39 protein-coding genes, 1 tRNA gene and 1 pseudogene (1 of these 41 cut by a window edge) are annotated in these 43,897 nt (G+C 64.4%); 28 read left to right on the top strand and 13 right to left on the bottom strand.

Annotated features, from left to right (window positions below):
- Positions 1-125: 125 nt before the first annotated feature.
- Both PRZ03_RS12245 and PRZ03_RS12240 read left to right on the top strand, forming a co-directional pair.
- Positions 126-359 (top strand): antibiotic biosynthesis monooxygenase family protein, encoded by a 234-nt coding sequence (locus PRZ03_RS12245; protein WP_273600543.1) that lies wholly within the window; start codon positions 126-128, stop codon positions 357-359.
- Between the two features lie 11 nt (positions 360-370).
- Positions 371-799, top strand: coding sequence for a hypothetical protein (locus PRZ03_RS12240; protein ID WP_273600542.1), 429 nt, complete (start codon positions 371-373; stop codon positions 797-799).
- A 27-nt stretch (positions 800-826) separates the two neighbouring features.
- On the opposite strand, the pseudogene PRZ03_RS24110 reads toward PRZ03_RS12240, so the two are convergent.
- Positions 827-919 (bottom strand): annotated as a pseudogene (locus PRZ03_RS24110) (PEP-CTERM sorting domain-containing protein); the annotation flags it as partial.
- 701 nt (positions 920-1,620) lie between these two features.
- On the opposite strand from PRZ03_RS24110, the gene PRZ03_RS12230 reads away from it, so the two are divergent.
- From PRZ03_RS12230 to PRZ03_RS12210, 5 genes are read left to right on the top strand one after another with little or no spacing between them, the layout of a single operon-like run.
- The gene (locus tag PRZ03_RS12230; protein ID WP_273600540.1) at positions 1,621-2,556 is read left to right on the top strand and encodes a branched-chain amino acid transaminase; all 936 of its coding nucleotides are present in this window, start codon (positions 1,621-1,623) and stop codon (positions 2,554-2,556) included.
- An 18-nt stretch (positions 2,557-2,574) separates the two neighbouring features.
- A complete protein-coding gene (locus tag PRZ03_RS12225) occupies positions 2,575-2,787 on the top strand; it encodes a zinc-finger domain-containing protein (RefSeq protein WP_273600539.1) in 213 nt (70 codons plus the stop codon).
- A 7-nt stretch (positions 2,788-2,794) separates the two neighbouring features.
- A complete protein-coding gene (locus PRZ03_RS12220) occupies positions 2,795-3,250 on the top strand; it encodes a YybH family protein (RefSeq protein ID WP_273600538.1) in 456 nt (151 codons plus the stop codon).
- Positions 3,251-3,261: 11 nt separating this feature from the next.
- Complete coding sequence (locus tag PRZ03_RS12215) at positions 3,262-4,317, top strand: YheT family hydrolase (RefSeq protein ID WP_273600537.1); 1,056 nt, start codon at positions 3,262-3,264, stop codon at positions 4,315-4,317.
- Between the two features lie 2 nt (positions 4,318-4,319).
- Positions 4,320-4,847, top strand: coding sequence for a DUF2946 family protein (locus tag PRZ03_RS12210; RefSeq protein WP_273600536.1), 528 nt, complete (start codon positions 4,320-4,322; stop codon positions 4,845-4,847).
- A 66-nt stretch (positions 4,848-4,913) separates the two neighbouring features.
- Here PRZ03_RS12210 and PRZ03_RS12205 read toward each other — a convergent pair whose 3' ends face one another.
- The 3 genes from PRZ03_RS12205 to PRZ03_RS12195 all read right to left on the bottom strand — a co-directional run bounded on the left by PRZ03_RS12205 (position 4,914) and on the right by PRZ03_RS12195 (position 8,240).
- A complete protein-coding gene (locus tag PRZ03_RS12205; protein ID WP_273600535.1) occupies positions 4,914-5,480 on the bottom strand; it encodes a c-type cytochrome in 567 nt (188 codons plus the stop codon).
- 113 nt (positions 5,481-5,593) lie between these two features.
- Positions 5,594-6,964 (bottom strand): hypothetical protein, encoded by a 1,371-nt coding sequence (locus PRZ03_RS12200; protein WP_273600534.1) that lies wholly within the window; start codon positions 6,962-6,964, stop codon positions 5,594-5,596.
- Between the two features lie 4 nt (positions 6,965-6,968).
- The gene (locus PRZ03_RS12195; protein WP_273600533.1) at positions 6,969-8,240 is read right to left on the bottom strand and encodes a PEP-CTERM sorting domain-containing protein; all 1,272 of its coding nucleotides are present in this window, start codon (positions 8,238-8,240) and stop codon (positions 6,969-6,971) included.
- A 132-nt stretch (positions 8,241-8,372) separates the two neighbouring features.
- Between PRZ03_RS12195 and PRZ03_RS12190 the strand changes: the two genes are divergently transcribed.
- The 7 genes from PRZ03_RS12190 (at position 8,373) to PRZ03_RS12160 (ending at position 12,463) form a co-directional block, all read left to right on the top strand.
- Positions 8,373-9,278 (top strand): LysR family transcriptional regulator, encoded by a 906-nt coding sequence (locus PRZ03_RS12190; RefSeq protein WP_263532955.1) that lies wholly within the window; start codon positions 8,373-8,375, stop codon positions 9,276-9,278.
- Between the two features lie 54 nt (positions 9,279-9,332).
- A tRNA-Arg gene (locus PRZ03_RS12185) sits at positions 9,333-9,407 on the top strand.
- Positions 9,408-9,594: 187 nt separating this feature from the next.
- Positions 9,595-10,839 (top strand): tyrosine-type recombinase/integrase, encoded by a 1,245-nt coding sequence (locus PRZ03_RS12180; RefSeq protein WP_273600532.1) that lies wholly within the window; start codon positions 9,595-9,597, stop codon positions 10,837-10,839.
- 62 nt (positions 10,840-10,901) lie between these two features.
- Positions 10,902-11,132, top strand: a complete 231-nt coding sequence (locus tag PRZ03_RS12175; protein ID WP_273600531.1) for a hypothetical protein — start codon at positions 10,902-10,904, stop codon at positions 11,130-11,132.
- Between the two features lie 154 nt (positions 11,133-11,286).
- Positions 11,287-11,556, top strand: a complete 270-nt coding sequence (locus PRZ03_RS12170; protein ID WP_273600529.1) for a helix-turn-helix transcriptional regulator — start codon at positions 11,287-11,289, stop codon at positions 11,554-11,556.
- Positions 11,553-12,143, top strand: a complete 591-nt coding sequence (locus tag PRZ03_RS12165) for a helix-turn-helix domain-containing protein (protein ID WP_273600528.1) — start codon at positions 11,553-11,555, stop codon at positions 12,141-12,143. The genes PRZ03_RS12170 and PRZ03_RS12165 overlap by 4 nt, the downstream gene beginning before the upstream one ends.
- Positions 12,140-12,463, top strand: coding sequence for a hypothetical protein (locus PRZ03_RS12160; protein WP_273600526.1), 324 nt, complete (start codon positions 12,140-12,142; stop codon positions 12,461-12,463). The genes PRZ03_RS12165 and PRZ03_RS12160 overlap by 4 nt, the downstream gene beginning before the upstream one ends.
- Before the next feature lie 1,523 nt (positions 12,464-13,986).
- Here PRZ03_RS12160 and PRZ03_RS12155 read toward each other — a convergent pair.
- A complete protein-coding gene (locus tag PRZ03_RS12155) occupies positions 13,987-14,985 on the bottom strand; it encodes a cation diffusion facilitator family transporter (RefSeq protein WP_263532588.1) in 999 nt (332 codons plus the stop codon).
- A gap of 578 nt (positions 14,986-15,563) precedes the next feature.
- Between PRZ03_RS12155 and PRZ03_RS12150 the strand changes: the two genes are divergently transcribed.
- Positions 15,564-15,830: a hypothetical protein gene (locus PRZ03_RS12150; RefSeq protein WP_273600523.1), complete on the top strand. Its 267-nt coding sequence runs from the start codon at positions 15,564-15,566 to the stop codon at positions 15,828-15,830.
- Between the two features lie 70 nt (positions 15,831-15,900).
- Here PRZ03_RS12150 and PRZ03_RS12145 read toward each other — a convergent pair whose 3' ends face one another.
- Together PRZ03_RS12145 and PRZ03_RS12140 are read right to left on the bottom strand one after the other, a co-directional pair.
- The gene (locus PRZ03_RS12145; RefSeq protein WP_273600521.1) at positions 15,901-16,092 is read right to left on the bottom strand and encodes an anti-sigma factor family protein; all 192 of its coding nucleotides are present in this window, start codon (positions 16,090-16,092) and stop codon (positions 15,901-15,903) included.
- Positions 16,089-16,661: a sigma-70 family RNA polymerase sigma factor gene (locus tag PRZ03_RS12140; RefSeq protein WP_273600520.1), complete on the bottom strand. Its 573-nt coding sequence runs from the start codon at positions 16,659-16,661 to the stop codon at positions 16,089-16,091. Before PRZ03_RS12140 ends, PRZ03_RS12145 begins: the two co-directional genes overlap by 4 nt.
- A 140-nt stretch (positions 16,662-16,801) precedes the next feature.
- Between PRZ03_RS12140 and PRZ03_RS12135 the strand changes: the two genes are divergently transcribed.
- The gene (locus PRZ03_RS12135; protein WP_273600519.1) at positions 16,802-17,362 is read left to right on the top strand and encodes a cytochrome b; all 561 of its coding nucleotides are present in this window, start codon (positions 16,802-16,804) and stop codon (positions 17,360-17,362) included.
- Between the two features lie 6 nt (positions 17,363-17,368).
- On the opposite strand, the gene PRZ03_RS12130 is transcribed toward PRZ03_RS12135, so the two are convergent.
- Entirely contained in the window at positions 17,369-19,078 is a 1,710-nt protein-coding gene (locus PRZ03_RS12130) for a mechanosensitive ion channel family protein (protein ID WP_273600517.1), read from the bottom strand.
- A 96-nt stretch (positions 19,079-19,174) separates the two neighbouring features.
- Positions 19,175-19,879 carry a hypothetical protein gene (locus tag PRZ03_RS12125; protein WP_273600516.1) on the bottom strand — a complete coding sequence of 235 codons (705 nt, stop codon included), beginning with the start codon at positions 19,877-19,879 and terminating at the stop codon, positions 19,175-19,177.
- Positions 19,880-20,092: 213 nt separating this feature from the next.
- Between PRZ03_RS12125 and PRZ03_RS12120 the strand changes: the two genes are divergently transcribed.
- Positions 20,093-21,142: an AraC family transcriptional regulator gene (locus PRZ03_RS12120; protein WP_273600515.1), complete on the top strand. Its 1,050-nt coding sequence runs from the start codon at positions 20,093-20,095 to the stop codon at positions 21,140-21,142.
- A gap of 42 nt (positions 21,143-21,184) precedes the next feature.
- Here the strand turns inward: PRZ03_RS12120 and PRZ03_RS12115 are convergent, their stop codons facing one another.
- Positions 21,185-22,048, bottom strand: coding sequence for a transglutaminase-like domain-containing protein (locus PRZ03_RS12115; RefSeq protein WP_263532596.1), 864 nt, complete (start codon positions 22,046-22,048; stop codon positions 21,185-21,187).
- 298 nt (positions 22,049-22,346) lie between these two features.
- On the opposite strand from PRZ03_RS12115, the gene PRZ03_RS12110 reads away from it, so the two are divergent.
- From PRZ03_RS12110 to PRZ03_RS12090, 5 genes are all read left to right on the top strand, one after another.
- Positions 22,347-23,816 carry a circularly permuted type 2 ATP-grasp protein gene (locus PRZ03_RS12110; RefSeq protein WP_263532597.1) on the top strand — a complete coding sequence of 490 codons (1,470 nt, stop codon included), beginning with the start codon at positions 22,347-22,349 and terminating at the stop codon, positions 23,814-23,816.
- A gap of 23 nt (positions 23,817-23,839) precedes the next feature.
- Positions 23,840-24,787: an alpha-E domain-containing protein gene (locus tag PRZ03_RS12105; RefSeq protein ID WP_273600514.1), complete on the top strand. Its 948-nt coding sequence runs from the start codon at positions 23,840-23,842 to the stop codon at positions 24,785-24,787.
- Between the two features lie 14 nt (positions 24,788-24,801).
- Positions 24,802-28,230 carry a transglutaminase family protein gene (locus tag PRZ03_RS12100; RefSeq protein ID WP_273600513.1) on the top strand — a complete coding sequence of 1,143 codons (3,429 nt, stop codon included), beginning with the start codon at positions 24,802-24,804 and terminating at the stop codon, positions 28,228-28,230.
- A gap of 67 nt (positions 28,231-28,297) precedes the next feature.
- On the top strand, positions 28,298-30,874 hold the full coding sequence (locus tag PRZ03_RS12095; protein ID WP_273600512.1) for a circularly permuted type 2 ATP-grasp protein: 2,577 nt from the start codon (positions 28,298-28,300) through the stop codon (positions 30,872-30,874).
- Complete coding sequence (locus PRZ03_RS12090) at positions 30,871-31,764, top strand: transglutaminase family protein (protein WP_273600511.1); 894 nt, start codon at positions 30,871-30,873, stop codon at positions 31,762-31,764. The genes PRZ03_RS12095 and PRZ03_RS12090 overlap by 4 nt, the downstream gene beginning before the upstream one ends.
- A gap of 273 nt (positions 31,765-32,037) precedes the next feature.
- On the opposite strand, the gene PRZ03_RS12085 is transcribed toward PRZ03_RS12090, so the two are convergent.
- The 3 genes from PRZ03_RS12085 to PRZ03_RS24105 all read right to left on the bottom strand — a co-directional run bounded on the left by PRZ03_RS12085 (position 32,038) and on the right by PRZ03_RS24105 (position 33,899).
- Positions 32,038-32,442, bottom strand: a complete 405-nt coding sequence (locus PRZ03_RS12085) for a hypothetical protein (RefSeq protein WP_273600510.1) — start codon at positions 32,440-32,442, stop codon at positions 32,038-32,040.
- Between the two features lie 234 nt (positions 32,443-32,676).
- The gene (locus PRZ03_RS12080) at positions 32,677-33,711 is read right to left on the bottom strand and encodes a M35 family metallo-endopeptidase (protein ID WP_273600508.1); all 1,035 of its coding nucleotides are present in this window, start codon (positions 33,709-33,711) and stop codon (positions 32,677-32,679) included.
- Positions 33,712-33,740: 29 nt separating this feature from the next.
- Positions 33,741-33,899: a PEP-CTERM sorting domain-containing protein gene (locus PRZ03_RS24105; protein ID WP_409993955.1), complete on the bottom strand. Its 159-nt coding sequence runs from the start codon at positions 33,897-33,899 to the stop codon at positions 33,741-33,743.
- Positions 33,900-33,952: 53 nt separating this feature from the next.
- Between PRZ03_RS24105 and PRZ03_RS12075 the strand changes: the two genes are divergently transcribed.
- The 6 genes from PRZ03_RS12075 to PRZ03_RS12050 all read left to right on the top strand — a co-directional run.
- Positions 33,953-37,753: an AAA family ATPase gene (locus PRZ03_RS12075; protein WP_273600507.1), complete on the top strand. Its 3,801-nt coding sequence runs from the start codon at positions 33,953-33,955 to the stop codon at positions 37,751-37,753.
- Between the two features lie 68 nt (positions 37,754-37,821).
- Positions 37,822-39,183: a hypothetical protein gene (locus PRZ03_RS12070; RefSeq protein WP_273600506.1), complete on the top strand. Its 1,362-nt coding sequence runs from the start codon at positions 37,822-37,824 to the stop codon at positions 39,181-39,183.
- A 13-nt stretch (positions 39,184-39,196) separates the two neighbouring features.
- A complete protein-coding gene (locus tag PRZ03_RS12065) occupies positions 39,197-39,673 on the top strand; it encodes a hypothetical protein (RefSeq protein WP_273600505.1) in 477 nt (158 codons plus the stop codon).
- Between the two features lie 5 nt (positions 39,674-39,678).
- On the top strand, positions 39,679-42,219 hold the full coding sequence (locus tag PRZ03_RS12060; protein ID WP_273600503.1) for a SpoIIE family protein phosphatase: 2,541 nt from the start codon (positions 39,679-39,681) through the stop codon (positions 42,217-42,219).
- 60 nt (positions 42,220-42,279) lie between these two features.
- On the top strand, positions 42,280-42,624 hold the full coding sequence (locus tag PRZ03_RS12055) for an STAS domain-containing protein (RefSeq protein WP_263532608.1): 345 nt from the start codon (positions 42,280-42,282) through the stop codon (positions 42,622-42,624).
- Positions 42,625-42,644: 20 nt separating this feature from the next.
- Positions 42,645-43,897 carry the 5' portion of a Na/Pi symporter gene (locus PRZ03_RS12050; protein WP_273600502.1) on the top strand. The gene runs 376 nt beyond the window's last position, so 1,253 of the gene's 1,629 nt are visible here — the first part of the coding sequence; its start codon is at positions 42,645-42,647; its stop codon lies beyond the right edge, outside the window.

Genomic DNA, 43,897 nt, shown 5'->3' with positions numbered 1-43,897 from the left:
TTTACCCTCCAGAACTCCCAGAAATCAATAGCGATTGAATATCTTTTTGGGAGTTCTGGCCATTGGCATTCACCCCGAGATGTCAGTGGCCATGGGGGTTGGCGGGGTTTTGCAGGGCCGACTACTTGGGCGTCGAGAGCGTACGCGGCGCCGACGGCTTAGGCATCACCGTCTCCTACTGGCGCAGCCTGCAAGACATTGCTGCCTGGCGCCGCCAGGGTGAGCATGTACAGGCGCGTGACCAAGGCCGCGCCGATTGGTACCTGCATTACGCGCTGCGCATCGCCAAGGTCGAGCGCGCCTACGGTTGGGATGCTGCAGGTGGCAGCGCCGATCCGATGTTGGCGTCACGCGGTTAGCATTCGCCCCCATGAATACATGGATTGGAAGTGCGCTGGCCGTCCTCGCCTTTATCGCTGGCGGCTTGTTATGGGGCTGGAAGGGCGTGATCCTGGCGCTGAGCGTGGTGGTGTTCTGGCTGCTCTTGCAGTTCGGGCGGCTGATGCGCATCATGCGCGTCGCGTCCGAGGCGCCGGTCGGGCAAATCGACAGCGCCGTCATGCTGGCCGCCAAATTGGAGGTCGGCATGAAGCTAATAGCCCTGCTGCCACTGAGCCGCAGCCTGGGCCGCAAGCTCAGCGACAGCCCCGAGACCTATGGCTGGATAGACGCCGGCGGCGTGCAGCTGGAGATCGTGATGAACAAGGGCCAAATTGTCAGTTGGACCCTGAACCGGCCGGATGAGCCGGGCGACACCGTCGCCCAGTCAACCTTGCCGGCCAGTCAGCTGGGAAGCTGAACGTTTAGCGAAAGAACTAACTGAGGCTCAAGCGGCCTTGCGGCGCTTGGCAACAAAACCGACAGCGGCCAGACCGGCCAGCATCAGGGCGTAGGTTTCTGGTTCAGGGACAGCCGAAGGCATGGTCGAGTAGATCGCCGCATTAGAAGAAGCGTTCAATAGCAGATTGAATGAATGCAAATTCGTATTACCTGCGTCAATCTTGTAAAAGACCGTTCCGTTGTACGACTGACCTGCACCTGTATGCAGACCCACGAAAGTCACTCCATTTAGGGCGGATTTGAAATCAATGTCGTGAGTGCCATTCAGGTTTTCAATCTTTGCGATATAGGAACCAGTAGCACCAACCATTCCAAGGTCAGACAGAATAGCGGCGACCGTCGAATCTGCTCCTGGGCCTTTGATCAAGTTGCCCGAGAAATAGCCTTTGCAGCCCAACACGGTGACTCCGGTCAAGTCGCTGAAGCTGCATGCGGGTGCGGTGTCTGCGGGCTTGCCCGCCATCGCCGGCAAGGAGAACCCCGCCAAAGCAAGCAACGCAATCGATAATTTCGTGTTCATAGGGGACTCCTGGTAAGTCGGTGAGGTTGTGGCCCAAGCCTTGCGCCAAGCCATGACTTAATTCTGCGGGCTTGAGATAGATTTGGGCGCCGTTTACCCCCCAAAATGGGGGAGCTAGAAGCGTGCACATTTCACGAATTGATATCGTGCCGAGCGATGCCGTGACCGGTTTCACGGATGGCCAGCAGCACCGAGCGCCCCGTTAGAATCGAACTCCTGTCAGATTCAGCGCTCAGCAGCGCAACGCACAAGGAAGCCTCATGTCACTGGACGATCGCGACGGCAAAATTTGGATGGACGGCGAGTTGGTGGAGTGGCGCGACGCCAAGATCCATGTGCTGAGCCACACCCTGCACTATGGCTGCGGCGCCTTCGAGGGCGTACGCGCTTACAAGACCGACAAAGGCCCGGCCATCTTCCGCCTGCAAGAGCACAGCCGGCGCTTGTTCGACAGCGCCAAGATTTTGCGCATGAAGATCCCCTTCACGCAGAGCCAAGTCGAAGAGGCACAGCGCCAAGTCGTGCGCGAAAACAAGCTGGAGAGCTGCTATCTGCGCCCGCTGGTCTGGATTGGCTCCGAAAAACTCGGCATCAGCCCCAAGGGCAACAAGATCCATCTGATGGTGGCGGCATGGGCCTGGGGCGCTTACCTGGGCGAAGACGGCATGAAGCGCGGCATCCGCGTCAAGACCAGCAGCTACACCCGCCACCACGTCAACATCACGATGACGCAGGCGAAGGCCGTTAGCAATTACACCAACTCGATCCTGGCCAATATGGAAGCGACCGAGGACGGCTATGACGAAGCGATGTTGCTGGACGCCTCGGGCTTTGTCTCCGAAGGCGCCGGCGAGAACCTGTTCGTGATCAAGAACGGCGTGGTCTACACGCCCGACCTGTCGGCCGGCGCGCTGAACGGCATCACCCGCAATACGATCTTCCACATCTGCCAGGACTTAGGCCTCAAGCTGGTAGAAAAGCGCATCACCCGCGACGAGGTCTATATCTGCGACGAGGCCTTCTTCACCGGCACCGCCGCCGAAGTGACGCCGATCCGCGAGTTGGACCGCATCGAGCTGGGCTCGGGCAGTTATGTCGGCACACGTGGACCGATCACCGAGAAAATCCAAGCCGCGTTCTTTGACATCGTCAACGGCCGCAATCCGAAATATGCACATTGGCTCAGCCTGGTCTGAGCTGCGAAGGACATCATCTTGAGCAATAGCACCGACAAATCCATCGTTGAAGTCAGCGCCGCCGACGTGCAAGGCCCCGGCGTCGTCGCCTGCCCAAACCCCAAGATGGCGCTGTGGAGCAGCCACCCCAAGGTCTTCATCGACCTCAGCCATGACGGCCAAGGCAAGTGCCCTTATTGCGGCACGGTCTACAAGCTCAAGGCCGGCGAAGTGCTGCACAGCCACCACTGAAGGGCCTATGCAACACCCCAAAGTGCCGGCCGCCGCGCTCTTGTCCTCGCCCGAAGACACCGAGGCACAGTTTTACGAAGCGCTGCAACAGGCCGATCTCAGCCGCTTGATGGCCGTCTGGTCGGACGAGGAAGAAGTCTCCTGCGTTCACCCGGGCGGCCCGCGCGTGGTCGGCCTGGGTGCGATCAGAGCCGCCTTCGAAGTGGTCTTCGCCCAAGGGGCGATCTCGGTCCACCCTGAGAGGGTGAGGCGTGTGCAAACCAGTGAAACCGCAATCCATCAAGTGCTGGAGCGCGTCGTGGTCGAGGGCAGCGGCGGCAGTGGCCAGCAAAGCGCCTGGGTGATCGCCACCAATGTCTACTTGAAGACGGCGGTGGGTTGGCGCATGGTCGTGCACCACGCCAGCCCCGGCACCGCGCATGACATCCAGGAAGTCATCGAAGAGCCGGCCACGCTGCATTGAAGCCCTCGACCATGCAGTACCAAGCCCCACGCTGGTTGCCCGGCGGTCAGGCGCAGACCATCTGGCCGGCCATGTTTTCGCGCCATAACGGTGGACCTGCGCTGAGTTTTCGGCGCGAGCGCTGGGACACGCCCGACGGCGATTTCATCGACGTGGATTGGCTGGATGGAGTCCCCACGCCGCCGAGTGCGGCGCCTGATTCCCGAGGGGGTGCTGAGCCCATCTTGGGGCGGCCCGGCGATGGGATCGGCCTGAGCAACGAGATTGCGGGTCGCCCGCTGCTGGTCTTGTTCCACGGCCTTGAGGGCAGTTCTCAAAGCCACTCCTCGCAGGCCTTCGCCACCGTCGCGCGCTCGCGCGGTTGGGCGTTCGCGATGCCGCATTTTCGCGGCTGCTCGGGCGAGCTGAATCTGGCGCCGCGCGCCTATCACTCGGGCGACTTCGAGGAAGTGGGCTGGATGCTGGCACGCTTCAAGGAAATGCATGACGGCCCCGTGCTGGCTGCCGGTGTTTCCTTAGGCGGCAATGCTTTGCTGCGCTGGGCCGAGGAGCATGGCCAGAGTGCGGCCGCCACCACGCGGGCGGTCTGCTCGATCTGCTCGCCGGTCGATCTGGCTGCGGCCGGCCACGCCATCGGCCAAGGCTTCAACCGCCTCGTCTACACCCGTATGTTTTTGCGCACCATGGTGCCCAAGGCGCTGCGCAAACTGCAGCAGCATCCGGGCCTGTTCGATGGTGAGCGGCTGCGCGCGGCCAGCGATTTGTATGAATTCGACAATCTGTTCACCGCGCCGCTCCATGGTTTTCGCAGCACCGAAGACTATTGGGCACGGGCCTCGGCCAAGCCACATCTGAAGCGCATCCGCATCCCGGCGCTGGTGCTGAACGCCCGCAACGATCCCTTTGTTCCGGCCGCCAGCCTGCCCCGCCAGCAAGATGCCGGTTCCTATGTGCAGCTCTGGCAGCCGGCGCAGGGCGGTCATGTCGGCTTCGCACAGGGTCGCCCGCCGGGCCATGTCTTCGGCATGCCCGAGCAGGTCTGTGACTGGTTGGCGAAAGCGCTCTAACGATGGACGCCATCGTCGAAGCGGCGCTGAAGAAATGGCCCAATGTGCCGCATTGCTATGGCTGGCTGGCGCTGGACGCGCGCGGCGACTGGTATATGCGCGACGAGCGTATTCAAGCGGCCGGGCCGTTTCCGCAGGTCAAGGGCAGCCGCGTCACGCATGAAAAGCTGCGCCAGTTCATTGCGCGCAATTACGCGGCGGACGAGTCGGGCTGCTGGTTTTTCCAGAACGGGCCGCAGCGCGTCTATCTGCAGCTGGAGGCCGCACCCTGGGTATTCAGGCTGGGCGCCGAGCTGCTCCAGGACGGCTTGGTGCACACCCACACAGACTTGAGTTGCAGCGTCAGCTCGACCTGGCTTGATGAGCAGGATCGCCTCTTCCTCAGCACGCCCTTGGGCCTGGGGCTGGTGCACAGCATGGACATGGACTGGGCGGCTCGTGCCGTGGAGGTCGGCTTGTGGGAACCACTCGCCAGCACACATGCCGAGTTACTCGGGCGGCACGGGGTGCGATTGAATCCCGGCGCTTAGACGTACCAAATCAGGCGAAAAAAAGCCGACCTCAGCGGGTCGGCTTTTTCTTGGTGCAAAGACGCGTCAGTTGGCTGCCGAGGCCGCCGCTGCAGGCGCCTTAGGCTCGTCAAACTTGGCGCCGCCTTGGTTGGCCAGATAGACCACGGCACGGCCGATTTCGAAATCGCTGAAATCGCCACCACCTTGCGCGCCCATCGCGTTCTTGCCCTTCAGGGCCGAGTTCAGCAAGGCCTCATAACCAGCACCAATGCGCGGGCCCCAGGCTGCGGCATCGGCCAGCTTCGGTGCGCCGGCCGCGCCGGTGGCGTGGCAAGCAGCGCATTGCGCCTGGAACACTTGCTCGCCGGTCTTCAGCGTAGCGACGTTGTTGGCGTCCTTCAATTCGATGCCGCCGACGGGCTGGATACGGGCCGCGACGGCCATCGCCTCAAGCGCTTCGCTGCCGGCGGCCGGCTTGGTGGCGCTTGACACGTAGTTGGCCAGCATGATGATCACGATGATGGGCACAACGAAGGCAAAGAACACCGCCCAAGCCAGTTGTTTAGGCGTCTTGATCGGGCCTTCATGGGCCTCTTCCTCGTGAGCGTGCGCCTGAGCTTTTGCGTTCTCGTGATTGTTGTTTGCGCTCATGAAATCCTCGTTGGCCAGTTAGCCGTGTTGGGCAGAGAGAAGAAAGGCTGTGCCCCGCAAAGTCGCAGGGCGCAAAACCGGCAGATTATATCGATTGACGCGGGCCGAAAACTTCAGGGGCGTTGGCGCGGCGCCACCCTTGATTCCAATTCTGCCGCTTGATAGTTCGGCAGCAGCCGGCAGCCAGGGCCAAAGCGGGCCTCCATCGCCTGGCAGCGCCGCGCCACGCTGGCCGGACTGGGTTTTTCACCGCGCCCGGCCCAGCCCAACAACTCCGCCATCAGGGCCGGGTAGACCGGGTCACTCAGATAGCTGTGCTCGCCGTCGTCGCTGAAGGTCTGCACCAGTCTATCCCCCTGCCCGGCAGCCACCACCGTGCGGCGAAGCTGCGATTCCAACTCCACAAAGGCGGTCGCATCGTGAACGCCGTGCACGCTCAACATCGGCACCCCCACCCGCCCGCTGGGGTCACTGTCCAAGCCGAACTGGGTCACAGCTCGTGCATCGGCAGCGTAGCGCTGCACGCCAGCGTTCAGGGCGGCATCGTCGATCGAGCCGCTGTAATGCGCACCGATATTGCCCCAGGGGCTCAAGCCACCGGTGCGCTTTTGCACCACGTCTTGAAAATGCCAGGTCGCCCAATTCAAATGCCCCTGCACGGAACGATCCGGGATTTGAAGCACGTTCAAAACAGTATGCAAACGCGCCTGCTGCTCGGGTGTGCGCTTTGGCACGGGCGTCGCCAAACCTAAGCAACTGTCTGCACGGGCGGCCAAGTCGGCCCGCGTCAGCGTGGCGCCCGCCGGCAAGCCCATCCACAAGGGGTATTGCGCCTCGTCGGGCCGCGGATGATTGCCGCACAGGTATTGATAGATCACGCGCAAATCGAGCCTGAAATCGTAGGACCGGGTGCCGCCGCCGAGTACGCCGTTGCTGAGCAGCACGCCGTCATAGGCCGGCCTTGGCTGGCCGGGCGCGGCATAGCGCTCGGCCGCCTTGAGCGCGACGCCGGCGCCCCAGGACTGGCCGTGCAGAATGGTCGTCGTCGGCTGGGCGATATGCGTGACAAAAATCTGCCGCAGCCTTTCGGTATCGGCCGCTGCCGCGCTGACAGCCACGCCGCCCTGTGCAAAGGTCGAGCCCGCCCAGGCATAACCCGCCTTGACCATGATGGCCCAGCGCTTCAGGTCCTCGGCCGCGCGTTCGGCCTTGGGAGGTCCCAACTCCGGCCCGCCATGGGCATGCAAGACCAGTACGCCGCCCCAGTCCTTGGGGATCGCGATCAGATAGAAGGCGCCGGCCGAGTCCTGCCCGCCCAGGCAGCGCGTGCCTGCGGCCAAGCCGTCCGGGCACTCACGCACCTGCGGGGCCGCCTCGGCGAGGGGAGGTGGTAGCGGCGAAGGCAGGCGCGGGCCGCTGCAGCCGAGCAACAGTTGCAAGGCCAATAGTGCGCCGGCACCACACTTGATCCGGGCCATGCTCATGGTCTCAAGCCTTGGCTTGACGTGTGCGCAAGCCAAGCAAAAGCAGGCCGGCCAAGCTCAAGCCCCAAGTGGCCGGCTCGGGCACCGCCACGGCGAAGCCCAATTGCGCCGCCGCCACGCCTTGCAGCGCCCAGGCCGCATCGGCGCTGATGCCGAGGTCGGCGGCCGCCTGTTCCTGCCTGCCCAGGCTTTGCGGGTCCAGGCCGGTGATGCTGCCGAACAGGGTTAAGGCACTCAGGTAGGAGCCGTATTTGCTGGCGTGGGTGCGGTCCAACCACCACAAATTCGTACGGCCATCGCTCGGTTCGACATACAGGCCGTTGGCATCGTAGAAGCCCTGGCCCAAGGCCAAACCTTGATCGACAGCGCGCTGAAACGCGTCGCCCACTGGCACCACGCCGGCAAAGCCGCTGTTGCTGGCCGCCTTATCGAAGAAAGACTTGTGCAGATCAGCCGTCATGCCAGCCAGGCTGCCGTAATAGAGCGTCGCCGCGCCGCCGGCGCTGCTGGTGTCGACGATGGGCGCGCCGTTGGGCGTGGTCCTGTCGGGCGTGGTGATCATGTGCGCCTCGACCATATCGGGCCGGGCCCAGCTTTGCTCCAGATAGATCTGCGTATTGGCGTTGGCGTTGTTGTTCTTCGGAATCACACGGCTGAGATTGCAGCTGGCGCTGCTCAGGCCGGTGGCCATGCAGGCTGCGAGGCTGCCGAAGAGCTGTGCCTCGGTATAGGTCTGAGCCGCGCCGTTGTGGATGAAGCGCTCAAACTGATCGGCATAGGCGTTGAAAGTGGCGAGGTTGGCATTTTTGCCCTTGCCGGACGGCAGCGCCGCATCGCTTTGCTCCTGCAAGACCACCTTGCTCCAGTTTTGAGAGGCCACATTGCCGCGCAAGTCCCAGGTGGCATTGGCGGTGTTGAGAAACTGGCCGCGCAGCGAGGCAGCGTTGCGGGTGGACAGTGAAACTTCGTAATCAAGCCCGGCCTGGTCGGTCATCTTCTTGAACACCCCTGGCACCCCGCCCCAAGGATGCTGTTCGAAGGAACCAAAGCCGGCTGTACCCACCGGGTAGCTGTTGGTGCCGCTGGGGTTGAGCGCATTGAAAGCGGCGGTCAGGTCATGCACCTTGGCCGCGTTGTAACTCATCACCGGGTCAACCCGGCCGAAGGTGTAGCTGTTGCCGACGAACAAAATCGTCGTTGGCGTGGCCAAGGCGGCCGCACCCGCGCTCAAGCAGATCAAACCGAGGGCGGATTGGCGCAAAAAGGACAGTGTCATGTCTTGTCTCCATTTTTTATGGTCTGCGCTCAAGCCGGCGCTAGCCGACTGTGGACAGGAAGGCACACAAGGTCAAATATACTGAAACCGTCTTTTCAAGACTTTTTAAATATGACACCGACCGCACTGCCGCTGGACTTGCGCCTGCTGCGCTACTTTCAAGCCGTTGCCGAAGAAGGCCATATGACGCGGGCCGCAGCGCGCCTGGGCCTGCAGCAGCCGCCCTTGAGCCAGCAGATCAAGGCGCTGGAATTGCAGCTGGGCTTGCAGTTATTCGAGCGCCACCCCAAGGGCGTCAGGCTGACCGAAGCCGGCCGCTTGCTGCAGGCCGAGGTGGCCAAAATCCTGCAAGACATGGCCGATATGCAACAGCGCATGGCCCGACTGGCGCAGGGCGAGCAGGGGCGTGTGGCCTTGGGCTTCACCAGTTCGGCCGCAGCGCATCGCTTCACGCCGGCCGCGCTGCGCGAATGCCGGCGCCGCTACCCCGCCATCTCGCTGGAGTTGAGCGAGGCCAATGCCGCCGACATCACCGCCGCCGTGCTGGCCCACAGGCTCGACTGCGGCCTGATCCGCGTGCCGGTGAGCGAGCCGGAGGAACTGCTGTTCGAGACCTTGTTCCGCGAACCAGTGCTGTTGGCGCTGCCGGTCGACCACCCACTTTTACAAGGTCGGCCACCCCAGCCACGCCTGAGCTTGACCGACCTAGACGGCGAAGCCCTGATCCTTGCACGCCGCCCCGGTGCGCCCGGTCTGTATGCCAATTTGCTCGAGCAATGCCGGGCACTGGGCGTCACGCCGCGCATCGCGGCAGAGGTCGACCGCATGATGAGCAATCTCAACCTGGTCGCCGCCGGTGCCGGCATCAGCGTGGTGCCCGCATCCATGCAGGGCACTCATCCGGAAGCGATCGTTTACTGCCCGCTGAAGGAAGCCGATCTGCTCGACGCGCCCATGACCTTGGTGCGGCGGCGCACCCAGCCGGCCGGCGCCGTGGCAACTTTTTTGGCCTTGCTGGCCGAGTCGGTCGCAGGCTGAGTCGGCCAGCCAGACCGGCCCTCGCCGACGCGGGTTAGAATGCCGCTCCAGTCAGCGACCGTGGTGAAGTGGATATCATTGGGCCCTCCGAAGGCTTAGGCGCAAGTTCGATTCTTGCCGGTCGCACCAATTCAGTGATTCACAAAGCATCACAACCAGTCAAGCCCCTAGGTAAATCAGCGACTTAGGGGCTTTTTGTTTGTCAGGTTGTATCAAGTGAGGGCTGTACAGCGCAAGCAAAGCGGGGGAACATACGGGGGAACAACAAGCCTTTACCCCCGTTTGGCGGGTTTCTGTTCCCCCGGAGTGTTCCCCCATGCTGACTGATCCAGCCTGCAAACAGGCCATTTGCCCCCAGGACAAGACCCGTATTCGCTTGCCTGACGCCGGCGGGCTTTACCTGGAAGTCACCCCCAACGGCTCCAAGCGCTGGTTTGTCAAATACCGCTTCGCGGGCAAAGAAAAGCGGCTGGCGCTGGGCAACTATCCCGAGGTCACACTGAAGGCGGCGCGCGACGGACGGGAGGCGGCGCGCAAGACAAGAGCGGCGGGCACTGACCCGGTGCAGCAGCGCCAGCAAGACCAGGCCAACAAACAGACCAGCAGCGCCAGCACCTATGAGGCCGTGGCGCGAGAGTTCCACGCCATCCAAGCTGCGGCCAAGTGGAGCAGCGGCCACGCCAGCAAGTGGCTACGGACTCAAGAGCTGTACCTGTTCCCCCAGATCGGCACGCTTCCCCTGGCAAGCATCCGAGCATCGGCTGTTTTGAAGGCGCTGCGCAAGGTGGAAGCCAAAGGCATCGTCAATACGGCGCATGAGCTGCGCACGATGGCGGGCCAAGTGTTCCGGCATGGTGTTGTGACCGAGCGCTGCGAGAAAAACCCCATCGCTGACCTGAAGGACGCATTGACGGCGCACCATGTCAAACACTTTGCGGCGGTGCTTGACCCTATCGAAGCCGGCGGGCTGTTGCGGGCCATTGACGGCTACAGCGGGCACCCCGCCACGCGGACGGCGCTGCAACTGTCGGCGCTGCTATTTCAGCGACCCGGCAACATTCGGGCGATGGAGTGGGCCTGGCTTGACCTGGACGGCGCGATGTTGACCATCCCGGCGCAGAGCATGAAGCTCAAGACCAAGGCCAAGATCAACGGCAGGCCGCACCTTGTGCCACTGGCGCGGCAGGCGGTAGCTTTGCTGCGGGCCGTCCACCCGCTCACCGGCAGCTCGCGCTATGTGTTCCCCGGTGCGCGTGACCATTCAATCCCAATGAGCGACGGAACGGTAAATGCAGCGCTGCGCCGCTTGGACTTCGGCTCAGACGACCATGTGGCGCATGGTTTCCGGGCGATGGCGCGGACGATGCTGGCCGAGCGGCTATCGGGCATCTCGCCTGACATGGTGGAAGCCCAGCTAGGCCACGCCAAGACCGGCGCAAACCCTGGAGCCTATGACCGGGCCGAGTACGCAGAGCAGCGCCAATTGATGATGCAGACATGGGCCAACTATCTCGACCAGTTGCGGGCCGGTGCGCAGATCATCCCGATCAAGGCGGCATAGCCCGTCCTGGCTGGCAGCAAAAGCAGCCATGCCAAACCCTCAACCACTGACCACCCGAACCTATGAACTACTCCCTACAAACACCGTCGGCAAATGCCTATTCAAGTCTTTCAATTGCCGGCCGCTGGAGCACTCCCGCTTCAGCAGTCTTTGAGTTTCGGCGGCTCGATGGCAGCGTGGATCGCTTCACGCCAGAGCAGATGAAGAGCCCCCCATGGTGGCACGAATTGCCGAATGAGATTGCTTTGATGATTGAGGCTCACTTGAATACTGAACCCGCCAAGAAAGTGTGATGCCCCCCGTGCCATGACTTCCCTTTAAGCGCTCGTCAAGCTGCCATGCCGCCATAGGCAGACTGAAGGTATTTGATTGGTTTTCTTGCCTATAGCGTCAAGGTGAACCCGATAGGATTGACCATGTGAGCCACTCCAACAAAGGACGGTTCACATGAAACCCAAAACCCCCAAGTCGGCGCAGCAAGCGCCAAGCGACGACAAGCGCCTAGGCCTGGCGCAAACCCTGGACGCGCTCCAACTCCCTGACGCGCTGTTGAAGATTCAGACCGTCACCCAGGCAACCGGCCTATCTGCGTCTACGCTTTACCGCTTGATCGCGGCGGGCAAGCTGGCAGAGCCGATTCGCATGGGCAAGCGCTGCACCCGCTTTCGGGCGGCAGATGTGCGGGCCTTTATTCAGGCTCAGGGGGTGGCATCTTGAGCCGCCGACGGCCCGGCCTGATCGGGCAATTGCCACATGAGCAGGTAGACGGCTATCGACTGGCGGCGCTGCACGCCATCCGCGACCTGCATCCTGGCAGCCAAGACAAACACCAAGTCAACCGGCTGTTGGCGGCGCTGGAGCTGCTTGGCCATGTAACCACGTTTGAGGCTTCGCGGTGCTTGGACATTTACGACCCCAGGGCCCGCAAGCTGGAAATTGTGAAGTCCGGGCGCGAGGTCTTGACGCAATGGCGCAGAGTTGAAACCGAGTCCGGCAAGGCGCACAGGATCGGCGTCTACTCCCTGGCAAGGGGGCACGCCATAAAGCCCACAAAAGGCGATGCCCTGGCCGGTGGAGCGGCTCAGGGCATCAAAGTACTTAGGAAGGCTGACCGCTACGACTCTACCAGCGCCAGCACCGACCGCAAAGCCTTTGCCACCATTCAGGCAGAGCTGGCGCTGAAGGGCTACGGCCTGGAGCAGTTGGAAGGGGCCCTGTTCATCACCCGGTGGGACTTGTTCCGCAAGGTTCACACCCTGGAAGGCGCGGCGCGGTTCTTGGCGCAGATCGGCGGTGCAGCATGACAAGCCTGCAAGCCCTTGCCTGCGCGAGCGCTGGCAATTCCCCTTTCTCTATCCATACCCCCGGCCCTTGGTCAACCGAGCGCGGGCAAATCTACGCCGGGTCCGTGTGCCTGGCTGAAGCCTTCAGCGGCGCGGCTAACTCCCAGGCCGAGGCCTTGGCCAATGCTCGCTTGATGGCTGCGGCTCCTGAGCTGCTGGCCGCGTTGCTGGCGCTGGTGGACGTGATGATTGAAGGCGACACGGGCGACACGGATTCGAGCATCGCCCTGTTCGAAGCTGTGGCCGTCATCACCCCCTTGGCTGGCGAGGTGGCAGCCTGAACAGCAGCAAGCGAACACACCGAAGCGCTGGCGAGGCCGGAGCAAAAGCCGGCAATGTGGCGATGCCCCTAGTAGGCCCTGAAATCGCCATGCACGGCCTTTTCTCGCGGTTCTGTTGCGCTGGTGTGTCGGCATGGCTTGCGGGGCTCCTGCATCGATTGGAGTGGCTTCGCAATGGCTAACGGGCGCAATGGACGCAACAAGCCGGACTCAGGCCGCGACGGTGGCGGGTTCGCTGCTATCCCTTGGGCCGTGCTCGATTGCCCAGGCTATGCCCTTCTAAGCCATGCGGCGCGGTCTTTGCTGCTGGAGTTGGCCCGCCAGTACGTGCGAGACAACAACGGGCGATTGCTGGCGAGCCGGGCGCACTTGGCCGGTCGCGGCTGGAAGTCTGCCGATGTGATCCACCGGGCCAAACATGAGCTGATCGAGGCCGGCTTTATTGCCGAGATGGTCAAAGGCCACAGGCCCAACAAGGCGAGCTGGTACGCCATCACTTGGCAAACACTGGATCGGCTGCCTGGCTTTGATCCTGGCGCAGCGGAAGCATTCGAGCGCGGCGCGTACCGCAAATCTATCGGCATCAAAAACGCAGTCCTTAGTCCGTCTCCCGGAACAGGGAGGCCGCTGATAGTTCCGTCTCCCGGAACAGAGAACCCCTCTCCTGTTCCGTCTGCCGGAACTATAGAGGCCGTTTTTGCCCCTTCTCCTGTTCCGCCAGACGGACACCATCTAGAGAAACCATCTGCTGTTGCTGTGAACGTGAAGGGTCGCCTTGCTGGCGCTGGTGGGCGGCGCGAAGTTTGCCCCGATCCAAACCCCCATTCGAGGCCAGCAGCCAGCACGCGAACAACAAGCGGCAAGGCACGATGAAGGCCAGCTCGGAGCGGTTCACTCGGTTCGTAGGCTTGGGGTCTTTGCCTGCACCCGCCTGACGCTGCAAACCCTTCGAAGACTTCAGAGCGGGGCCGTGGCGCGTGGCTCAGGCCGAGCCCCCAAGGCAGGGGGGGCATAGATCTCTGCGGCCGTGTCGGTCAGGACCGCATGGTCTCTCATTCACAGGTTTTTTTACCCTGTATGAATTTTCGAGGCGAATTCAAAAATGTGAAAAAAATCAAACAGAGCTGGTGTCCATCGTGAAGGCGGCCAGCGCCAGCTATGCCCACGATGTGAGGGGTAGCAAGACCAAGGCGGGGGAACAAATGGGGGAACAAACCCAGCACAAGAAAAGCAGAGTGCAGTGTTCATCGCCGTTTCAAGGCTTTATTGGATTCTTGCCGGTGCACCAGATTAGTGAATCACGATGGTTCACAAAGCATCAAGCCTCTAAGTAAATCAACGACTTAGGGGCTTTTTCTTTGTCACCTTGCGTCACGTTTGGGCCAGGCAGAGCGTTGCTTGTGAGGGCAAATGCCGGGGTAGAAGACGGGCTCCGTAGATTGAGCAGCATCTAGGCGTTCGAAAGGTCGATTGCGCGGCTTGAGTCCCCCGGGAGCTACGTGCATGCCATCAGCCGGCAGCCCCTACGTCCAGCGCGGATCCTCGAAGAAGGAGACGGTCAGCCAAGCCTCATCCAATGAAATGCCGATGGCAGCGCGGATCTCCTCGCGCAGCTGGTCCTGCTGCGCAATGCGCTGCACCGTGAAGCGCGGGCCGACCACGAAGTCGATCTCCACGAACACCGTGCGACCGGTACGCACCACATGGTGTGTGGCGCTGACGATGTCGTGCCGTGCCCGCAGGTCGGCCAGCACCACATCAATCCGCTGCACCAGTTCGTCTTCCGGTACAGCCATGCGCAGCACCTCGCGCAGGCTCTCGCGCAGGATGTCGATCGGCACCAGCAGAAACAGCAACGACAGCACCGTCACCATCGCCGGGTCAGCATAGCGGGCCCACAGGCTGTGCTGCGGCTCGGGCAGCAGCGGCAGGACCGCGAAGCCGGCAAAGGTGACCAGGCTGAACGCCGCATCCATCAGCCATTCCTTGGCGTCATTCAGCATCAGCTGCGAACCAATGCGCCGCGCCAGCACCCACTCCCACGCACCGGCGGCCAAGCAGAACAGCGCAGTGGCCACCGCGAACAGGATCACGCCCTCGGCATCGGTCTCGTGACCGCCGTGGCGCATGCCCTCGATGCCGTTGAGTGCCGCGTAGAGGCACATCAGCAACATGAACACGCCGTTCACTGTGTGAACCAGCGGTTCCACATGCGCGTAGCCGAAGGGAAAGCGCCGGTCCTCGGGGCGCACGACCAGACGGGCTGCCAGCAGGCTCAGCCCGCCGCTAACCGCGCTCAACATCGAGAACACCCCGTTCAGGATGACGATGTCCGAATCGATAATCAGGCCCCAGATCACGCTTCCGCCAGCCAATACCAGCACGCCCACCACGGACAGCAGCAGGGCGCGCTGCTCGAGGCGGTTGCCGTCGCTGCCGCGTGGCGCGGCCTGGCGTGTGCGGCCGGACCCGCTCTTGCCGGCTTGGGCGGGGGCGGTCGCAGAGGAAGTCATGGTCATCATCGGTGCGGGTCGGACGTTTAGGTTGATGGCACTCGGCCTGGTCCTTTCCCCGGCTGTGCCGCAGAGCGCGCAGTCCGTCTCGAAGCACTGTGGGGCTGCTCAGGGCTGGCTCACTCCCGCACCTTGCCATGGCACTGTTGGCGAACGACGCCGGGGCGAACTTGGCGCAGGCATCTTACCGAAATGCAGTTGCCGGGAGCCAGGACTTGCAGGGCAAGCAGATACAGGTCCCAAATGCTGCCGGTGGGTTCGCCAGTTCGGCACTACCCCGAGGGACAGGTCGTTTCTAGACCCTGCAAGCGTTGCGTTGTTCTGCTCGTCATGGGCGCGTCGCATGTCACAGACCGCTGCGAGCCTGCCAGACAATGTCGCCTAGGACGAGGTCAGAGATGTCGGCTTTGCGGCTGAGAAATTGACCTTGTGCCTGGCAGCCACGGTGAAGTTTTGCTGTGGAGCGGTCGAATCTCTTATGCCTAACGGCGCTGCTTGAGTCTCGGGCACCAAGCCCCGGACTCAATCGGGCAAAAAACTCATCATGACCTCTTGAGTGGCCTTGTCGGCCCCATGTCGAGACCGAGATGAGCGAGACAGAGAAGCTCTCGTTGCTGATGCTGGGCCAGGGCCTGGGCGAGGTGCGCGAAACCATCCTTCGTCTGGGCACGCAGCTGTGCTGCGTCGGCTACGAGCGCGGACTCAACTCCACCACAGGCAATTGGCAGCTGATCTACCGCATAGCCCGCGCTTCGCGCTGCGCGCGCAATAAGGCAGATTTCCTATCCGTGGCGCCCTGTTCCTTGTGGCGAGCGACGATTCCACCGGAGCGCCGGCACCGCGCAGCACAGTGAAAAACCCCCAAGTCGACCCATGACTTGAGGGCTTTTTTCATTCATGTGTGGCATGCGCCACCGCCGGCTCTCACTCCCCGGAATAGCCACGCCAGCGCGCCGAGGCCTTACTCATCAGTTCGACTTGCTTGCCGAAGTTGGTGCAGGCCTTGCAGATCAGGAAATGCGCTCGGACGGCGAGCTTCTCGCTGGAGCGCAGCGCGCGCTCTTCGCCCTCCAGCACCAGGCGGGTGACTTCTCTGCAGTTGGGCAGGCCCATCATGTGGCGGCTCCCGCCTGCAATTCCTGCGCATCAAACCAGTTCAGCTGCAGGCATTCGCGCAGGCGCAGGCGCGCCCGGTGCAACATGACCCACAAATTGCTCGGGCTGATGCTCAGCTGCTGGCAGATTTCCTCGGTGTCCAACTCCAACCATTCCCGCATCATGAAGAGCCGACCTTGCTGGCCGGGCAGATGCTCGACGCAGGCTTCCATCACTTTCATGAAGTCCACCTGGCGCAGGCAATGATCGGGGTCGCCCCAATCCTTGGGCCGCTCACGCCAGTGACCATCGGCGCTGAAGAGCTCATCGTCCAAGTCCTCGCCGTCTTCTGGGGTGCTGGACATTTCGCGGCAGTTGCGGCGGATCTGGTCGACCAGTTTGTGCTTGAGGATGCCGATCAGCCAGGTCTTGAGCTGGGATTGGCCGCCAAAGCTTTGCGGCTTCTCGATCGCCGCCAGCAGCGTCTCGGAAACCGCGTCTTCGGCCCAGGCCGCATTGCGCAGCTGCAGCTGCGCAAACTTCAGCAGCTGCGGGCGGAGCAGGTTCAATTGGGCGGCGATGTCGTTCATGACCTAAGGCGAGTCCCGGCAAGTTTGTGCGCAGTGTAAACACAGCGTGCTCTGAGGCCGAAAGTGAAGCCATGTGACCTTCAGCCCCTTCAATAAAGAGTGCCAGAATCGCCCCGAACTCAAACTAACCCTATATGTCCATGGACCAGCCCAACAAACTCAGCCCCATCTCCGTCGCCCTGCATTGGCTGGTCGGCCTCGGCATGATCGCGCTGACCGCGATTGGCCTTTACATGAGCCGCGCCGAAGTTTGGGCCCTGTATCCGATTCACAAATCGGTCGGCGTGCTCTTGTTCGTGCTGATTCTGGCCCGCGTGGTCTGGCGGCTCAAGAATGGCTGGCCGGCGCATTTGGCAGGCGGCTCAAAGCTGGAACAAGCCCTGGCCAAGCTGGTGCACTGGCTGCTGATACTGGCCACCCTGGCCATGCCAATCAGCGGCATGATGAATTCAGGCGCCGGCGGCCATGGCATTGACGTCTTCGGCCTGCAGATTGTGCCCAGCCAACACAGCGCCGATAAACCCGACCAAGCGCTGCCCTATAACGCTGGCGTGGCCGAGCTCGGCGACGAGATGCATGAGTGGATCGCCTATTTGCTGATCCTGGCGCTGGTCCTGCATGTGGCGGGGGCGCTCAAGCATCATCTGGTCTACAAGGACGGGGTGCTGCGGCGCATGCTGGGCAGCCGGATCGAGCCCTGACAGCGCTTAGCCCTGTTTCGCCGGCGCGGCAAACCAGGCCGCCTTGGGCACAAACTTGGCCTCGGCCGGGTCGGCCAAATAATGCGGCGACATGATTTGCACGCCGTATTCATTGAACACATCCTGGATATTGGCGTGCAAGGCGCTCAAGACCTCGGCGCGCGGGCGCGGCTGGCTGGGCACGGCCTGGCAGACCAAGCGGTACTCCGGGTAGAAATCCGACAAGGCCGTCTGATACACCCGGGCCGACGGGTTGCTCAGCACACCCGGCGTGCGGTGCGCCGCCTCGATCAGCATCGCCTCGACTTGGCGCCACGGCGTGTCATAACCAATCGTAACGACGGTGTCGACGATATAGCCGGGGCCCTTGACGGCGCGCGAATAGTTCTTCGTCACCGAGCCCATCACCAGCGAATTCGGCATCGACAGCTCCTCGCCCAGGCCGGTACGAATGCGGGTATTGAACATGCCCAACTCGGTGATGGTGCCTTCATGACCGTCAATTCGCACATACTCGCCGACGCGGATGGTGCGCGTGAACATCAAAATCATGCCGCTCGCCCCCTGCCCCACCAGGCTGGAGGCGCCCAGCGAGATCATCAGCCCCAAGAGCACCGAAACCCCTTTGAAGGCCTCGCTGCTGGAGCCAGGCAAATAGGGGTAGGCCATTACCAGCGCGAACAACCAGATGCCGGTGCTGATGATGCGCCGCGAGGGCCGCACCGTGTCGCGGTCCAGCCAGCCGAGCGAGGCTTCACCGCGCTCGATGCGATTGAATACCGGCGTGAACAACTTGATGACGGTGCGCGCCAGCATAAAGATCAGCAGCGCCACAAACAAATCCGGCAGCGCCCCCAAGATGCCCGTGCCCAGCCGCACCACCACCTGCCATAAATAGCCGCTGAGTTGCTCGCCCCAGGGCCTTGTGTAGGGGAACTGGCTGAGGACCAGGCTCAGCCACTCATAGCTCAGCAAGGCCAGCAAGGCCCAGCCCGCGCCACGCACGGCGAAGCTGACCGCCGTCAAGACCTTGTCGCCCTGCAGCAGTTGGGTGCCGGCCACCTCCAGTTCGGCAGCGCGCCGACTCATCTGCGCCGACAACCAAGCACCCAAAGCCCGCTGGCCGCGCCGCACCAGGGCGAGCAGGCCTGCAAACACCAGCGTCGCGGCCACCGCGATCAAGAGGCCGCGCAGCAAGCGCGACTCGTCGCGGCTCTCGCGCGTTTCGGCGATCACCTGTTCGAGCTGAAACTTGGCCGCTGCGGCGGTCTCGTCCAAGGTCTTGTCGCCCTTGGCGTCCACATCCTCGGGCGTCAAGACTAAGGCCATCTCACCGTCAATCATCACGATGCGACCCTGCGCCTCTTGCTTGACAGTCACCTCGCCGGCCCCGGTGCGGGCCAGCACCTCGTTCATATACAGATGGGTGCGCCTTGCACGCTCGGCCGGGCTAACGCCGAGAAACGGCGCCCTGTAAACCGCAATGGTGCGGTTGAAAATTTGCACAGCGGCCTCCGGCGCCGTATTCACCGGCGCCGCCACCAAGGGGCTTGCCGATGCTGCCGCCGCGACTGCCTGTACTTGCGCGGCTACAGGCAAGGCAGCCAAGCCCATGGAAGCCACCAAGACCAGGCTCAACCGTGCCACGAGGCGATGCAGCCACGCAGCATTGGCCAACACGGCGAGGACCTTCAAATCGACATTGATGACGCGCATGTACAAGCACCCGAAGCAAGAAGTCAACGGGTGGTGCACGCGATGCCCCAACCCGACGCCCGGGCCGGCCCCGCGCGCCGCGCGAGCATATCGCCCTCAGTGCAGCGTCGGCAAGCAGTCGGTATGGCGTCGCCTCGGTGTGACCGAAGGCGCGGCGATGTCCTGTGCTTGGGACTGCGTCGCAACACTGGGCATCGCAATACTGGGCGCCGCAGAGACAGCGGCAGGCGTGCTGAGCGGATTGGTAAGCGCCTGGCTGGACGGCTTGGGCTCAGACACCGGGCCGTCACGCAGCTGCATATAGGCTGACAACAAGCGGTCGCTATAGAGCAGCCAAGCGCTTTGCAGACTCAACAAATCTTCGTCCATCTGCCGGCGGGCTGCCTCGGTCAAGGGCATTTTGTCGGCCTGAATTCGGCTGAGCAGTTCTTGCGCCTGCAGCATCGCCAGCTCGATCGGCCGGTTCACCGCACGCCGCATCAGGCGCAGGGTCTGCTCACGCTTGCGCTCGGTGCCGAGCAAGCTGAGCACCACTTTTTCGTAGCGTGTGCTCTCGGCCACGGCTTGCGCTTGCCAGCGCGCGTTCGCCAACTCGGCCAGCATCGCCGCCGTCCAGGGGTCGCCCGACAGTTTCAACAGCGCCGCAATCTCATCCCTGGCAAACACGCATTCGGCGCCCGCGCGCGCAAACTCGGGGCGCTGATTGAGCAGCGCCAGAACCGTGTCGATACGGGCGTCGGCGGGCATATGAAAGCCCTGCACTGCGGGGTTTTTAGGTGACTTGGGGCCGGGGTCGAACATGGCATCTCCTGAGTGGCTGTGGTGGCCACTTCAGTGCGGCGACCATAGGAAGGATGCTAAGAAGAGATCAGGGTTTCCCCCATGTCTGGCGCGGCCATCGGTTTGACAATTCGGGACAATCGTTCACCGACCATCCCGCTCCGGCAAGCCGGCTAAGATAGCCGTTACTGTTTTGACCGCGGCTTGCACCGTCAGTGAAGGAGTTGCCCCAGCGTGAACAAACCCAGTCGACAACGCGACGGCGTCGCAAGCGGTCTATTGCTGCCCTTGCATCAGACCTTGCTGCTGCGCGGGCTGGACGCCAACGCCTTGCTGCAGCGCGCCAACATCAGCCCGCAGCAGTTGCTGGACCAGCGCAGCCGCATCAGTCAACGCGACACCATCCAGTTCTGGCGTTTAGCCGATGCCGCCTGCGCCCATGACCCGGGCCTGGCGGTTGAGATCGCCGGGCAGTTCAATTTGCGCGCGCTGGGGCTGCTGGGCGTGGCCTGGCTGGCCAGCACCAGCTTGCGCGAGGCGACCCGGCGGCTGGTGCGTTATTACGATCTGGTCAGCTCGATTGCCGTGTTACGCGTGTGCATCGAAGGCGAAGGCGAGCAGGCCTTGACCTGGCTGCAATACCACGCCAGCCCCGGCGTGCTGGCGCTGACGCATGACACCTGGGCCGGTGTTGTCGGCGCCATGTGCCGTCATGCCTATGCCGGCGCCAGCGGCCAGTCCTTCACGCCCGCAGCCGTGCGTGTGGCCCATGGGCGCAACGCCGGCACCGACTTGCTGGCCACCAGCCTGGGCTGCAGGGTCGAACCGGATGCGGATTGCACGGCGGTGGCCTTCACGGCCGCCCAACTCGATGCGCCGCTGCCCGGCGGCCACCCCGGCATGGCCTTGAACGCCGAGAAGATCTTGGCGGCCACGCTGTCCGAACTCGATAGCGGTGCGATTCACCACCGGGTACGCGCTCATCTGCTGAATATGCTGCCCTCGGGCCATGTGTCACGCGCGGCGGTCGCGGCGCGCATGCATATGACCGAGCGCACCTTGCAGCGCCGGCTGGAGGAGGAGCAATTCGGTTTCGCCGAGCTGCTGCAACAGACCCGGCTGGAGCTGGCACAGAACCTCTTGCGCGACCCCGAGCAGGACGTGCAAGACGTCGCTTTCATCCTCGGTTTTGCCGAGATTTCCAGCTTCACGCGCGCGTTCCGGCGCTGGACCGGGGCTGCGCCGAGCACTTGGCGCGAACAGGTCGGCGCGGGCATGCACTGAGAACCCCGTCAATCGCCAAGGCTCTGCGCCTGCGCAGGGCACTCAAGCCGCCGTCGACAAGCCCTGCGTCACATGCTCGGGCAGCACCACCTGACCCTGGGCGTTGGCGATGGCCTCGATGTGAATGACCGGCGAAGCGCCGCGCACGCCGCCGAAGATGGTGGCGAAGGCAGTATCGGCCGCGTCATGGCCGGTGCCGATGCGGATCAAGGCCATCGGGATGGCCACGCCCGAGGGATCAAACAAGTACCAACGCTGACCCAGATAGACCTCCACATAGGCGTGAAAGTCCTGCGCGCGCAGGCTCAAGTCCAAGCCGTAGTCGATGCCGGTGACAAAGCGAGCCGGCATATTCAAGGCCCGGCACAGAGCAATCATCAGATGAGCGAAATCGCGGCAAACACCGGCGCGGTCCACCAGGGTGTCCACCGCCGTGGTGGTGCCGGTGGATGAGTTGGCCTGAAAGCTCGTGCGCGCCTGCACCCAGTCACGGATCGCCAGCACCCGGCCGTAGCCCTTGGGCAGCTGACCAAACTCCTGCGCCGCCAGCCGGTACAAGCGGTCCGACTCGCAATAGCGGCTAGGGTAGACATAGGGCAAGACGGCGCCGGGCAGATCGGCAACGGCCAACTCGGTCAGCTGATCGGTCGGCGTTTGCACATGATCCAGATCGACGCTGGCGCTGTAGTTCATTGTCAGCTGGCCGGCCTGCGCCTGCAGGCGCAAAAAACGAGTCTGGCTCAGCGCGTCAACGTAGAGGACGGAGTTGACACCTTGGCTATTGCTGAGCGACTCGCTGAGCACGGTCTGCTGCGGTGTCTGCGCGGCATGCAGGTTGAAAATGAAATCGCAGCCCGGTGCGTCAATCTCGTAGCTCAACTCAACGGTGTATTGGAATCTGAGCATGGGGAGGCTCCGTTTTGGGCGGGGCCAGCGCGGGCTCAAAAGGCAACCGTCAGCCGATATGGCGCTGCGGGGAGCCATTATGGGGCTAGGGCGCGCCCTTGTCAGGACGCACTTTCCCGCGCTGCGCAAATTGCCCCCGGACGAAGCCACAGCGGACACCAGCTTGGTGCGGCGCGTGCGACCATGCTGGTGCACAAACGCCCGATATTGAGCTAGCGCCAAAACCGCACGCACCAATCAGCACCGCCCAGCACATGGCCCGGATATTGCTCACACGTTAAAGACAAGGAGAGCATGAATGAAATCCAGCTTCGACGAAATGCACTTCAATGGCGCACCCGGTGCTTTTGAGTTCCCCGGCCCAAGCGCCCGCACGCATTACCAAACCTTCGAACGCTGGCTGGCCGGTCAAGCCGAAGAGACCATGCGCTTGCGCCGCGAAGAAGCGGAAGTGATCTTTCGCCGCGTCGGCATCACTTTCGCCGTCTATGGCGACAAGGACAGCGGCGAAGGCACCGAGCGCTTGATTCCCTTTGACGTGATCCCGCGCGTCATTCCCGCTGATGAATGGCGCGAGATGGAGGCCGGCCTGCGCCAACGCGTGACCGCCTTGAACCGCTTCATTCACGATGTTTATCACGGTCAAGACATCATCCGCGCCGGCATCGTGCCCGAAGGGCCCATCCTCAACAATGCGCAGTTCCGCCCCGAGATGATGGGCGTGGATGTGCCGCTGAATATCTATTCCCAGATTGCCGGCATCGACATCGTGCGCGCCGCCAACCCCGACGGCAGCGGCAGCTACTACGTGCTGGAAGACAATCTACGCGTGCCCAGCGGCGTCAGCTATATGCTGGAAAACCGCAAGATGATGATGCGGCTGTTCCCCGATCTGTTCTCGCAGCACCGCATCGCGCCGGTCGCCCATTACCCCGATCTGCTGTTGGAAACGCTGCGCAGCGTCGGCCCTCACAGCATGAACGTCAAGAGCGAGCCGACCGTGGTGGTGCTGACGCCGGGCATGTACAACTCGGCCTATTTCGAGCATGCCTTCTTAGCCCAACAAATGGGTGTCGAGCTGGTCGAGGGCAAGGACTTGTTCGTCAAGGAGAACATCGTCTATATGCGCACCACGCGGGGGCCCAAGCGTGTGGATGTGATCTACCGCCGCCTGGACGACGACTTCCTCGACCCCAAGGTGTTCCGCAAGGATTCGACATTAGGTTGCGCAGGCCTGGTCGAGGCCTACAAGGCTGGCAATGTGAATCTGGCCAATGGCATAGGCACGGGCATCGCGGACGACAAGTCCATCTACCCCTATGTGCCCAAGATGATCGAGTTTTATCTGGGCGAGAAACCAATCCTGAACAATGTGCCCACGCATGTCTGCCGCGAGGCCGATGACCTGAAGTATGTGCTGGACAACCTAGCCGACCTGGTGGTGAAGGAGGTGCATGGTGCGGGCGGCTACGGCATGTTGGTCGGCCCGGCCGCCACCAAGCAGGAGATTGAGGACTTCCGCGCTTGTCTGCTGGCCAATCCGAGCAATTACATCGCCCAGCCGACGCTGAGCCTGTCGACCTGCCCGACCTTTGTCGAGGCCGGCATCGCGCCGCGCCATATCGACCTGCGGCCCTTTGTGCTGTCCGGGGAGAAGGTGCAGATCGTGCCGGGTGGGCTGACGCGCGTGGCGCTGAAGGAGGGCTCGCTGGTGGTCAACAGCAGCCAAGGTGGCGGCACCAAGGACACCTGGGTGTTGGAAGACTAATCGGTTCTGAAGGAATACGAACAATGCTGTCAAGAACCGCCGATCATCTGTTTTGGCTCTCTCGCTACATGGAGCGAGCGGAGAATACGGCTCGAATGCTGGACGTCAACTACCAGACCTCCTTGTTGCCGCAGTCGGCCGCCGCCGCTGAGCAGGGCTGGCGCAGCCTGCTATCGATCTCGGAGTTGACCGGGCCGTATCAGGCGCGCTGGGGCGAGATCAACAGCGAGCGGGTCAAGCATTTCATGGTCAGCGACGAGCGCAACCCCTCGTCGATTCTGAGCTGCCTGCGTGAGGCGCGCGAGAACGCCCGTGCGGTGCGCGGCACGCTGACCACTGAGGTTTGGGAAACCACCAACCAGACCTGGCTGGAGTTCAAACGAATGATCGCCGACGGCTTGCTGTCGCAAGACCCGGCCGCCTTGTGTGAATGGGTCAAGTTCCGCTCGCATCTGTCGCGCGGCGTCACGGTGGGCACGATGCTGCAGGATGAAGCCTTTAACTTCCTGCGCATAGGCTCCTTCCTGGAGCGAGCCGACAACACCGCCCGGCTGCTGGACGTCAAGTTCCACGCACTGGAATCCAAGCCTGAGCCTTCGGGACCTGGCGCGCGCGACTTCTACCATTGGTCTGCGGTGTTGCGATCGGTCTCGGCCTTTGAGGTCTACCGCAAGGTCTATAGCAATGTGATCACGCCCGACAAGGTGGCCGAGCTGCTGATTCTGCGGCCCGATATGCCGCGCTCATTGGCGCATTGCATGGCGCGCCTGCTCAGCAACTTGAAGCGGGTGGCCAACAATCAGTCCGGCGAGACGCTGCGCCTGGCCGGTCGCATCCATGCCGACCTGGAATTCGCCAGCATCGATGAAATCCTGCAACCCGGCTTGCATGTTTTCCTGAGCCAGTTTCTGGACCGCGTCGGCAAGCTGGGCCTTGGCATCAGTCGCGACTTTTTGAATCCGTCGGTCTAAGCACTGAGGCACACATGGCTATCCGCGTCGCACTGCACCACCGCACCAGCTACCGCTATGACCGCGCCGTAGCGCTCTCGCCGCATGAGGTGAGGCTGCGGCCGGCGCCGCATGCGCGCACGCCCATCCTGTCGTACTCATTGACGGTGGAGCCGGCCGAGCATTTCATCAACTGGCAGCAAGACCCCTACGGCAATTACATCGGCCGCTTTGTGTTCCCCGAGAAGGCCGAAGAGCTCAGCTTCACCGTCGATCTGGTCGCCGATATGACGGTGATCAACCCGTTTGACTTCTTTGTCGAAAAGTACGCCGAGCGCTTCCCCTTTGCCTACCCGGCCCAACTGGCGGCGGAGTTAGGGCCCTATCTGCAGGTCGACCCGCCGGGGCCAATGCTCAAAGATTGGATCGCGGCGGTGCGCAGCGAAATGCTCAGCAGCTCGCTGCCGACGAATGACTTTCTGGTCTATCTGAACCAGCGCGTGCAGGTCCGCATCGGCTATTTGCTGCGCATGGAGCCGGGCATTCAAACGCCCGAGGAAACGCTGCAAAAAGCCTCAGGCTCATGCCGCGATAGCGCCTGGCTGCTGGTGCAGATCCTGCGCTCCTTGGGCCTGGCCGCGCGTTTTGTGTCCGGCTATCTGATCCAGCTCAAGCCCGATCAAGCCTCGCTCGACGGCCCCAGCGGCACGGCGGTTGATTTCACCGATCTGCATGCCTGGACCGAGGTTTACATCCCCGGGGCCGGCTGGATTGGCCTGGACCCAACCTCGGGCATGCTGGCCAGCGAAGGTCATATCCCGCTCGCCTGCACCGCCCTGCCCTCGTCGGCCGCTCCGGTCAGCGGCTTCACCGACAAAGCCGAGGTCACTTTCGTGCATGAGATGACGGTGACCCGCATCCATGAAGATCCGCGCGTCACCAAGCCCTATTCCGATGCCGACTGGCAGGCCATAGACCGCCTGGGCCAGCAGGTCGACGCCGACCTCAAGCGCAATGATGTGCGCCTCACTCAAGGCGGCGAGCCGACCTTTGTGTCCATCGACGATATGGACGGCGCGCAATGGAATACCGAGGCGCATGGCGAGCACAAGCGCGAGCTGGCCGGCCAGCTGATGCTGCGGCTCAAGAAGCATTTCGCCCCCGGCGGCATGTTGCACTACGGCCAGGGCAAGTGGTACCCGGGCGAGCCGCTGCCGCGCTGGGCGCTGAATATCTATTGGCGGGTCGACGGCCAGCCCATGTGGCGCGACGCCTCGCTGTTCTCGGCAGAAGGCAGCAATGACGGCTATGGCAAGGCCGAAGCCGAACGCTTTATGGCCGCGCTGCTGGAGGGTCTGCATCTGCCCGCCGCCAGCGCCATTCCCGCCTATGAAGACGTGCGCCAGCAGGCGCAGATCGAAGAGGGTCTGCCGAGCAATTTGAACCCGCTGTTCGCTGATCTGAGCGACTCCGAGCAGCGCCGCCGTCTGGCCCGCTTGCTGGACAAGGGCCTGGGCGAAGTTGTGGGCTATGTGCTGCCACTGGCGCCGACACCGTTTGAGCCCGGCGTGAGCCTGAGCAGCAGCTGGCGCAGCTCGGCCTGGCCGCTCAAGCGCGAGCATCTCTACCTAATCGACGGCGACTCCCCATTGGGTCTGCGCCTGCCGCTGAACTCGCTGCCCTGGGTCTTGCCGGACGAGCAAGAGGCCGAATTCGATCTCGACCCCTTTGCCGAGCGCAGCGCGCTGCTGGAAGCCAAGGCGACGCTGGACGTCAAGCTGACCCACGCTGACCGCGAAACTCAGCGGGGCCCACGCGCAGCGCTGGCGGCGGCCAAACGGCTGGCGCGTGCCACCCTGGGCCGCTCGACCAGTGCCGAATCCGAGCCAACGCCGCATCCTTTAGCCGGCCAGCACAACGCCACCCCGGCGCCGCGCGACGTCATCCACACTGCCCTGTGCGTGCAGGTGCGGGCCGGGCGCTTGTACGTCTTCATGCCGCCGATCAAACGCATCGAAGACTATCTGGCCTTGGTGCAGATCGTCGAAGCGACTGCTGCCAAATTGCAGCTGAAGCTCTGGATCGAAGGCTATGGCCCGCCGCGCGACCCCCGCATCAAGCTGCTCAGCGTGACGCCGGACCCCGGCGTGATCGAGGTCAATGTGCATCCGTCGGCGAGCTGGAGCGAGCTGGTCTACACCATGGGCACGCTCTATGAAGAGGCGCGGCTGAGCCGCCTGGGCACCGAGAAATTCATGGTCGACGGCCGCCACACCGGCACCGGCGGCGGCAACCACGCGACGCTTGGCGGCGCCACCGCCGAAGACAGCCCGATGCTGCGCCGCCCCGATCTTCTCAAGAGCCTGATCACCTATTGGCAGAACCATCCGGCCCTGTCCTATCTGTTCTCCGGCACCTTCATCGGCCCGACCAGCCAGGCGCCGCGCGTGGACGAGGCGCGCGATGACAATCTGTATGAGCTGGCGATCGCCTTCCAGCAGATGGACCGGGTCTTGCCGGGCATGATGCCGGGCGACAAGCCCTGGATGGTTGATCGCCTCTTGCGTAATTTGTTGGTCGATCTGACCGGCAACACGCATCGCTCGGAGTTTTCGATCGACAAGCTCTACTCACCCGACGGCCCCACCGGGCGCCTGGGCTTGGTCGAGTTCCGGGCCTTCGAGATGCCGCCGCATGAGCGCATGAGCTTGTTGCAGATGCTGCTGCTGCGCGCCTTGGTGGCACGCTTCTGGCAGCAGCCCTACCAGGCCAAGCTGGTGCATTGGGGCACGGCCTTGCATGACCGCTGGATGCTGCCGCACTTCGTCGCGCAAGACATCCGCGATGTGGCACGCGATCTGCGCGCGGCCGGCTATGCCTTTGAGGACCATTGGTTCGACCCCTTCATCGAGTTCCGTTTCCCGCGTTTCGGCACCGTCGTCTACGAGGGCGTGGAGCTGGAACTCAGGCAGGCGATCGAACCCTGGAATGTGCTGGGCGAAGAGATGGCCGCCGGTGGCACAGCGCGTTATGTCGACTCCTCGGTCGAGCGCATGCAGCTCTTGGTGCGCGGCCTCACCGATGGCCGTCATGTGATTGCCTGCAACGGCCGCATGTTGCCGCTGCATCCGACCGGTGTCCCGGGCGAATATGTGGCGGCCGTGCGCTTCCGCGCCTGGAGCCCTTGGTCAGCGCTGCACCCGACGATTGGCGTGCAAGCGCCCTTGACCTTTGATCTGGTCGACACCTGGAGCGGCCGCGCGATCGGCGGCTGCACTTATCACGTCGTCCATCCGGGCGGTCGCAGCGAGGAACATTCACCCGTCAATGCCAATGCGGCCGAGGCGAGGCGCTTCGCGCGCTTCTGGCCACATGGCCACACGCCGGGGCCGATGACGGTGTTCAAGGAGCCGTTCAATCCGAGCTTCCCGATGACGCTGGATCTGCGCTGGCAGCCGCTGTGAACGTGGCGGCCACGCGCGCAGAGATAATCACGGCCCTGTAGTCCCCCGCGAACCTGCTCGCCACACCGTGCCCTCTCGACTCCTTGCCGGCTACCCGGCCGCCACCGACCGCTTTGACGAAATGCTGGGCGCCGATGGTCAGCCGCGCCCGCATTGGCGCGCGCTGCTGACGGCGCTGGCGCGCGAAGCGCCGGGCGTGATGCGCGAGCGCGACGAGGCGGTACAGCGCCAGGTGCGCGAAAACGGCGTCACCTACAACGTCTACGCCGACACACGCGGCGCCGGCCGCCCATGGGACTTGAACGTGCTGCCGCTGATCCTGCCGCACAACGAGTGGGCCGAGATCGAGGCTGCCGTGACACAGCGCGCCACACTGCTGAATCAAATTCTGCTGGACGTCTACGGCCCGCAACTGCTGCTGCAGCAGGGTCAGCTGCCGCCGGCCTTGATCCACGGTCATGCCGGCTTCCTACGCCCCTGTCACGGCATGCGGCATCGCGACGGCATTGCCCTGCACTTCTACGCAGTGGACCTGGCGCGTGCTCCAAGCGGCCGCTGGTGGGTGGTGGCGGACCGCACACAAGCGCCGTCCGGCAGCGGTTATGCGCTGGAGAACCGGGCTGTGATTGGCCGCACCTTCCCCGATCTGATGCGCGACCTGAATGTGCGCCCCTTGACCGGCTTCTTCGACAAGATGCGCGACAGCCTCAGCTACTGGGGCCACCAATGCGCCAACAGCGGCAGCACGCCGCTGCGCGCCGGCGAGCCGCCGCTGATCGTTTTGCTGACACCCGGCCCTTATAACGAAACCTATTACGAGCAAGCCTATATGGCGCGCCACCTGGGTCTGCCGCTGGTGGAGGGCTCGGATCTGACCGTGCGCAATGGCATGGTCTGGCACAAGACCCTGTCGGGCATGAAGCGGGTGCATGTGATCATGCGCCGGGTCGACGATGACTACTGCGACCCGCTGGAGCTGCGCGCCGACTCCAGTCTAGGCATCCCCGGCCTGATTGAAGCGGCGCGGCTGGGCAATGTCTTGATCGCCAACAGCCTGGGTTCCAATCTGCTGGAGTCGGGCGCTTTGCTGGGCTTTTTGCCGGCGCTGTCGCAGCGCGTGCTGGGCGCGCCCTTGAAGATGCCTTCGGTGGCAACTTGGTGGTGCGGCGAGCCGGCAGCGCTGGCCCAGGTGATTGCCAAGCTGGACCGCTTGGTGATCAAGCCCGCCTTTCCGCAAAGCCGCCAGTTCACCGTCTTCGGCCAGGACCTGAAGGGCGCCGAGCGGGCGGCCTTTATCGCCAAGCTGCGCGCCCACCCGGCCAACTATGTGGCGCAGGAGCTGGTGCATTTGTCGCAGGCGCCGGTCTGGCGCGCCGATATGTCCAAACAGCAAGGACATGGCTCACGTGCAGGTGCCCATGGTGCATTGACCGCCAGCGCAATGGGCTTGCGCGTTTATGCCTGCGCCACGCCAACCGGCTATGTGGTGATGCCTGGCGGCCTGACACGTGTGGCCACCGGCCCCGATGTGCGCGTGATCACGCTGCAGCGCGGCGGCGGCAGCAAAGACACCTGGGTGCAGGCGCGCGAGTTGCCCTTGGTCGATGCGCACCGGCCGCTATCGCGCACCACCACCGTGGCCGATCTGGTGCGCGACGACACCCATGTGTCGAGCCGCGCGGCCGAGAACCTGTTTTGGTTCGGCCGCAATGCCGAGCGTTGCGACAATATCGCGCGCCTGCTGCGCGTCAGCCTGAACTTCCTATTCAATCTGCGCCCCGCCAACCAAGGCGCCGGATGGCCCACGGTCAAGGCGCTGTGCGCGCAGCATCACTTACTCGACGGCAAGCAGCCACCCAAAGACAGCGCCGAGCGTGCGCAGCTCAACGCATCACTGAGCGACGCGCAGGTCGAACAAGCCTTGCTGCTGGCCGTGGTGTCGCCCGAGGTGCCGGGCTTGGCACGCCAGCAACAGCAGCTTTACCGCAGCGCCAGCCAGTTACGTGAGCGGCTCTCGATCGACAACTGGCGCGCCCTCAACCGCATGCTGCAGCAGCAAGCGCCGGCCGAAGGCAAGCACTTGTCGCAAGCAGATGCGATGACCCTGCTCGACGATGCGGCCGCCGCCTCGATGACGATGGCCGGCTTTGCCCTGGACGGCATGAACCGCGACCTGGGCTGGCGCTTTTTGTCGCTGGGCCGACGCTTGGAGCGCTTGCAGTATCAGTGCCAGGTCTTGCAGAGCGCGCTCAGCATGGACGCCGACGGCGAGCTGGACTGGCTGCTGGAGTTGGCCGACAGCATCGTCACCTACCGCTCTCGCTACCGGGCTCAGCCCGAGTGGCTGCCAGTGCTGGATCTCTTGTTGCTGGACGCCAGCAACCCGCGCTCCATCTTGTTCCAGCTCGACGGCATCACCAAGGGAATGGACAAGATGGCACTGGCGGCGGGCGGCTGCGGTGAGGCCGAAATGCAGGCCGTGCGCGCCGAGCTATTGGCGCTGGCGCCGGCCACCGACCTTTACCGCGGCAATGCGCGCCTGACGCAATTGCTGCTGCGCATACGGCGCGCCAGCGAGGCCATGTCCGAGCTGATCAGCGTGCAGTTCTTCAGCTACACCGGCGAGAAGGCGGCCCAGCGATGAAGGCCGCCAGCATCAAATACCGGGTCGAGCACGAGACCGAGTACCGCTATCAAAGCCAGGTCACCTTGTCGCAGCAATACCTGCATCTGACGCCGCGCAGCTTTGCACTGCAAAGCACCGAGTCACACCGGATTCTGGTGCGCCCAACCGAGCATGAAACCAGCGAGGGCCGCGACTACTTTGGCAACCCGACGCGGCGATTGACTCTGATGGCGCCTCACATGACGCTCAACGTGCATGCCGAATCGGTCGTGAGCTTGAGCAAGCGGCCGAGCATGGCGGAGCTGCAAGGCTCCAAGCCCTGGGAATCGGTACGTGAGCTGGTGCAACGCGCGCAGTCCCCCGACACCCTGGAAGCAACGCGTTATCTCTACGCCTCACCGCATGTCGAGCTGAGCGCTGCGCTGGAGCTGTATGCACGCCCCAGCTTTCGCCCGGGCAGGCCGATACTGGAGGCCGCGCTGGACCTGACCCAGCGCATCTTTGCCGACTTCAAGTTCGACCCCGCCGCCACCGAAATCTCCACCCCGCTGGAGCAGGTCTTGAGCGGCCGCCGCGGTGTCTGCCAAGACTTTGCCCAGCTGATGATTGGCTGCCTGCGCAGCCTGGGCCTGCCGGCCCGCTATTTGAGCGGCTACATCCTCACCCACCCCAAGCCCGGCCAGCCGCGCTTGGTTGGCGCCGATGCCTCACATGCCTGGGTTTCGGTGTTCTGCCCCGTACATGGCTGGATCGACTTCGACCCGACCAACCGCTGCCTGGTGCAGGGCGAGCACATCACCTTGGGCTGGGGGCGAGATTTCAGCGACGTGACGCCGATGCGCGGCATCGTGCTGGGCGGCGGCGCGCAGCAGTTGCAGGTGAAGGTGACGGTGACGCCGCTCGGGTGAGACGGGCCGGCTTGCGCCAAGTTTTGCTTGGATGAATTGCAGGGCTTGGTGTGGCTGCAAAGTACCCACACCAGCCCTTGGGAATAGGCACTAGCCGCTGCAATACTGTCTTTTGCGGGGCGAGCCGTGCTGATGCCGTACCCCAATACCAAACATGTGCTGCGCATATCGCAGGCGTCAGCGATCGGTCTGAAGGGTAATCAGGCCTCGCGGTTCAAGAGGCTCTACCGCGTACATCGACCGCAGAACGGCGGTCCTGGCGAGACATCGGGGTCAGCGCTGCAGATCAAAGTCCAGGCTGTTGCAGTCCAGCGGCACGCGAACATGACGTTCACGCGGCCGCGGCGGGGCTTCTGCGATGGGAGCAAGGTCGTGAATGACAAGCTGTGGTGTAAGGTGATATCGGCCGGCTTGCGACAGGTCAAAAGCCAGTGCCAGGTCGACCTCCGCCAAGCGCGTTTGGCCCGCGTCTAGCTGAAGGTAAGCCGCAGCTTCGGGGTCGCCCCGTTTGACAGTGGCGCCGCGGTAGCGCAAGGCTTGGCCGTTATGCGTCACCTTGACATAGGGTCCCATCCAGGGCCTGGGTTCCAGCGGCGTGGCCCACACCAGCACGTTCACGGCTTCCGGGCCGCTGTTATGCAGGCTGAATCTCAGCAGCGCCTTTTGTCCCTGGGTCAACTTGGAAGGCATTTGCAGCGAACACACCAGCTGAGTTCCCGTGGCTGCCAGCGACGCGACGGTGGCAGCGCTGGGTGCACCCGCAGGCAGTGGCCCAGCTGACTCTGAAGCCGAGGCTGACGCCGCCATCACCGCCACTCCAGTCGCCACGGCGGCGGCGCCACAAGCCAGCCGCCACCCCATATCAACCGAGGCAAGCCGCAGCAAAGCAGTAGTAAGGCGCTGGGCTGCCGTTCAGGGCTTGGCCGGTGTGTTCTCAGCAATGTATTCGTGGCTGTCTGCGTTGCGGATGGCCCGGGATGGGTTGCTCAGCGCCAGGGCGCGCGCGGCGGTCTGGCCGTAAGCCCAGTCATCGGTGTCGGCCACCACAGTGAAGTGCGACATTTCATGGATCAAGGTACCGGCCTTGGAATCGGTGCCCAGCGCCGGGGCAGCCCAGAATGCTTTGCAAAGGTAGATTTTGTAGTGATCATCTGGATAGACGTAAGCGTAATAGTTGTCAGTGCAAGTGCAGTCAAAGCGCAGGGGTTTGGTGGCAAAGGCGTCTTGAACCTTGACAAAGTTGGTTTTCACGGCGTTCCAACTGCTGCGCGTGCCCGGACCGAACCATTCAGTGAAACGCTGTGTCGCCACGCGTGAGTTCTGCATGTAGGTCAGCACACCTTGCGAGTAAGTGTTGGCGCTGCTGACAGCGTTGTTCAGGTCGGTGATCTGCGAGGCCGAGCAGGCGGTGAAGGTTGGCGCACCATCGGTGAGGTTTGTCGAGGCGGGTGCCGTCCTTGCCGCGCCCACGCCGCTGCGCGATTCCAACCAGACAAAAGCCGGGGCAGACTTCATCACGCCACGGCCGCCGCTGCTGCCAGGGCTGTTGAATTCGACGCTGTACCTGCCGTTGCGTGACAGGTCATAACCGGCTGTCAACTCCACGCTGTACTCGAGCGTGGCGCCTGCGGCGATGGTGACCCAGTCACTGACCGCAGGTGCAGCGCGTTTGATCAAGCGCCCTTTGTAGGGCACCGGAGAACCGTCCAGCGTGACGGTGAACAACTTGCTGTCATGGCGGGCCGAAGGCAGTTCCCAGCGCGGTACCGAGATCGCCGCTTGTGTGCCGTTGGTGACGCTGACATTGACGAAAACGTTCACGTCTCCGAGCAACACCGGGGTGGGCGCCGAGACACGCACATACAGGCCGTCCCAGGAGGCAGCGGACACGCTGCCGGCCCAAGCCAAGGCAAGCAAGAGCCACAGGGCACGTACGATTCTTTGCATGGCAGATCCTTTGAGGTGAAACCGAGGTGTCAAGCTTGCGGCGCGACGCTGCGGCCGCGCGTGGCACGGCGCAGGGCCAGTAGCCCGGCGGCCATCATCAACATGGAGGAAGGTTCGGGTATGGGAGCAACTTGGCCCAAGGGCAAGTTGTCAATGCCTCGAAAGCTGACGCGACTTTGCCTCAGCACGCCGAGCAGATGTCACATCAGGCGGGCATACTAGCGCCTGATTCTTGACCGCCATGCCACCCCTGACCCTCGAGTTCCCTGGATCCGCCACGCCCACTGTGAGCGAGCAGAATGCCCCCGCCACCCGCCCCCTGCTGCGACTGTTGGGCGGCTTCGAGTTACGCGACTCCCTGGGCCAGGTCTTGCCCCTGCCCTACGACAAGGTACGTGCCTTGCTGGCCATGCTGGTGCTGCAGACCGGGCCGCTGGCGCGGGAAGCTCTGGCTGAAACCCTCTGGCCCGACTCCAAGCTGGAGCAGGCACGAGCTAATTTGCGCCGGGCTCTGTTTGACTTGCGCAGGGTGCTGGCCCAGCTCTGGCCCGATCAGCCCGATCTGGAGCCGCTGCTGTCCGACAAGAAGCAGCTGCAGCTGCGCGAGGATTTGGCCTGGCAATTGGACTGCCGGGACTTCGCCCTGGCCCAGCTGGATGCCGCCACGCCGCAAGCGGAGGCGCGCCGCCAAGCCCTGCAGCAGGCGCTGAGCCTCTACCGCGGTCCCTTGCTTGACGGTTTACAGCTGCCCGAAGCGCCCGGCTTCGAAGCTTGGCTGCAACCGCGCCGCGAGGCTCTGCTGCGCCAGGCCCAACAGTTGCTGGAGGCGCTGGGGCAGCTGTATGAGGACGCCGGCGAGACCGAGGCCGCCCTGTCCTGCGCGCGCCGCGCCCTGGCCCAAGACCCCTGGTGCGAACCCGCCCTGCGCCGCTGCATGCGAATGCTGGCGCCCACGGCCGCAGGCGAAGCCCTGGCCTTGTTCGAACAGTTGCGCCTGCAACTGCATAGCGAGCTACAGCTGCAACCGCAAGCCGCCACCCAGGCCCTGGCCGAGCGTCTGCGCGCCGCCACAGCCCAGGCAGCCAAAGCCCCGGCCACGCGTGCCGAGCGCCGCCGCGTCGTCGCCCTCGCCTGCGAATGGGAGGCTCCGTCCGACGATGGCGCCCGCGAGGCCGAGGCCATGGCCGCCGCCCTGCAAGCCCGGCTGCAACAGGCCCGCCTGCTTCTTCAGGCGCGCGGCGCCCATGTGCAACGCGCCGAGGGCGGCGAGCTGCTGGCCTTTTTTGGTCACCCGCGCGCGCAGGAGCAGGTGCCACGCCTTGCCCTGGACGCCGCGCTGGAAATCGCCGCCGCACACGAAAAAAACAGCCTTGAGCCCTGCTCCCTGCGCCAGGGCCTGCATGTGGGCTGGGTGCACGCCGACCCGGAGCGAGCCTCGCCCGACAGCGTGGGCGCGCTTTCGCGCCAGGCGCGCAAGCTGGCCCTGCAGGCCGAGGCCGGCCGCATCCTCGTCAGCGCCGAGCTGCAACAGCAAAGCGAGCGCCATCACCGCTTTGCCGCCATGGCGGGGCCCGGTGGTAGCGCCAGCCTGCTGGGCGCCCGAGCACCCCAAGCCCGCGGCCGGATCGACGCGCTCAAGCCCATGGTCGGCCGCAACACCGAACTGGCGCTGCTGCGGCAAGAATGGCTTCTCGCTCAAGGCAGCGCGCGCACGGTCTGGGTGCAAGGCGAACCTGGCCTGGGCAAGACCCGGCTGCTGCAGGCCTTGCGCCAGCATGTGGCGGCCGCTGCGGATGGCGCGCCAACGCCGATCTCCCAGCTTCAGTGTCGCCCCGAATATCGCCACACGCCCTTGGAGCCAGTGCGGGCCACGCTGCGCCGGCGCATAGGCGCCGCACTGAAGGGTGATGCAGCGCAGGCAGAGGCCGCCCTCAGCGCGCTGCTGCAGCATGCGGGACTGCCGCCGGCGAGCCATGTGGCCGCGCGCGCCCTGCTGCGTCCGCTGCTGCTCCAACACCAGAACAAGTCGGCCCCGGCAGAGCCCTTGCACATGCGTGAGCTGCACACCCTGCTGTGCGATCTCTTCGAAGGCCTGGCCCTGGGCCGGCCGCAGCTCATGCTGTTGGAAGATCTGCAATGGGCTGACCCGTCCACGCTGGAGCTGCTGCAGCTGCATCTCCAACGACAACTTCAGCGCCCCGCCGCGCAGCGCACCCCGGGCCTGCTGCTGCTCAGCTCGCGCGAGGCGCCGCCCGACGATGTGCGCGCCAGTCTGGACCTCTGCCTGAATCTTCAGCCCCTGCCGCCCGAAGACATGTGCCGCCTGATTGAGCAACTCGACAGCGCGCCGGCTTCGGCCGCGCAGCGCCTGCAAGTGCTGCAGCGTGCCGGCGGCGTGCCACTGTTTGCCGAAGAGCTGGCACGCTCGCTGCGCCTGCGCCCGACCGACAAAGTGCCGGCCACGCTGTGGGACTTGTTGGCCGCCAGCCTGGACCGCCTGCCGCCCGAAGCCAAGCGCCTGGCCCAGGGCGCGGCCCTGCTGGGCAGCACCTGCTCGCCCGCCCTGTTGCAAGAGCTGCTGCAGTTGCCGGCCGGGCCGCTGGCCCAGCAATTGGCGCAACTGGAACGGCTGGACCTGCTGCAAGCCATTGAGCCGCAACACTGGCAGTTTCGCCATGCCTTGATCCGCGACGCTGCGCTGGAGACCCTCAGCGCCAGCGAGCGCCGCGCCCTGCACCGGCGTGCCGCCCAGGCCTTGATGGGCCCCTTCGCCGCCCAGGCCGCCGATGCTCCCGAGGCCCTGGCCCAGCATCTGCACGCCGCCGGCGACCCGGCGGCCGCGCATTACTGGCTGCAAGCGGCCGAGCGGGCCGCCGCCCAATCGGCCCACCAAGAAGCACGCCATGGCTTCGAGCAAGGCCTGGCCGCCTTGCAGCTACCCGAGGCAGCACCCGCGCTGGGGCAACGCTTGCGCCTGCCCTTGCTGCTGGGCCTGGGGCATGGCCTGTTGGCTCTGGACGGCTATGGCTCGCCGAACGCGCGCCAGTGCTACCGCCAAGCGCTGCAGGCCTGCGATGAGCCAGGCGCCGCCAGCAGCCCGGGCCAGCGCTTCCAGGTACTCTGGGGCTTGTGGCTGGGCAGCCGCAGCGGCCCGGGCGAAGGCCCGGTGCTGAATCTGGTGCAAGAGCTGCTGGCGGTGGCCGCCGACACCGGGGACGCCGCTGCCGCTGTGCAAGCGCGTTATGCCCTGGGCAACAACCTCTTCTTCCTGGGCCAGTTGCAGGCCTCTTGCGAGGCCCTGGCCGAAGCGGCCGCCGCCGGGGACCGCCTGCCGCCGCGCCAGCGCGCCCAGCTGACCCAGCGTTTTGGCGAGCATGGCGGCATCGCTGCCCGCGCCATGCTGGGCTGGCCGCTGGCCTTGCAGGGCCGCATCGAAGAAGCCTTGCAACAAACAAACCAGGGCCTGCAGCAAGCGCGCGAGCTCGGCCATGCCCAGACCCTGGGCTTTGCTCTGACCATGGCGGGCGTGCTGCATCGCCATCTGCGCCGGCCCGAAGCCGCACTGCCTCTGAGCATGGAGCTGCTGGCCCTGGCCCAGCGCCATGGCCTGGCCCTGTGGCAGGCGGTGGGCGCCCTGGTGTTGGGCTGGAGCCAGGCGGCCGGCGGCGACCCGGACGGCCTGCTGCCCATCCGCCAAGCCGCCAGCGCCTCGGCCGTGGCCATGCCCAGCACCGAAGCGACCTTTCTCTCCTTCCTGATCGAGTCGCTGCTGAGCCTCGGCCAGGCCGAGGAAGCCCTGAGCCAGATCGACGCCTGCTTGCCCAAAGCGCATGAACGTCAGGAGCTCTACCTGCTGCCCGAACTCTGGCGCATGCGTGCCCAGGCCTTGGCGACCCTAGGCGCGCCGTGCGGCGAGATTGAAGAGGCGCTGGATCGGGCCGTGCAGGCCGGCCGCGCCATGGGTGCCGAGCTGCTCTTGCAGCGCAGTGCCGCCCAAGCCCTGGCGCTGATCAACGGCGATTCAACGCAAATTCAACGCTAGGCCGACAAGCTCTCGCTTAATTTCAGGCCCGCCGACCAAGACGCGGGTCTCAGCGAGGGGATGCTTTGATGTTGGCAAGACCAAAAAAACACAGGCGACGCGCAGCGGCGTGGGCGCTGGCGGGCCTGGGCCTGCTGGCCGGCGCCAGCGCGCAAGCGGCCGAGGAAGCCAGCGAAGGCCGGGGCAACCCGCTGCGCTTCTCCGGCTTCGCCACTTTGGGCCTCGCCCATAACGACAACGCCACCGCAGGCGCCATTACTTCCTTTTCTCAGCTCAAGCCGGTGCAGCAAGGCTGGTCGGCCAATATGGACACGGTGCTGGGCCTGCAACTGGAATGGCAGCCGCTGAGCGGGACCACGTTTCAAGTGCAAGGCGTAGCCCGGGCGGGTGAGGACATGCAGCCGCGCCTGCGCATCGCCGCCCTGCGCCAGCAGCTGGGCCACGGCCTGAGCTTGAACCTGGGCCGCATGCGCAGCCCGCTGTTTTTCGATTCCAGCATTGCCGAGATCGGCTATGCCAATCTGACCGTGCGCCCGGCGCCGACCATCTACGCCCTCACCAATAGCGTGGCGGGTCTGGACGGCGCGGACCTGCATTGGCGCCTCAACTTCGGCGACGCCAGCGTGCTGGCTCAAGTCTTCGGCGGCCGCTACGACTACACCCACCGCTTCAACAATTTCTCACCCGCCCTGTCGGCCGACGCCAGCTTGCGCGGCATGCTCGGCTTCAGCCTCAGCGCCAATCTGCAAGACCTGACCGTGCGCGTCTCGCGCACCGAGATAGACCGTTATGTGCTGCGCTCCGAGCAGGTCAGCCAGATCAACAGCGGGCTGGACCAGCTCAGCGGCGCCTTGCAGCAAATGGCGCTCAACCCCCAGCTGCCGCCGACGCTGCAGTCCGGCTTGCAAGCCAAGGCCCAAGGCCTGGATGCCCTGCGCAACCCCTTCGACAACCGGCCCGTCTACACCAGCCTCGGCATGGACGGCAACTGGCAGCAATGGCGCTTGTTGGCCGAGCTGACCTGGATGGACCCGCGCAACGATCTGGTCGGCCGAGGCACCGGCTACAGCCTCACGCTGGCACGCAGCTTCGGGGACGTCACGCCCTATCTGAGCCTGGCCCGGCTCAAGCGCTCCAGCGCCAGGCTCAACACCAGCGCTCTGGCGCCCTCCGGACTCGACCCGCAGCTCGACGCGGGCTTGAACCAGCTCAAGCAAGGCTTTGATCGCGCCCAGCAGTTCGCCGACATCAGCAGCCGCTCGGTCAGCATCGGCCTGCGCTGGGACTGGCGCGAGAACATGGCGATCAAGACCCAGCTCGACCAGATACGCACGCCTAACGCCAGCACGCCCGGCCCGCTGGCCGTGCCCGTGCTGCCCTTCGACAACAAGCTCCAGCTGTTCAGCGTCACGCTGGACCTGGTGTTCTGACGAGGGGCCGGTCATGACACTCAATCATCAACACGTTCACCGCGCTCGCTTGGCCCTGCTCTCGCTGCCCGCTCTGCTGGCCTTGCTGTGTTTCAGCGCGGCGCAACCCGCCCTGGCCGGCAATGAGCTGATCGTCATCGCCCACAAAGATGTGAGCCTGGACAAGATCAGCCCCGAGCGCATGACGCAGATCTATCTGCGCCAGCAACAGAGTTGGCCTGACGGCCAAGCCATCCAACCCATCGACCTACGCGAAGGCAGCGGCCTGCGCCGCGCCTTTTACGACCAGGTCACCGGCCGCAGCCCAGGCCAGCTGCGCGCCTTCTGGGCCCGCCAGAGCTTCACCGGCATGGGCTTGCCGCCACGTCAGGTGGACAGCGACGAGGAAGTGACCCGCCTGGTGCAGAGCACGCCGGGCGCGATTGGCTATGTGTCGCGCAAGCCCAACGGCGCCGCCGTCAAAGTCCTATTAACCGCCAACCTCGACTGACGCGCATGACAGCCACTGTCACGGACCTCGGCCGGGCTCAAGCCCGCTGGCTGCGCCTGCTGGCGCCGGCCAGCTGGCTGTCGGGGCGGCTGAGTTTTTCGCGCAAATTTCTGCTGGTCGGCGCGGTCATGCTGCTGGCCCTGGCCTTGCTGAGCTGGCCGCTGCTGCGCAAAGCCGGGCAAGACGCACAAAGCGCCGAGCTGGAACGCCGCGGCCTGAGCGCGCTGGCGCAGCAGGCCGTCGTACTCGACACCCTGGTGCGTCAGCGCGGTGAACTCAAAGGCGAGCGCAGTGAGCGCCCGGCGGCCCAAGCCGAACTGCAAGCCCTGCTGGCCTGGGCCACCGCACCGCAGCTGCCGCCCAACGCGCCGGCCAACAGCTTGCCCGCGCTGGCCCTGCGCCTGCAGCAGCAGTGGCAGCAGCTGCAAGAGCTGGGCGCACAAGACGACGACGCCCAGCGCCGCTTTGCCGCCCACACCGGCACCATCAACGCCTTGCTGGCCCTGATGCGCGAGAGCGCTCGCGCCCACCGCCTCAACGTCGACCCGACGCTGGACGCGGCCTTCGAGATGCTCAGCCACCGCCTGCCCCTGCTGATGGAAACACTGTCCAAGCAGCAGGATGCGCTGGCACTGTCCAGCGACAGCATGGCCAGCTATGCCTTGGCCGCCCAGGTGGTGCTGAGCGAGGCCACGCCGGCCCTGCGCGCCGGCATGCAGCAGCTACTGGCGCCCGGCGACCGTGCCGGCCTGCAAGCGCAGCTGGACGAGCTTCTGGCCCGCATCGAGCGCCAGCAAGACGCGGTCGACAAGGTGCTCGATGCACCCCAAGCTCTTGCCGAGCTGCGTCCCCTCGCCAGCGCCAATCTGGCTCAAGCCCAGGCCCTGCTGGTGGCAAGCACCGCGCAGGCCGATGCCCTGCTACAAGAGCGCCTGACCCAGCTGCGCCGCAGCCAGTGGCAGGTGGGCGCCTTGCTGGTGGGCGCGATGGCGGCGATTGCCTACTTGTTCGCCGGCATCTATGTGTCCACGTTGCGCTCGCTGCGCCGGCTCTCGCAAGGCACGCAAGACTTCTGCGCCGGCCGGCTGGACACCCGCATCCGCATCGACACGCAGGACGAGCTGGTCCTGGTGGCGGGCAACTTCAACACCGTGGCGTCTGAGGTCGGGCGCCTGCTCGATGTGATCCGCGAGCAGAACGAATCGCGCCAGCGCGAGCTGGAGCACTTGGTGCAGCAGCGCACGCTTGAGTTGGCCGACAAGAACGATCAGTTGCACCTGGCCGCCCTGCGGGTGCAAGAGGAGCTTGAATCGGCCCGCGATATGCAGCAGGCCATCCTGCCCCAGCACTTCCCCGACACGGCGGACTTTTCCATGCAGGCCTGCATGCACCCGGCGCGCGAGCTGGGGGGTGATTTTTACGACTGTTTCGCGCTCTCAGACGGCCGCTGGGGCTTTCTGGTCGCCGATGTGGCGGGCAAGGGCGTGGGCGCGGCCTTCTTCATGGCGGTGTCCCGCACCGTGCTGCAAGACCTGGCGCAAGACGAGCTGGGCCCCGAAGAAGTGCTGGCCCGCGCCAACGATGTGCTCAGCGGGCGCAACCCGATGGAGCTGTTCGTCACCGCCTGCTACTGCATCTACGACCCGCGCGACGGCAGCTTGGCCTACGCCAGCGCCGGCCACCCCGCGCCGCTCTTGCGCAGTGCCCAAGGGGAGGTGCAGGCCCTGGACTGCCCGCGCGACATCGCCCTGGGCGTGCTGCCCGGCATGAGCTACAGCCGCCGACATGCGCAGTTAGCCAGCGGCGACACCCTCTTGCTTTACACCGACGGCATCACCGAAGCCTTTGACGCCGCCGAACGCGCTTATGGCGACGAGCGCCTGATCGCCTGGCTGCAGGAGAGCCAGGAGCCACAAGCCGCAGACAAACTGGCCAGCCTGGTGCGCGATGTGGCCGACTTCGTCGGCGGTGCCGAACCCAGCGACGACCTGACCGCCCTCCTGCTGTGCCGCAAGTCGCGCACCGAGGGCGCGCCCCTGGTCGAAACCAGTACCGATTCCCCCGACCCGTCCGCCAGCCCCCAAGCCCGAGGAGCTCTGACCGTGAGCCACACCCCCCTGGAACTGAAGAACAAAACCTTGCTGCTGGAGCATCGCCTGCACAGCCGTGTCGAAGAGATCACCCCGCTGGCCGAAGCCGTGGACCAAGCCCTCGCCGATCGGCCAGATCTGGCCTTTGCCGTCAACCTCTGCCTGGAAGAGCTGATCACCAACACCATCCAGCACGGCCTGCACGGCGCGCCCGACCGCCCCATCCATGTGCGGCTCTCGCGCTCCGACGAGTGGCTGGAGATCATTCTCAAAGACGACGCCCCTCCCTTCGACCCCTTTGTGGAAGCGCCCGAGCCCAGCCTGGACGCCAGCGTGGAAGAACGCGCCGTGGGCGGCCTGGGTGTGCACATGGTCAAAACCATGATGGACGAGGTGCGCGCCTTCTACGACGGCAGCGGCAACCTGATCGTGCTGCTCAAGACTCTCAAGCGCTGAAGGCCGCAAGGCCTGCGCCCCAAACCACAAAACCCCTCAGTCAAAGAAAGAGCCCCCACCATGAACTTCGAACACCAAAGCAGCGATGAACAAGGCAGCCGCCTGCTCAGCCTGAAGGGCCGCATCGACAGCGCCACCGCCGGCGCCTTTGAGCAAGCCGTGCAAGACCTGTTCGCCACGCCGGGCGCCCGTGCATTGCTGGACTTTGCCGCCGTGGACTACATCTCCAGCGCCGGCCTGCGCGTGGTGCTGATGGCCGCCAAGCGCGCCAAGCAAGCGCAAGGCCGCTTGCTGCTCTGCGGCCTGCCCCAGCATGTGCGTGAGGTGTTTGAGATCAGCGGCTTCTTGAAGATCATTGACAGCGTCACAGACCGTTCCGAGGGTCTTCGTCAACTGAACGCCTGACTGCGGACTCACGCGGTCTCATGAGCATATTTTTCAGTCTGTTCGCCGGGCTGGGCCTGTTCTTCATCGGTGTCCGCCTGATCAGCAGCAATCTGCGTCAGGTGATTGGCCGACGCCTGCGCCAGCTGATTGCGCGCGCCGTCACCAGCGCGGGCTCGCTGGCCTTGTTCGGCCTGCTGGCCGGCGCGGTGATGCAAAGCGTCAACGCCGTCATCCATGTGCTGGTGGCCCTGGTCACCGCCGGGGCCATGGACCGCAAGCGCGCCTTCCCCATCATCCGCTGGGCTAATCTGGGCACCTCGATGCTGGCCCTGGTGGCCGCCATTGATCTGCATGCCCTGGCGCTGTGCCTGGTGGGCCTGACCGGCATCGCCTACTACCAGCAGATCGACCAGTCCACCCGCTGGCGCCACGCCGTCGGCGCGCTGCTAGGCCTGGGCCTGCTTTTCCTGGGCACCGATTTCATCAAGAGCGGCGCCGCCCTGCTGCGCACCGCCCCCTGGCTGCGCGAACAGATCGCCGAGCTGGGCGTATGGCTGCTGCCCAGCTTCGCCATCGGTGCTGCAGTAGCTTGGGCCGCGCAGTCTTCGACCACGGTGGTCGTCATCACCATGAGCCTGGCGGCCGGCGGCCTGATCGGCTGGAACGGCGGCGCCATGCTGGTGATGGGCGCCGGCCTGGGCTCCGCCGCTTCGGCCTGGAACCTGGCCGGCCGCTTGCAGGGCAGCGCCCGCCAGTTGGTGCTGTTCCAGGTGCTGCTGCGCCTGCAGGGTCTGCTGCTCACCTTGATCTTCTACGCCTGCAACCGCTGGCTCTTTGACGACCCCTTAGGCCGCCTGCTCGATTACTTCGACATGGGCTTGCCGGCGCGGCTGGCAGCCTTCTACATGGTGGTGCAAGTGCTCAGCGACCTGGGCAGCCGCGCGCTGGACAAGCCCAGCCTGCGCTGGTTGGAAGCGTGGGCCGCGCCCTCGCTGCAAGAGAACCTGAGCAAGCCGCACTTTGTGCACGACGAGGCCCTGGACGAGGCCGAAACCGCCCTGCTGCTGGCCGACAAAGAGCAGCAACGCCTGCTCGCCTGCCTGCCCGCCTACCTCGACGCCTTGCGTCAAGACGCACCCGCCGCCCTGGCCTCGGCCGACAAGCGCCAAGCCGCCGAGAGCCAAGTGCTGCAACTCTGCGAGCAGTTCTTGGTGGAGCTGGCTGACCGCCAGCGCAGCCGCGATGTGCTTGAACGCAGCATGGTGCTGCGCGACCGCAACCGCCTGCTCGG

This window comes from Roseateles albus (assembly GCF_028595345.1).
Taxonomy (GTDB): domain Bacteria; phylum Pseudomonadota; class Gammaproteobacteria; order Burkholderiales; family Burkholderiaceae_C; genus Paucibacter_A; species Paucibacter_A albus.
The sequence above is the reverse complement of the archived record's forward strand: the minus strand, read 5'-3'. Positions and strand labels throughout refer to the sequence as shown.

What these genes read in the sequence shown, in the direction of transcription:
- PRZ03_RS12115 (WP_263532596.1), bottom strand. Translation starts at nt 22,048, where the DNA reads ATGCTCAGATTCCAATACACCGTTGAGTTGAGCTACGAGATTGACGCA.
- PRZ03_RS12140 (WP_273600520.1), bottom strand. Translation starts at nt 16,661, where the DNA reads ATGAACGACATCGCCGCCCAATTGAACCTGCTCCGCCCGCAGCTGCTG.
- PRZ03_RS12240 (WP_273600542.1), top strand. Translation starts at nt 371, where the DNA reads ATGAATACATGGATTGGAAGTGCGCTGGCCGTCCTCGCCTTTATCGCT.
- PRZ03_RS12195 (WP_273600533.1), bottom strand. Translation starts at nt 8,240, where the DNA reads ATGACACTGTCCTTTTTGCGCCAATCCGCCCTCGGTTTGATCTGCTTG.
- PRZ03_RS12055 (WP_263532608.1), top strand. Translation starts at nt 42,280, where the DNA reads ATGAACTTCGAACACCAAAGCAGCGATGAACAAGGCAGCCGCCTGCTC.
- PRZ03_RS12220 (WP_273600538.1), top strand. Translation starts at nt 2,795, where the DNA reads ATGCAACACCCCAAAGTGCCGGCCGCCGCGCTCTTGTCCTCGCCCGAA.
- PRZ03_RS12170 (WP_273600529.1), top strand. Translation starts at nt 11,287, where the DNA reads ATGAAACCCAAAACCCCCAAGTCGGCGCAGCAAGCGCCAAGCGACGAC.
- PRZ03_RS12230 (WP_273600540.1), top strand. Translation starts at nt 1,621, where the DNA reads ATGTCACTGGACGATCGCGACGGCAAAATTTGGATGGACGGCGAGTTG.
- PRZ03_RS12160 (WP_273600526.1), top strand. Translation starts at nt 12,140, where the DNA reads ATGACAAGCCTGCAAGCCCTTGCCTGCGCGAGCGCTGGCAATTCCCCT.
- PRZ03_RS12145 (WP_273600521.1), bottom strand. Translation starts at nt 16,092, where the DNA reads ATGATGGGCCTGCCCAACTGCAGAGAAGTCACCCGCCTGGTGCTGGAG.
- PRZ03_RS12135 (WP_273600519.1), top strand. Translation starts at nt 16,802, where the DNA reads ATGGACCAGCCCAACAAACTCAGCCCCATCTCCGTCGCCCTGCATTGG.
- PRZ03_RS12150 (WP_273600523.1), top strand. Translation starts at nt 15,564, where the DNA reads ATGAGCGAGACAGAGAAGCTCTCGTTGCTGATGCTGGGCCAGGGCCTG.
- PRZ03_RS12175 (WP_273600531.1), top strand. Translation starts at nt 10,902, where the DNA reads ATGAACTACTCCCTACAAACACCGTCGGCAAATGCCTATTCAAGTCTT.
- PRZ03_RS12080 (WP_273600508.1), bottom strand. Translation starts at nt 33,711, where the DNA reads ATGCAAAGAATCGTACGTGCCCTGTGGCTCTTGCTTGCCTTGGCTTGG.
- PRZ03_RS12210 (WP_273600536.1), top strand. Translation starts at nt 4,320, where the DNA reads ATGGACGCCATCGTCGAAGCGGCGCTGAAGAAATGGCCCAATGTGCCG.
- PRZ03_RS12215 (WP_273600537.1), top strand. Translation starts at nt 3,262, where the DNA reads ATGCAGTACCAAGCCCCACGCTGGTTGCCCGGCGGTCAGGCGCAGACC.
- PRZ03_RS12110 (WP_263532597.1), top strand. Translation starts at nt 22,347, where the DNA reads ATGAAATCCAGCTTCGACGAAATGCACTTCAATGGCGCACCCGGTGCT.
- PRZ03_RS12155 (WP_263532588.1), bottom strand. Translation starts at nt 14,985, where the DNA reads ATGATGACCATGACTTCCTCTGCGACCGCCCCCGCCCAAGCCGGCAAG.
- PRZ03_RS12105 (WP_273600514.1), top strand. Translation starts at nt 23,840, where the DNA reads ATGCTGTCAAGAACCGCCGATCATCTGTTTTGGCTCTCTCGCTACATG.
- PRZ03_RS12070 (WP_273600506.1), top strand. Translation starts at nt 37,822, where the DNA reads ATGTTGGCAAGACCAAAAAAACACAGGCGACGCGCAGCGGCGTGGGCG.
- PRZ03_RS12065 (WP_273600505.1), top strand. Translation starts at nt 39,197, where the DNA reads ATGACACTCAATCATCAACACGTTCACCGCGCTCGCTTGGCCCTGCTC.
- PRZ03_RS12060 (WP_273600503.1), top strand. Translation starts at nt 39,679, where the DNA reads ATGACAGCCACTGTCACGGACCTCGGCCGGGCTCAAGCCCGCTGGCTG.
- PRZ03_RS12125 (WP_273600516.1), bottom strand. Translation starts at nt 19,879, where the DNA reads ATGTTCGACCCCGGCCCCAAGTCACCTAAAAACCCCGCAGTGCAGGGC.
- PRZ03_RS12205 (WP_273600535.1), bottom strand. Translation starts at nt 5,480, where the DNA reads ATGAGCGCAAACAACAATCACGAGAACGCAAAAGCTCAGGCGCACGCT.
- PRZ03_RS12100 (WP_273600513.1), top strand. Translation starts at nt 24,802, where the DNA reads ATGGCTATCCGCGTCGCACTGCACCACCGCACCAGCTACCGCTATGAC.
- PRZ03_RS12075 (WP_273600507.1), top strand. Translation starts at nt 33,953, where the DNA reads ATGCCACCCCTGACCCTCGAGTTCCCTGGATCCGCCACGCCCACTGTG.
- PRZ03_RS12130 (WP_273600517.1), bottom strand. Translation starts at nt 19,078, where the DNA reads ATGCGCGTCATCAATGTCGATTTGAAGGTCCTCGCCGTGTTGGCCAAT.
- PRZ03_RS12090 (WP_273600511.1), top strand. Translation starts at nt 30,871, where the DNA reads ATGAAGGCCGCCAGCATCAAATACCGGGTCGAGCACGAGACCGAGTAC.
- PRZ03_RS12180 (WP_273600532.1), top strand. Translation starts at nt 9,595, where the DNA reads ATGCTGACTGATCCAGCCTGCAAACAGGCCATTTGCCCCCAGGACAAG.
- PRZ03_RS12200 (WP_273600534.1), bottom strand. Translation starts at nt 6,964, where the DNA reads ATGAGCATGGCCCGGATCAAGTGTGGTGCCGGCGCACTATTGGCCTTG.